Here is a 54,142-nt window from a genome sequence, read left to right as displayed (position 1 = left end):
AATGACGGGCCGCGTATTCCGCCATCGCCCCCCAGCCGGTGCCGATTTCCAGCAGGTGGTCGGCCTCGCTAAGCGCCAGCTGGTCGCACAGGCGCGCCATTTTGGCCTGCTGGGCCGTCGTGAGATCCTGCTCGTCTGCGGTAAAGAGCGCGCTGGAGTAAAGCAGTTCCCTGTCCAGAAAATGAGCATAGAAGGTGTTGCCCAGGTCGTAATGGGCGGCAATATTTTCACGCGCCTGCGCGCGGGAGTTACGCCGCGTCCAGTGGCGCAAACGCTCCAGCGGTCGGCCAAGCAGCCGGAACCCTTTCTCAAGACGGCCAAGCACCTCGCCGTTGAGGGCCAGGATTTGCAGAAGCGGCGTGAGCTGCGCGGTTTCCCATTCGCCGTCCATCCAGGCTTCAGCGGCGGCAAGGCTCCCGCCCGTTAAGACGCGCCAGTAGACGGCGGGCGTGAGGATCTGCACGTCGGCGTGCAGCGCGGAGGATGTCTCGCCAAAATGGAAGGTCTGCGCCCCTTCACGCAGGGTGAGCGAACCACCGCGGATGCCGCTTAACAGACGAAACAGCAGCCATCGCGCGAGGCGGACGTTGCGCGGGATATCGGGTTCTAACGCAAAGACGGGATCGGTCATGAGCGTTCACTCCTGCTGACGGGATGGTTATACAGCGGCACGCGCTTGAGCCACAGCCTCAGCGCCTGCCAGTAAATGGCGAAAACGGTTTTCAGGGTCATAAGCGGGATGCGCAGCAGCAGCGCGCGCAGTGCCGGACGGGTCAGCGGCTCCCGGCGCAGGGCGAGCGTGGCGTCGAACACCTTCGCTTCCTGATGATTTTCAATGTGCATATGCAGCGTGTTATCCGGATCGTTGAAGCGCCAGTGGTAGATCATGTCCATCGGGTTGAAGGGGGAAACGTGAAACGCTTTTTCCGTGGGCTGGGCATGTTGCCCGTCGACCGCGTAATAATGACGCTCGTTCCACGGCGTGTTGCGAACCTCCGCCAGTACCCAGCGCAGAGTCCCCTTCCCGTCATAGCAGTAGTAAAAGTTGACCGGGTTAAAATGAAACCCGAAATACCGCAACTGCGTCAGAAGCATGACCCGCCCGTCCGGCCGTTCCCCGGTCAGGCTCTCCAGCCTGCTGAGCACGTTCTCTTTGAGCGGCGTGCCGAGCGGATAATCCGCGTCATGGAACGCGGCGGCGGCAAAGCGATTGCGGCGCACGCCGACGGACGCCAGCAGCGGCAGCTCATCAAGATCCAGCCAGGCCATAAAGACGCTGTAGCGAAATTCATGGGTTTTCGGCTGAAGGCGGCGGTGGCGCAATACGCCATGATAGAGGCAGCTGTTCATCTCAGTTCCCCTCTCCGGCCGCTATCGCGTTGACCACGTCCAGCGCGCTGCGCACGCCGTCTTCATGAAAACCGTTGTACCAATAGGCTCCGCAGAACCAGCTCCGCTGGTGACCGTTGATCTCGCCGCGCCGCGCCTGCGCCCGCCAGCTTTGCGGGTTAAACAGCGGATGCTCATAAACGAAGCGTTGCAGAACGAAGCGCTCATCCACCGCCGCGTCCGGGTTCAGTGTGACGCAGAATAGCGGGCTGCCCGCAGGCAGCCCCTGCAGAATGTTCATGTTGTAGGTCACACAGGCGCTGGCCTGCTCCTGCGCGCTCAGCCGGTAATTCCAGCTCGCCCAGGCGCGCGGCCGCACCGGCAGCCAGCGCGGGTCGCTGTGCAACACCACCTCGTTGCGCTGCCAGCCGATATCGCCCAGCACCTCGCGCTCTGCGGAGGTCGGGTCGTCAAGCATCGCCAGAGCACTGCCGGAGTGGCAGGCAAATATCACCTGGTCGAAGGTATGGCTGCCGTTTTCAAGCTGGAGCGTGACCCCGTCCTCGTGGCGGCTCACCCGCTGAACCGGTGAATTGAGATGCAGCGTCAGCCGATCGCCCAGTTTGTCCAGCATCGCGCGGATATACTCTCGCGAGCCGCCCGGCACCACGTACCACTGCGGGCGATGGGTGATATCCAGCAAACCGTGGTTTTGGAAGAAACGTAAAAAAAGCGGCAGCGGGAAACGCTTCATCTCCTGCAGCGAGGATGACCAGATGGCGGCCCCCATCGGCAGAATATAGTGGCGCGCAAAAAACGGCGTAAAGCCGTGCTGGTCCAGAAACGTCTGCAGCGTGGCGTTCGGGTCCACTTCCCCGTCCAGCGCCTGTTTTGCCAGACGATTGAAGCGGACGATTTCACCGAGCAGCCGCCAGAATGTCGGATTGACGAGATTTCGGCGCTGGGCAAACAGCGACGTCAGGGTGTGGCCGTTGTATTCCAGCCCCGTCTCAGGGTTGTGTACTGAAAAGCTCATCTGGGTTTTTTGCCCGCTGATACCCAGCTCGCTGAGCAGGCCCATAAAGCGCGGATAGGTGCGGTCGTTGTAGACGATAAACCCGGTATCGATCGCGTATGTGCCTTGTGGCGTCGTCACGTCAACCGTTGCGGTATGGCCGCCCGGTGTGGATCCCGCTTCAAACAGGGTCACCTGATGGTGCCCGGCCAGTCGCCAGGCGCACGTCAGCCCGGCAATGCCGCTGCCGATAATTGCAATGTTCATGAACGCACCATCCTGCGCAGCAGCGTGCGCTGAAGAAAAGCAGGCAGCCCTGAGAGCAGCCGCAAAATGAAGCCAAATCCGGCAGGAAACGCGATGTGCATTTTCCCGGCCGCCAGCCCGATACGGATCGCCTTCACCGCCTCATCGACGGTCACCCGACCCGGCATGGCAAAATCGTTTTTTCGCGTCAGGGGCGTATCGACGAAGCCCGGAGAGACAACCGTGACGGTAATCCCTTTTGGCTCCCAGTCCAGGCGCAGGCTTTCGGCAAACCAGCTCAGCGCCGCTTTGGACGCACCGTAGGCCTCTGCGCGAGGGAAAGTCAGCCAGTGGGCCATCGAGCTCACCAGCACCACGCGGTTGCCGCGAACCAGCTGCGGCTGCAGCGCCTCAAGGCAGTTCACCGGCCCGAGGAAATTGGTGTTCATGACCCGCTCCACCAGCGCTGCATCCACCACGCCACCGTCGAGGTATTCGCAGGTACCGGCGCAGAGAATAATCAAATCGGCGTAGCTGCCGGTCAGCGCCTGTCGGCAGGCCTCCCGGTCCGTCATATCGAACAGGCGAACGGTGAGATTGGGGCAGGTCTGATGCAGCGCTTCCAGACGCGCCGGATCGCGCCCGCAGGCAATCACATGATAGCCGTCAGCGGAGAAGGATTTCGCCAGCCCGGCGCCAATGCCCGAACTTGCACCGGTAATCAGTACCGTCTTCATGATTTGACCCTCCGCTTCACGCCGCGTACCGCCCAGCCCAGCAGAGGAAGATGTTCGTAGATCATCTCTCCCGCATCGTAGTAGTCGCGCTGGTGGGTGATGAGATCGTTTTCCGTCTCCACCACCGAGCACCCCGGCAGATCGAGCGGTTCGCCTCCGGCAATGCGCGGATGCGACCAGTGCATCACCCAGGTGACAACAAACCGGTTCCCGCTGCAGAGCGGCGGGTCGATAGAAAAACGGCAGTTCTCGACGTTGGCCAGCAGATGGGTGAAATAGCGCTGAAGCGCAAAGATACCGTCGTGCTCGCCGAACGGATCGACAAGCGTGGCATTTGAATGGTAAAGCCCGACCAGCGCGGACGGCGGCTGGCTATCCAGTGCGGCGTAGTACTCGACAAACCGACTCACGACAGAGGGCAAAGTGCTCATGGGTCACATCCTGGCTGTAAACAACGTGGCGTAATCGCATACTTAAAACTTACACAATTAACGTTACTTGTCCAAGTTTGTGCAAATTTATTTTTTATTACCCATAAATATCAACAACTTGATAACTCAATCATTTGACGGTTTTGTAGGCCGGGTAAGGCGTAGCCGCCACCCGGCTTTCACTTTCAGGTTATCCTTAAGGCAAATTCAGCGGTCATCTTCCAGGCTTATCCTTTTTATTCATAAGGATGCCTGACATGAAACGTTTCTTTCTCTCCCTCTTCTCAAGCCCGGAATCCTTACTGCAGGTGATGAGTCAGCAGGAAATTATTGAAGCCGTAGAAGATGGCGACCGCATCATTATCGACCAGGACGGGAACGCCTCGGTGAACTACAAAAGCAACGAGGTGCGGCAGGACTTTCTGCGTCACGTTAACGCGCTGAAGAGGGCCTGATATGGGAACGGCGATATTTATGGTGCTGATGGTCTGCGGGTACTGGTACACCAGCCGAGACCTGTCGACCCGCTTTAAAATCAAGCGTTCCTTTGGCTGGGACGTCTATTTTCTCGTTGCGCTTTACGGCTGTATTTTCGTTCTGCAGGGGGTGATTGCTACGGGGCTGCTCTGGCTGCTGCTGCTCACCCTTTCCGCCGCCAACAACGCCTTCCACTTTGCCTCACCAAAATACACCGACTGGCAAATCGACTTTATGAACTGGAGTTTTTTAGGCATTCAGGCGCCGGTGGTGGTGATGCTGGCGTTTGCCATTCTGTTTTGCCTCTACCGCTCTAACTGGGCAGGCAGCGCCAGGCTGGACGGCGAGAGTCGGAAAAAGCTCTACAAACGGCTTGCGCAGGCGAGCGGGATTGAACAACTGCTCTATCAGTGTATGGAGCAAGGCGAGCTGGCGCAGGTCACGCTCCGCTCGAGGCGGATTTACGTCGGTATGATCCACACCGCGACGCTGGAATATGAAAAAACGGCCAATATCGTGCTGATCCCGATGTTGAGCGGGTACCGGGATGCGAAGACGATGAACCTGCGCATCGAGAATAATTACAGCCGGTGGTATGCGGAGCATGACATTACGCTCGACTCGGAACCCCGCAGCGCCATGTCATTCCGCAAGGTGATTTTACTCAACCAGATTGAGAGCATCTCGCTGTTCGATCCCGCCAGCGCCAGCGCGCTGTCGCTGGCACAGCGGGACGAGAGCCCTGGCCCTAAAGAGACATCCCCATAATTCTGAGTATGCTCTGCTGTGAGGCTGTTTCAAAAAGGACATTCTTAATGCAGAGCATGCCCTGCTTCTGGTAGAACCGGTACGCTCCTGCGTTCTGCTCAAGCACTTCCAGCCAGAGAGAGTCCTTTCCCCTGCTTCGGGCCATGTCGATAATTTTATGGAACATGTCCTGACCATAGTGCTTGCCGGTCTCAGCAGGATCGAGGTAGAGCTTGTTGAGGAGAACGCCCCTCTTATCCGTTTCCGGAAGTATGGCGTCCCAGGTCACTTTCATGAATCCCACTGGCCGATCGGTTTCTGCCACAAACCAGGAAACATGGCTCTCGGTAAGGCTCTGCTCAATGACGGAGGGGGCATACTCGGCGTTCAGAAAATCCTTCATCTCCGCATCTGATACCCACAAATGCTGAAAATGCGCGGGATAGATACGATATCCCAACGCGCTTAATAGCGTTGAATCGGCCCCGGTGGCCTGTCGAATTCGAAGCGTCATGGAAGGTATCCCGCGTAATCACCCGCGTTGGGCATGTTGATAGAGATCCCAGCGGTTGCCGTACATATCTTCAAACACCACCACCGTACCGTACTCTTCCTCACGAGGTTCTTCACAAAAATGAACGCCTTTTGCTTTCATGGCATGGTAATCGCGCCAAAAATCATCCGTCTGAAGGAACAGGAAAACTCTGCCGCCGCATTGATTACCGATAAAACCTTCCTGCCTCTCGTTAGACGCACGAGCCAGCAAAATGTTGCAGTCGCTTTCCGGATTGGGCGAGACGACCACCCAGCGTTTACCCGGTTGCGGCGTATCCTCTACGAGGGTAAACCCCAGCTTGTCTGTGTAGTACTCAATGGCGCGATCGTAGTCATCAACCACAATAGCCACGCAGCCGAGGCATCGTTTCTGTGTTCTCATTTTTTCGTTTCCTTTGCCCTAATTGACTCATTATGAACGCTTTTCCACTGAATATGCACACATAAAAACAGCGATCGCATGCGCGACCCGACGAGCAATTCCTTCATCAGATAAGCTTTTTCTGGTGTCAGGCTGTATCTCAAGGCTTGTCATCTCTTCCGTCGTGACATCACGGCCTTTCTCAAGAAACAGGCTGCATCAATTGCCATCGGGTAACCCTGCCAGCGCCCTCTTCAACGACGCGATGACCTCATCCGTCTCCATGCCCATCTGCGCTTGAATAATGGCGCCGTCAATGAGCAGCATGATTTCATTGACGACGCGCTCATCCGCAATCTTCGTCAGCGACGCAATAATCTTCTTTGTTTCGATTTTATGATCGCGGCATATCGCTTTTATTTCGCTTTCAATCTCTTCGGATTTGGCTTCGGCGCTGGCATTAATAAACGCACAGCCGTGAAACTCAGGCGAAATAAACCATTCATAAAGGGTAGCCGATAGAGCGTCCGCAGGCGTCTGGCCTTCAACGAGATGTCGACGAAGCGTGGCCTCAAACCAGTTAATCCATATTTCATGTCGATAGTGTAAATAGGCGAGAATAAGCAAGCTCTTACTCGGATAATGGCGATAAAACGTTACCTTCGTCACTTTCGCCTCTTTAATCAGCGTATCCACCCCCGTCGCTCTGAAGCCTGTGGAATAAAACAGATCGTGCGCCGTCAGTAATATTTTATCCCTGACGCTTATTTTTTTATCGTTGTTTTCGGATTCTGCTTTCATTTGTCGATGGCCTCAAAACGGATGTTGACAACGTTATTTTTCAGGCATAGATTAGCGCAAGTAGACAGACCTGTCTACATAATCACATAACGAGGTAATCGCCATGAACACACGTCCTCCCTTACCGCCCTTCACACGTGAAAGCGCTATTGAAAAAGTCAGGCTGGCAGAAGATGGCTGGAACAGCCGCGATCCGGCGAAAGTTGCGCTGGCCTATACGCTGGATACCCAATGGCGCAACCGTGCAGAATTCGCCACCAATAGGGAGGAAGCGCAGGCGTTCCTGGCGCGGAAATGGAAAAAAGAGCTCGATTATCGTCTGATTAAAGAGCTGTGGGCCTTTACGGATAACCGCATCGCGGTCCGCTATGCCTATGAATGGCATGATGATTCAGGCAACTGGTTCCGCTCGTACGGCAACGAAAACTGGGAGTTCGCACCGGACGGCTTGATGAAGCCCCGCTTTGCCTGCGTTAACGATATGCCGATAAAAGAATCCGAGCGACTGTTCCACTGGCCGCTGGGCAGACGCCCGGACGATCACCCCTCGCTGAGCGATCTGGGGTTATAGGCTCAACGCATCACTCCGGCTTCCCGGAGTGATGTGATTTACAGCGCGCCCAGCTGTTTCATCAGCGTCAGGTTGTCCTCAATATGCCAATTCGCTGCAATTTTACCGTCACGGATTTCATAGATATCCGTGACGATAAAATCTATTTTCTGCCCCTTTCCTTTCAGCTTGCCAAATGTCCCGGTGAATGTGCCGTAAAAATGTAAATGTGAGACCACGCGGTCGCCTGAAATAATCATCTGCTCAACGTCGCAGCGCAAATCGGGCACGGCCGTGCGAAACGCCCGCGAGGCTAAAATAGCGCCTTCCGGCCCCTGCTTACGGCCTTCCGGCGGTGTTTTATCAACAAAGTTTGCCGCCAGGGCATCACGCGCCAGAGTTTCATTACCGGTGTTCCAGAACGTGGCATATTCTCTGGCAACGGCTTCATTCGTCTTTAATTGCCCCTGGGGCAGGCTCTTGTCCACAATCAGCTGTTTCGGCTGTACTCTTTCCCCCTGCGCGGAAATAGCATTGCCCGACAGACCAGCAAAAATAAGCGCCGCGATAGCGGGACGAAAGCACGTCGTATATTTCATGATGTCTCTCTACAGAGTGTTACGTTACCCGCAGACGATGCCCTGCGGATCACATTAATGAGGGGTCAGTTAATTAACGCCCCGCCCTCAATATCAATGACCGACCCGGTGACAAACGGATTGTCCATGGCGAAAAGATACCCTTGTGCGATGTCCTGCGCCCTTCCCCAGGCTTTGGCTGGCAGGGTTTCCGCCGCGCCTGCGAGCATTTTTTCCCGCGCGGCGGCGTCCATCCCCGCATACGCTTCCGTGTCGGTCAGCCCCGGACTCACGACGTTGACGCGCAGCGGGGAAAACTCTTTCGCCAGTACCTTTGTCGCGGCCTCAATGGCGGCATTCATCGTTGTTTTTACGATGGCGCCCGCCACGGTGCGGCGCGCCACAAACCCGCTGGTGAAGGTCAGCGTACCGCGGGGAGCGATGTTCCCGCTGAGATGGCGGGCGACATTCAGGCTTCCCCAGAATTTTGTATCAAAGGCCTGTCTTGCCGCACGGAGATCCAGTCCGGAAAGCAGCCCGCCCGGCGCCTGTGAACCCGCCGTGACGACAATATTATTGACCTCGCCCAGCGTTTCACTGAGCGCAACAAGCTCTTCCTCACGGCTGATATCGAGCACGAGAGTGCTAACAGACGCGGCATGAGCGCCCAGTCGTTGCCGTGCAGCGTCCAGTTTCGCGCTATCGCGTCCCGCAAGCATAATCTCCTCGCCGCGCCCGGCAAGCAGGGTGCCCACGGCGAAACCAATGCCGGAAGCGCCGCCGATAATTAAGGTTTTACGGGTCATAAAGTTTCCTCCTGCTGGGTGTACGTTGAGTAATCGGTATAGCCCGTGGCGGTGCCGCCAAACAGCGTGGCGGGGTCGCGCACCTGGGCCAGGGGCAAGCGGTGCGCCAGCCGGTGAGGTAAATCCGGGTTGGCAATAAACGGTCGTCCGAAGGCAATCAAATCGGCATAGCCCGCCGCCAGAATTTCTTCGGCTTTGGAAAGGTCATAGTTACCCGCGACGAACAGGGTGCCGCTGAAGGTCTCGCGAAGCGATTGACGGAAATGCTCAGGAATCTGCGGCGCGTCGTCCCAGTCGGCTTCCGCCAGGTGGATAAACGCAATCCCTTTTTGTTCGCACCAGGCCGCAAGCGCGAGTATGGCTTCAGAGACCTGCGGGTCGTTCATCCCGCGCTGGGTAATAAACGGCGAAAGACGAATGCCCGTACGTTCGTGACCAATCGCCTCGGCAATCGCGCTTAACACGTCCTGGGCGAAGCGGATCCGGTTAGCCACCGTACCGCCGTACTCGTCCGTGCGTTTGTTGGAGGTTTGGCGCAGGAACTGGTCGATCAGATAGCCGTTTCCGCCGTGGACCTCCACGCCATCAAACCCGGCCTGAACGGCATTCAAAGCGGCCTGGCGATAGTCCGCGACGATGTTCTGAATGTCCTTGCGTGAGAGCGTTCTCGGCTGCGGGCAGTCAACCATCTGGCCTTCTCCACGCTCATTCACCACCCACACCTGCGCGTCCGGGGCCAGCGCTGACGGGGCGACGGGCTGACCGTCCTGGTGAAAACTGGCGTGCGACATTCGCCCAACGTGCCAGAGCTGAGAAAAAATGACCCCGTCCGCCTGATGTACGGCCCCCGTCGTGAGCTGCCATCCTGAAACCTGCTCCGGCGAATGGATGCCGGGCGTCCAGGAGTATCCCTGACCCTGAGGCGAGATTTGCGTGGCTTCGGTGATGATTAACCCCGCGCTGGCCCGCTGCCGGTAATACTCCGCCATCAGCGCGGAGGGAATGTTGCCCGGCTGAAGGGAGCGCGCTCGGGTCATCGGCGCCATGACGATACGATTTTTCAGGTCCAGCGACCCCAGCCTGTAGCGTTCAAAGAGTGAAGCAGGTTTCATGTTTTCATCCCTTATGGTTTGGATGAAATCACTTTACAGTCCGCATCTGATTTTGATAATTACGCTAAAAACAGATGCACTTTTCGGAAAAGATGAATAATGGGTAAACTCGAAGACATGGCCTTACTGGTGGAAGTCGCCGAGGCCGGAAGTCTTTCCGCCGCCGGACGACGCCTGTCGCTTTCTCCTGCCACGATGACCGCCAGGCTGAAGGCAATTGAGGAGCGTTACCAGACGCGCCTGTTTCATCGCTCAACGCGATCCCTCACCCTGACCCGCGCAGGGGAAGAGTTTTATCACGCCGCGCTGCGCGTGCTGGAAGAGGTGCAGCACGCCGAGTCGCTGCTGACGCAAAAAGAGGGCGTGCTCAGCGGCAATATTCGCCTTTCCGCGCCCTCGGACTTTGGCAGACAGTATCTCAGCCCTGCCGTCATTGAATTTTCGCGTCACCATCCTGCCGTCAAATTTTACATCTCGCTAAAAGAACACGTTGAGGATCTGGTCGCTAACCGGCTGGATATGAGCGTGCGCTTCGGCAATTTGCCGGACAGCAGCCTTGTCGTCAGAAACATCCGCCCGAACCGTCGGGTGCTGGTTGCCTCCGGGGCGTATCTTAACGACCACGGTATCCCCGCCACGTTTGCCGATCTAGCCTGGCACCGGTGCCTGGCGCTGGAGTCTCAGGGCGTGGTGATGAACGAATGGCGCTTTGAACATGAGGGAGAGGAAAGCGTTGTTCGCGTCGAGCCCGCCATGGTGTGCGACGACGGGGCATTGCTTCGTCAGTGGGCCCTGGGCGGAGCGGGCATCGCCGGGAAATCGTGGTGGGACGTCAAAGACGACGTTGACGCCGGAAGACTCACGGTGCTGTTTGCCGACAGCTTCACCGGCTTTAGCCGCTACGATCGCAAAGATGTCGGGCTGCAGTTTGTTTACCCGCAGCGCAAGCTGCAGTCGCTTCAGGTTACGGCGTTTAGCCAGTTTTTTCTCGACTGGCTTAAAAAACATTAACGTAAAAAACAGTGATACACTTACTCCACCTGGCCGATTGTCCCGTCTTCACGACGTAAGACAGCACAACAGTAACCAAAGTACAAAATGGTCACTCGTTGCCAACCCTGGCTCGTCACGCTAAGCTTACATAATGACTAAAACTATGAACGCCCCATCAATACGTGGTCCACTTGACCATTCTGTCAGAGAGCAAATCGTCGAAGCGGCCTTTGAGCACTTCGGCCATTACGGCTATGAAAAAACCACCGTCGCCGAGCTGGCGAAATCTATCGGTTTTTCAAAATCCTACATTTATAAGTTCTTCGATTCCAAGCAGGCTATCGGCGAAGTGATCTGCGCTAACCGCCTGGAGCTGATCATGGCGGCCGTGCTTTCCGCCATTGAGGATGCGCCGTCAGCCAGCGAAAAACTCCGCCGTCTTTTTAAGTCGCTCACCGAGGCCGGCAGCGAGCTGTTTTTCCACGATCGCAAGCTCTACGACATCGCCGCCGTCGCGTCACGGGAGAAGTGGCCTTCGACGGAAAGGTATACCGAAAGCCTCCTGAAGCTGATTGAGAGCATCATTATCGAAGGCAGACAGGCTGGAGAGTTCGAGAGGAAGACGCCGCTGGACGAGGTCACCTGTGCCGTTTACATGGTGATGTGCCCTTACATTAACCCCGTTCAGCTGCAGTACAACCTTGAAACTGCCCCAACGGCGGCGGTACTTCTCTCCTCACTGATTTTAAGAAGCCTGGCCCCCTGATTAGTGACCATTGACTTTATTGGTCACTAATCACAGAATGCGGAAACTGTCCTGTTACTTCAAAAGGGTTTCCCATGCTCAGGCTCACTTCAGCCCGCCTTGCCATATGTCTTCTGCCGTTTGCCCTCGCGGCATGCGGCGATATTTCCGCGAGTGACGATCCGCGCACCAGGCCTCCGCTTGTCAGATCCGCCTCCGTCGAGAGGGCGAATCCAGCCGCTCGCACCTTTACGGGCGTGGTGGTGGCAAGAACGCAAAGCGACCTGGGCTTCAGGGTTCAGGGTAAAATCCTCGAACGCCTGGTGGATACCGGGCAGACCGTCAAACAGGGCCAGCCCTTACTGCGTCTGGATCCGGTTGACCTGAAATTACAGGCTCAGGCGCAGCAGCGCGCGGTGGATGCTGCCCAGGCGCGGGCGAGAAAAGCCACCAGCGATGAGGCGCGTTATCGCGGTCTGGTGGCGTCCGGCGCGGTGTCCGCCGCGGAGTACGATCAGATTAAAGCGGCGGCCGATACGGCCAGGGCGGATCTCAGCGCCGCCCGGGCGCAGGCCAACGTGGCGCAAAACGCCACGGGCTATGCCGTCCTGCTGGCGGATTCAGACGGCGTGGTGATGGAGACGCTTGCCGAACCCGGTCAGGTGGTCAGCGCCGGACAGGTGGCGATCCGCCTTGCCAGAGCGGGACAGCGCGAAGCGCTCGTGCAGCTTCCGGAGACGCTGCGCCCTGCCGTCGGCAGCGAAGCACGGGCCACGCTTTATGGCCGTGAACAGCACCCGGTCACCGCCACGTTGCGCCTGCTGTCTGATTCCGCGGATGCCGCAACCCGGACGTATGAAGCACGCTACGTGCTGGCAGGCCAGCTGGCGAACGCGCCGCTGGGGGCAACCGTCACGCTCAGCCTTGAAGACCCGAAAGCGGAAGGTCAGGCCATGCAGGTCCCGCTGGCCTCACTCTACGATGCGGGTAAAGGGCCCGGCGTCTGGCGCATTTCCGCCCAGCCGGCAAAGGTCATATGGACGCCGGTTAAGGTGCTGAGCGTGGGTGAAGATGCGGTCCAGATCGCGGGCGGCGTGAAGCCCGGGGAGAAGATTGTTGCGTTAGGCGCCCATCTTCTGCACGAAGGTGAAGTTGTCAGGCTGGCAGAACAGCGCCATGCCGCTCCGGCGGAGAACGCGCCATGAGCCAAAGCCACTTCAACCTGTCAGCGCTGGCCGTCCGCGAGCGTTCCGTCACGCTGTTTCTGATCGTTCTGGTGACGATTGCCGGTATTTACGCCTTTTTTGGACTGGGACGCGCGGAAGATCCGCCCTTCACCGTGAAGCAGATGACGGCGATTGCCGTCTGGCCGGGCGCAACCGCGCAGGAGATGCAGGATCAGGTGGCCGAACCGCTGGAAAAGCGCCTGCAGGAACTCAAGTGGTATGACCGTACGGAAACCTACACCCGCCCCGGCATGGCCTATATCACCTTGTCACTGCAGGACAAAACCCCGCCTTCTGAAGTGCAGGAGGAGTTCTATCAGGCGCGTAAAAAGCTTGGGGATGAATCCCAGCGTCTCCCGGCGGGCGTCATCGGCCCGATGATCAATGACGAATTCTCGGATGTCACCTTTGCCCTCTTTGCTCTGAAAGCAAAAGGCGAACCGCAGCGGCAGCTGGTACGCGATGCCGAAGGCCTGCGCCAGCAGCTTCTGCACGTTCCAGGGGTCAAAAAAGTGAACATCATCGGTGAACAGGCCGAGCGGATTTATATCGCCTTCTCCCATGACCGTCTGGCGACGATGGGCCTCTCACCGCAGGATATTTTCAATGCTCTCAACGGCCAGAATGCCCTGGCCGCGGCGGGCGCCATTGAGACCCGGGGCGCGCAGATTTTTATCCGCCTGGACGGCGCGTTCGATGAACTGCAGAAAATCCGCGATACGCCTTTAGTCGCCCAGGGCAAAACGCTCACGCTGTCGGATGTGGCAACGGTTGAACGAGGCTACGAAGATCCCCCGACGATGCTGATACGCAATCAGCATGAACCCGCCCTGCTGCTGGGCGTTGTCATGCGTGAGGGCTGGAACGGCCTGGCGCTGGGTAAAGCGCTGGATGCGGAGACGGCGAAAATCAACGATAGCCTGCCGCTTGGCATGACCCTGACCAAAGTCACCGACCAGTCCGTGAATATCCGCTCCTCGGTCGATGAGTTTATGATCAAATTCTTCGTCGCCCTGCTTGTGGTCATGGTGGTCTGTTTTGTCAGCATGGGCTGGCGCGTGGGGGTGGTGGTTGCGGCGGCGGTACCGCTGACGCTGGCGGTCGTTTTCGTGGTGATGGAAGCCGCGGGAATAAACTTTGACCGCGTCACGCTGGGCTCTCTGATCCTCGCCCTCGGTCTGCTGGTTGACGATGCCATTATCGCCATCGAAATGATGGTGGTGAAGATGGAGGAAGGTTACGACAGAATCAAAGCCTCGGCCTACGCCTGGAGCCACACCGCCGCGCCGATGCTGGCCGGTACCCTGGTGACGGCCATTGGCTTTATGCCGAATGGTTTTGCCCAGTCGACCGCCGGGGAATACACCAGCAATATGTTCTGGATTGTCGGCCTCACCCTGATTGCCTCATGGTTTGTGGCGGTGGTGTTCACACCGTATCTTGGAGTGAAGATCCTGCCGGCGATCCCCAAAGTGGAAGGCGGCCATGCTGCCATCTATAACACGCCTCGCTATAACCGTTTTCGCCAGCTGCTTGGCCGCGTTATCGCCAGAAAATGGCGCGTGGCCGGATCCGTGGTCGCCATTTTCATTCTGGCCGTGCTTGGCATGGGGCTGGTAAAAAAACAGTTCTTCCCGACCTCCGATCGCCCGGAAGTGCTGGTTGAAGTGCAGATGCCCTATGGCACCTCGGTTGCGCAAACCAGCGCCGCTACCGCAAAAATAGAAGCGTGGCTGGGCAAGCAGCCGGAAGCCAAAATCGTCACGGCCTATATTGGTCAGGGCTCGCCCCGTTTCTATCTGGCAATGGCCCCCGAGCTGCCTGATCCCTCTTTTGCGAAAATCGTGATCCTGACGGACAGCGAGACGTCACGCGAGGCGCTCAAGTTCAGGCTCAGGGAGGCCGTCGCCAGCGGCCTTGCGTCCGAAGCCCGCGTGCGGGTGACGCAGCTGGTGTTTGGCCCCTACTCGCCTTTCCCGGTTGCCTGGCGCGTGTCGGGGCCGGACGTCAAACAGGTGCAGGACATCGCCGAACGGGTGAAAGCCGTGCTTCAGGCAAGCCCGATGATGCGAACCGTTAACACCGACTGGGGCTCGCGCGTTCCGGTGCTCCATTTCACTCTCGATCAGAACCGCCTGCAGGCGACCGGCTTAACCTCCAGCGCCGTTGCCGGGCAGCTTCAGTTCCTGCTCTCCGGCGTGCCTGTCACCTCCGTGCGGGAAGATATTCGATCGGTAGACGTCGTTGCACGCGCGGCGGGAGATATCCGCCTTGACCCGGCAAAAATCGAAGGCTTTACCCTGGTCGGCAATGCGGGACAGCGCGTGCCGCTGTCTCAAATTGGCAAGATAGAGGTCGGCATGGAAGACCCGATCCTGCGCCGCCGCGATCGCACCCCCACGATTACCGTACGGGGCGATATCGCCGACAATCTTCAGCCGCCGGACGTGTCGGTCGCCATCATGAAAGAGCTCCAGCCGATCGTTGATTCGCTGCCGGCCGGCTACCGCATTGACATGGCGGGGTCGATTGAGGAGTCGGGCAAAGCCACGCAGGCCATGTTACCGCTGTTCCCGATCATGATTGCCTTGACGCTGCTGATCATCATTTTGCAGGTGCGCTCACTCTCCGCGATGGTCATGGTGTTCTTAACCGCGCCGCTGGGGCTGATTGGCGTCGTGCCGACCCTGCTGATATTTAATCAGCCGTTTGGCATCAACGCGCTGGTCGGCCTGATCGCCCTCTCCGGCATTCTGATGCGCAATACGCTGATCCTGATCGGTCAAATCGATCATAACCAGAAGGACGGCCTCGATCCGTTCCAGGCGGTGGTCGAGGCGACGGTCCAGCGAGCGCGGCCGGTCTTACTCACCGCCATGGCGGCCGTGCTGGCGTTCATTCCCCTGACGCATTCAGTGTTCTGGGGCACGCTGGCCTGGACGCTGATCGGCGGAACGCTGGGCGGGACGATCATTACCCTCGTCTTCCTGCCCGCGATGTATGCGATCTGGTTCCGGATCCGCCCGGTTGAACAACGCGTGCAGCCTGCCACGGAAAACGTGTAAACTACCATCAGTAGATAACTGACCTGAGGCAAGCATGGTTGTTAAGCGCTTAAGAAAAGAGGACCGCCGCGTGCAGCTGCTGGAGGTTGCGCGTGGAATCGTGCGTCAGCAAGGCACGGAGGCGTTGACCCTTGGCTATCTGGCAGAACGGGCTAACGTGACCAAGCCCATCCCCTACGACCACTTTGGCGATCGTGAAGGGCTATTGATGGCGCTGTACCAGGATTATAGCGATCGGCAGCTGGCAAAATTCCGCGAGACGCTGGCGGTGGACAGCAAAACGCTGGAGAAGACGATCCGCTTTTTCAGCGCGGCCTATATCGACTGTGCGATTGCCGCCGGGCCTGAAACCGGGCCAATCGCCGCGGCGCTGTCCGGTTCTCGCGCGCTGCAGACGTTTCGGGAAGCGTGCGTGGCCGAATGTGCCGACTGCCTGCGCACCGCGCTTTCGCCTTTTATCGTCTTAAAAGGCGTTCAGGGAGAAGCGGTACTGACGGCCATCATTGGCGCGGCGGAGGCGCTCAGCACCGCGGCGGGCAACGGCGTGCTCGCCCGAAATGTGGCAGAAGATATGCTCTGCGGCGCCATGACCGGGGTGCTGGAGACCTACGCGAATAGCACAAAATGATCGCCGGGGGCGGATTGACACCCAAGTTACCAATAGTAATATAGGCATCACTTCTCCCCCATCTGGAGGTCGCTATGTCTGCAACACATGCCATTAAAAACGCGCTGATCGTGACGGCACACCCGATCGACAATTCGTTATCCCATACGCTGGCAGCTCGTATTGCCGGGAAATTACGCGAGGAAGGTACGCAGGTTGAGATCGCCGATCTGCATGCTGAAGGGTTTAATCCGTCGATGACCCGCGCCGATCTCGATTTGTATCACGGCGATCCAAGCGCCCTCCCCGACGATATTCTGCGCGAGCAGCAGCGCGTCGAGCGCGCGGATATGCTGGTATTCGTCTTCCCGGTGTACTGGTGGTCGGTTCCCGCGCTGTTGAAAGGCTGGTTCGATCGCGTGTTAACCCTGAACTGGGCGTATAAGGTGGCCGACGACGGCCGGATTGTGGGCAACTTAAGGGATGTTCCCGTCCGCCTGATTGCCACTGGCGGGAGCGATCTTACCGGGTTCGACAAACACGGCTACTCGACGGCGATTCAGACGCAAATCATCGAAGGGGTATTTGGCTTCTGCGGGTTGAAGAACGTTAAGCTCGATATCCTTTACCAGGCAGACACGGCGACGCCCGAGCAGGTTGACGAATTCCTGAGCGAGATCGGCAACCTAAAATAATATCGGCTATCCAGCCAGCAACGGCGTGCCTCCTTCGCCATAAGGAGGCACGAGTTCTCGATGTTACTAACCGTCAGGGATCCTGCTGGCAAACCGGAACGCTCTTTCTTGTGATTATTCAAAAAATAACGAGAAAAGGCCTATCGTCATCACTACACTCATAATCACCTGAATCAAAATAATAAAAAACGCGATCCCACCCAATACCGTGATTTTTCGACGCAAAATGAAAGTTATGCCGGAAAGTACAGCACTGAACAGAATGGCTTTAAGTATATAGGAAAGCGGCACCATGGCCGGGTGACCGGTCTGTACTCCAGCAAGCCCAATGAGACCCAGTAGAAAATTACCGCAAATTCCCCCTCCCCAGAAAGTCATCGGTAAGCTCATCTGCCCCGCGACTAATCTTTTCAACATACGCACATCCTTTTTGTGATTTTTTATCGAAACACAACGGTTTTTATCCAGTCTCTCGCACAGTTGGATTGTGCAATAAGTCGAGCCGACAAATACGCAACTACCAAATATGCTGATATGATTTTGTTCATCTTTACATGCATATTGATGGTATTGAAAAGAACTATCGGCAGCAAATTTTTAAAGTTTAACGGCTCGTCCGGATATGATTTAAAAGATATATCAGCGAAGGTCATAACATGTTTACGTCAGTTCAGCCAACAACCACCCTCACCACCACCGGAACCTTCGGCGGTGCGAGCGTATCTGTAGTGAACGACTGACAAACAGAACCTCAATCCCCGCCGACATGGACGGGGAAATCTCTCTCCGTTCACCACCCTCTGAATGGAGAAAGAAAATGGTTTCATCTGACAATGCTCTCTTGATTATCGACATGCAGCAGGGCCTCTTTCGGTACCCGGTTTCCCCTCGCTCCGCCGATGCCGTTCTGGCCAATATCCGCTTGTTAATCGCCAACGCCCGAGACGCGCAGGTGCCCGTCTTTTTTGCCCGCCATATTGGGCCGGACGACTCCCCCTTCTCAGAAAAGGGGCCGTTAACACAGCTGATACCTGAACTGGACGTGAAGGAGCAGGACGTTGTTTTCACCAAGCGCTATCCCAGCTGTTTTCGGGATACGGTATTGCTGCGTGAACTTAATCAGAGAGGCATCAAACAGCTGGTCATTGCCGGGATGAAAACAGAGTTTTGCGTCGATACGACCTGTCGGGCCGCGCCGGAGCTGGGTTTCAGGACGGTATTAATTTCAGATGCGCATACCACAATGGATAATGACTGTTTATCCGCCAGCGACATTATTGCCCATCACAACAACACGCTGGCAGGCCCGTTTGTGACGCTGTCGACTGCTCGTGACTGGCTTTTTAGTACGGTGAGTTGACTCAGGTGAGCGTTTATCTCTTTACCCGGCTCGCCTTTCCGCGCGCCGGGCACATAAGAGAATAATTACAGGGTAAAACCACCGTCACCCACCTGTGCCTGAGCGTACCATTGCATCAGCTTCTCGGTGCCGGGCTTGTTTTCTGCCGGTGACCATGGGGCGGTATCATGCTCGGGCACGGGCTGATACGCCCCGTGTTTAACCTCAAAAATGACGCCGCCTTTATCCAGCGACAGTACGGCATGCCAGGTTCCGGCATCCATCTCCAGGACTTTACACTCTTCGCCTAACACCACGCGCCGGGTCACGTTGCCGCTGTCGTCAAAATTCAGCACCAGAAAGCGGCCGCTCAGCGCCGTCAGCAGTTCAAACGTGTGCGGATGGCGGTGGGGCCGGACATAGGTACCGGGTTCCATTGCAATGGCCAGGCGCTGCACCGGGTCGCTCAGGTCAGGGTGTAAATTACGGTGCGCGCGTAAGCGAGGAGAATGTGCGGCCTGCTCGCTTTGCTGCTGCAGGTCACTAAAAGTAATCTGTTTCATATACACCTTTAGGTATGTGGGCTGTCTGCGGCAACCCGGTTGCCGCAGGACGTTATACCATCCTGAACGGTCGAGGAGCGATGGGATTTGTGAAACAAATCGCTGCCGGGCGAGTGGTCAATCCCCCGGCAGGAAGCTCATCAGTAGAACTGACATGAAAACCGCCATTCCCCTTCTGATGACCGGTGAAAGTAACCGATACCGTTATCCGCCCACATCCAGTTAACTTTTTCTTCTGACCCAACCTGAAAAACAAACTCTTCGATTCCCACACCGTGTTGTATCTCAGTCGGAAATCCCCCTACCTTGGTTCCCCTGTAGCGGTTGAAATCTTCAAAAAAACTATCACTGGCCTGCTCATCATCATTTACGCAAGAGAGATCAATAATATCCCAGGCATCTTCCCATCCAGGAGCATCGTCAATGACACGCAGCCATTGAACTGGAAACGGCCGATACGGCGTGTCCAGTTCAGGCAATGGCTGAGGCTCTTCGAGGCTGGCATACTCGCGAATTAACCATCCTTCACCGTGCGGTTCGTCAAAGGGATGTTGTTCCACATTGTGAAACAACACCAGAAGGGCTATGCCCTTCAACTGGTCAGGAATAACAGGAAGCTCGTCGACCCTGATCTGAAGAAGTGGAAACATGGGTTTGCCCTTCCAGGTGGGTAATCCTTCATCTGCGCGAGAAACGCCCTTCAGAAACCATGACGTAATGGGATCTTCAGGCGGCCGGAACCCACCGACCTGCCCGACCGATGCGGGTCTTAGCCTGGTCCGGAGTTCTTCTAAAACTGACGCACTCTCTAATCTCATGTTTGCTCGCCTCTGTAGACGCTTGTCGGATAGATATTCTGCTGTTCATTATAAGTTAATCATCACATCTGGAGAATCTCATTGAATAATAAAACCTATGTTGAGTAAAACTCACATTGATTCCCACTATTTCTCGTTTTTCAAACGTAATCACATTGAAATACCATCCCTTCATTCCCTGCCTCTTCCTGACCTGGAATAGAGAACGCAATTCAAAAAATAAATACACCTGCATGCCTATGGAGTACGTATGACACTCGATGTTTTATTTCATCTAATGAAAAAGATCTCACCTGAAAAAAACATCGCGGGTGAAAATATACATGCGTTAATAACGTTACTTTCGTCAGAAAACGATAGCGCTGAGGTCCTTTCGCCCTTTATTCATCGACTGCATCTTCTGTCTTTCGCCCAAAGCAATCCGGGTAACGCCGAAGAGTTGCTCTCTGCGCATTTGCCCAAAGACGACGGGATCCTTCCGGTTCTGGACTTCGCAGACTGGCCCCGGGTGCGTTACGCCGCTTCAGGCGAAGCTCAGACGCCTGAATCTGAGGAGTACTTCCGTGATATGACATCGGCTACCAATCTGTTACGTTCTGCGCTGATCGAAGCTGAACGCGCAAAGGGAACGCCTGCGTTTTTTATACTGGATAAATTACTCAACCTGAACAGCGCCCTGCCGGAAAGATATAAAAAGATGGCAAATATTCCCTACGCATAAATACGTTCACTGTGCGGAATATTTCCCTGTTAATATTCCGCTATTTATTAAATCCGCTTTTCATTGAAATCAAGACAGACAATATCCAAAGAGGGCACCACTGGCGCATTAAGGTTAAGCCAGGCCAGCAACCGTTCAATACTCTGTCCTCTGAGCGAATTTTTGGGCCAGACAAGGTAGTAACCGTCCCCTGTTGCTATCGCCTCCCTGAAGGGCAGCGCGAGCAGGCCGCTTTTCAGCGCGTCGAGCGTGAGCCGGAGATCCGCCATCGCTACGCCGTGTCCGTGCATGGCCGCAAGGCTTCCCTGCTCCAGGGTGTCGAACACGATCCCGCCGCCCATGTCGAGGCCGGGGAATAAGCCCGTCCTTTTCAGCCAGCGCTTCCAGTCCCGTCTGTCCGGTGACGGATGAATAAGATCGCACTCTGGAAGCCGATGCCGGGCAGGCTCCAGCAAAGACGGCGTACAAACCGGAATAAGCCATTCGCTGAACAGCAGCCGGCTCTCCGTTGACTCGCCAAAATAGCCGTTCCCGAGGAGGATCGCACAATCGTAGGGCTCGCGGCTGAAGTCAACGGTGTCGAAGTCCATCCAGACGCTGGCGATTTCGATTTTCGGCTTCGCGTGGTTCTCGCGAAAGGATTTAAGCACATTGAGGAGCCATCGCATCGTCAGGGTGCTGGGGGCTTTGAGGCGCAGAAGGTGGTTTTCACTTTTGAATGCGCGACAGGCCCACTCAATATTCGAGAAACTTTCGCTAAGCTGCCCTGCCAGAATGCGCCCGGCGTCGCTGACCTCCACTCTCGGACCCTGCCGCTTAAACAGCTCGCAGTCAAACCACATCTCAAGCGTCCGGACATGCCTGCTGACCGCCCCCGGCGTGATGTTCAGGACTTCAGCCGCTTTGCTAAAGGAGTTCAGCCGTGCGGCAACTTCGAACGCGCGCAGCGCATACAGTGGCGGTAAAGACATATGTTCCCTTTTTGTCAGGTGTAATCATGCTGTTTTTGTATTATCGGCACTCGGTGACGTTTCATCCCATTCCTCGGCCGGAAACGTCAGCAGCAGCACCCTGAGCAGGGACTCAAGCTGCGCGCGTTGCGCCTCAGAGAGGTTTCTCAGCAGCGCATTTTGCGTTTCCGTGTGCACGAGCAGCGCCTGTTCGATACGCTCCTGCCCGTGCAGCGTCAGGCTGACGAGCGAGCTGCGCTTGTCGTCGGGATCGGCAATCCGCCTGATAAGGCCTTGCTGTTCGAGATGGTTGAGCCGGTTCGTCATCGCCCCTGAGGTGATCAACAGGGATGTATACAGCTGCGTGGGCGAAAGGCAGTACGGCTCCCCGGCGCGGCGCAGCGTGGCGAGGACGTCAAACTCGCCCTCGCGAAAGCCAAACGGCGCCATAGCCAGCGCGCGTTCTTTTCCCAGGTGCTTCATCAGCCTGAGCATTCGGCCAAAAATTTTCATGGACGAGGCGTCCAGCTCGGGCATGGCGCGGCTCCACTGGCCGACAACGAAGTCTACATGGTCTTTCATCTTCACCCCGTATGGCGTGGGAATTTATCGAGTTGTGCGGTACATCTTACACTAAAACAGATTTTATCTTAACGTTAAGATAAATGCTCGCGGCAATTTGCCCGGGCCATTCACACCCGAAAAGGATGCCATGTTGAAACGCACGTCACCGTTACTCTTCGCTATTATCGCTTTTATCGTCGGGCTGAATCTGCGCCCCATTCTGGCCTCGGTTGGCCCCCTGTTCTCCGTGCTGCAGCGCGAAGCAGGGCTGACCGCAACGCAATTCAGCCTGCTGACCACCCTGCCGGTGGCGATGATGGGACTGGCTGCCCTGTGTGGCCCCTGGCTTTTAGCCAGGATCGGTGCCGTCAGGGGAATTATGCTCGGGCTGTTCATCCTGCTGGTAGCCTGTTCATTACGCGGTTTTAGCACCTCGCTGACGGGTTTGATGGGCACCGCGTTACTGGGCGGGGCCAGCATCGGCACTATCCAGGCGTTAATGCCTGCCCTGATAAAAAAGGCGTATACGCAAACGGCCAGCACGATCATGTCGCTATTCAGCACGGGCATTATGGCCGGTGCGGCAGTCGCCGCCGCCAGCGCCGAGCCGCTGTTTTCATGGCTCACGCTGAAGCCCGCGCTGGCTATGGCAGGCGTGCTTGCGCTGCTGGCGCTGATGCTGTGGTTACCCCTGGTTAAGCAGCCTCAAGGGGAACAAACAGCACATGAATCCGTTACGCTCTCTTCCTCCCGGACTGGACTCCTTCTGCTCTTTTTTGGCGTGGGGACGGGCGCCTACACGCTGGTCTTAGCCTGGCTGCCCCCGCTCTATATTCAGGCAGGATGGTCTGCACGCAGCAGCGGCTATATGCTGGCCTGGCTGACCTTAACCGAGGTGGCCGCCGGGTTTGCCGTCTCCGCGCTGATCGGTAAATTCCCCGACCGCCGTGTTCCGCTGATAACTGTACTGTTACTGCTGCTGGCGGGATTACTGTGTCTGGTCTTCTCTCCAGGTACGACGCCGGTCTTATCAACCTTGCTGCTTGGCATCGGTATCGGCGCCCTCTTCCCGCTGTCGCTTATCGTCACGTTCGATCATGCGCGAACGCCCGCGCAGGCCGGGAAGTTACTGTCTAAAGTTCAGGGAGGAGGATATATGATCGCCGCGCTCATGCCGCTAGTTGCCGGGATCGTTCGCGACAGTTCGGTCTCGCTGACCAGCGCCTGGCTGGTGATGAGTGCGGGAGTCGTGCTGTTGATCGCTATCGCGTTCACTTTCAAACCCGCCGTGAACGTGCAGGCGCGGTGAATGCGGTACCAGAAATGAGAGTCGTATTTCAGACAGCTCTACGCTAAATTCCATCATTTCAGGCTATTAAGGAGTGGATATGTCGCAAACGTTACCGGGAATTGATGTCATGTTCGTCGCCGGGTTCGGGCCCATTTCACAGGATACAGCGTCCAGCACCGCGTTTTATATCCAGACACTCGGTCTGCCGCTGAAGCCGATGGAGGGCAATGCCGATTATCTGCTCACTGAAGAGGGACGCTTACCGGGCGTGAAGCATTTTGCCGTCTGGCCGCTGTCACAGGCGGCAACGTCCTGTTTTGGTGAAGCGCAGTGGCCCGTGGAGCATCCGATACCGCAGGGATGGATTGAATACGAGGTGCAGGATCTCGATTCCGCTACCCGTGTTCTGAGTGAAAAAGGCTATCGCTTGTTGGTCGCCAACCGCACGGAACCGTGGGGGCAAACCGTCACTCGCCTGCTCAGCCCGGAAGGTTTGCTGACCGGACTAACGATTACGCCGTGGCTGCGTGGATAGAGGATGTTATAAGGTGCTGGCTTATATCACGATAGGGACAAATGACTTTCAGCGCGCCGTGAACTTTTATGACGCTATTTTTAACGTGCTGGGCTATTCACGTCTGCCCGCCTGGACTGATAGCTGGGCAATGTGGGGAAACGAAAATCATCCGGATGACGAATTTAGCTTCTGCATTTGTCCTCCTTTTGACCAGCACCCCGCGACGGCGGGAAACGGGACAATGTTCGCATTCAGAGCCGATAACGCGGAAATTGTCAGACGTTTCCATGCAGCGGGCCTTCGTGCGGGAGGGAAGGATGAAGGCGTGCCCGGTACACGAACCGCCTACGGCCCCGATTTTTATGTTGCCTATCTGCGCGATCCTGACGGGCATAAACTGGCGTGCGTTTGCCAGCATTATTCTCCTGATGCAGATAAGCTATCAGGCGAAGAAGAGTCACTTCAATAATAAAATTTTGCGGTAAGGACCGGTAGACACCCAGTCCTGCGGAGATCACTTCAGCTCCAGCGTGCTTATTACATGGGCAATATCCGCGATATCGCCAGCTGACAACGGTTGCAGAGGTCGCGGCAGGCAATCCATGTCGGTAAGCCCAAGCACGCCAGCCGCAGCGGCAATAACGCGAATACTTCCGCCATGTTTCCGGAAGAGCGACCACAACGGCTCAAGGCGGGTTGTCAGGGCTGTAACGCGTTGACGATCGTTTGCCGCCGCAGCTTCGGTGATTTGTTTCGCCATCTCAGGGAACAGACCGCCACACACGGAATACCAGACTTCACAACCGGCGTTTAATCCCAGCCCCGCATAAGCGTCGCCACTAATACCGATTGTTACGCCAGGGCGCAAATGTTGACGTAACGCATTCACCCGTTCAATCGCTGCAGCGGGGCTATCCGGGACGCCAGGGATCTTGACCGAGCGAACCCCCTCAAGTGAGGAGAGACGACCGTGAAGTTCATCCGTAAAGGTAAAATGCGTAGTGCCCGGATTATCATAGATACACACCGGTACAGACACGTGCCGGGTAACGGTCTCAAAGAGTGAAAAGACTTCTTCGTCACGGAGTGGCTGGTAGCTGACCGCCGGGAGTAACAGCGCATTCGCACCAGCTGCCTGTGCATCCTCTGCCAGATGCAGAATGGCATCGGTACTGACCGCTCCCACACACACCATAACGGGGATGTTCCCTGCATGCTGTTTAGCCAACGTTGCTACGCGCTTGCGCTGCTCCCGGGTCAGATAGGCGTAGCTTCCGGTTGACCCCAGGATGCCCATAGAATCAACCCGAGCGTCTGTAAGACGGGAAAGAATATGGCTAAAACCCTTTTCATCCACGCCGCGGGCAGTGACTGGGGTTAATGGAAACGCCGACAAACCGGTAAACATAACTCTTTCTCCTGAAGGGTATTACAGCTGTTGTTCTTCGATGAGAGCAACTTCAAACCACAGACCGGGCATCATTTTTTCCAGGCCGTCGGTCAGCATCTTCCCGGCTTCGTGAAGTCTATCCAGCGGCATCTGCGGGAGACTCTCCAGAATGAACCACATTTGCTGAGCTTCCACGCCTAAGCGGGTTCTGATCCCCTGTCGCCAGTTCCAGCGACGGCAGGTCACGCCGATATCATCACACCAGATAACCTCGCCTTGTGAAGGATACTCAACGGTGGCCTCTCCCTCTTTGACGGTATCAAAAGGCTCTGTTCCTTTTGCCACAGTCAGACTCGGCGCCCCCTGATAGGCAGAGAGATTCTCTCCACCAACCGGAACGGCATAGCGGAGACTAACGGCATTATAAAGATCAACGATAGGATCGAGCGCTGGCATCGTTCCGTCACGTAACACGCGCTTGCGTAACGCATCTGCTGAGCAAGGGGTGCGTTTAGGTTTAGCACCAAACTTTTGAAAAACGTCGGCCCATGCCGCCAGATGAGAGTCCGCCCAATCTGGTTCACCGGCCAGAACGGCTTCACAGGCTTCACGCAGCGCCGTTTCCCCAATGTCGGGATTAAGCACTGGCGCAGCTTTTACGCAAATGCTCAGTGCACGAAAACCGGGAGCAATACGATAAATTTCAGGGGTAATTGACGGAGATACTGTTAGCACGTGATAATCCTGTAATGACCAATTTATTCCATGATAATGACCAATGACCAAAAAAGTCAATTTAATGACCGATGCAAACGCTATCGTCAACACTGTGAATGAAGCCGTATCTCAGCGAATTAAACTCTATCGTAAGCATAAGAAGATATCCCTCGATGAACTCTCCCGTCGGGCAGGCGTCAGCAAGGGAGCGCTGGTTGAGATAGAGGGATGCCGGGCGAATCCCAGCATTGCCCTGTTATGCCGCCTGGCTGCCGCAATGGGGGTTTCGGTGGCTGACTTTGTGGATGTCAGTTCAAAACCGACCGTGCATCTCATTGCTGAAGATGAGATCCCAGAATTGTGGGAAGGTGAAAAAGGCGGGAGAGCAAGATTGCTCGCAGGGTCAGGTGGCCCTGATATGACCGAGCTCTGGATGTGGGAAATGCAGCCGGGGGAAAAGTTTGCCTCCCCCGGCCACACGGAAGGTACGCTTGAACTGTTTTATGTGCAGTCGGGCACGCTCACACTCGGCGTACAGGAACACGTGTATCGGGTAAATACTGGCTGTTCGGCAACCGCCAGAACGGACGTTCCTCATTTCTATGAAAACCAGGGGGAGAACACGCTGGTATTTATCATGACAGTACATGAAAAAGCATCCTGAGCATTCCCCGGCATAGAGGACAGCCCTGTGCCTCATCACAAGTAGCCCAAAAGGAGGAGTTCGGTGAATAATCAGCATCTGCGTTTTACCAAAGACAAATTTATTGTCACAACCGATCCCAGCTTTTTTCAGCTAGAAGCCATTCACGATTACCTCTCGCAATCGTCCTGGGCTCCTGGTATTGATGCTGAAACGGTCAGGATATCAATCCAGAACAGCCTTTGTTTCGCGCTCCTGGATGGAACAAGACAAATCGGCTTCGCCCGTCTGGTCACAGACTATGCCACTTTTGGTTATTTGTGTGACGTCTACGTGCTGAACGATTATCAGAAAAGTGGTCTTGGACGTTGGCTGATTGAATGCTGTCATGCCCATCCATTGTTGTCACGTCTGCGACGGATAATGCTGGTAACCGACAGCGCGCCATGGTTATACCAGAAGCTGGGGTATAACCCATTGAACCGACCAGATTTTGTCTGGCAAATCAATCGACCCGATATTTATCGTAACCCCGGGCAAAAATAAAAGTACTTTGCAGAGAGTAATGATAAATGTGAATCCGCAGGGCCTGTCACTCTGATGCAGAAGAATTTGCTCTTTTAGCCGAACGAATCTTACGACATCCGCTTCTGGCACAGAGCGGACATCCGAATATCGGCTATCCCCAACAAACGGATGGCTCTGGCGACAAAAAACACTCACCTTCCCAGTGCTGCAACAATTGCCCCCTCCATTTTCTCGGGCGTAGTCATCGGTGCAAAGCGCTTGAGGGGTTTACCGTCACGCCCGACAAGGAACTTGGTAAAGTTCCACTTGATCCGCCCACCCAGCACGCCGGGCAATTCGTCTTTCAGATAACGAAAAATCGGATGTGCTGCGGCACCGTTGACCTCGACTTTCTCGAACATGGGAAAGCTGACGCCGTAGTTAATGTAACAGGTCTTTGAGATGTCGTCGGCACCGCCGGGTTCCTGCTTACCGAACTGGTTGCAGGGGAAGCCAAGCACCACCAGCCCTTGATCGGCGTATTTTTTGTACAGTGCTTCAAGCCCCGCATACTGGGGCGTAAAGCCGCACTGGCTGGCCGTATTAACAACCAGAATCACCTTACCCGCATAGTCGGCCATAGAGATAAGCTGCCCATCCAGACGGGTGGCGCTAAGTTCATAAAATGGGTCATATTAGTGATTATGATCTCTTAGAAAAACGGTTAGCACATCCTTTGGAGGAGTTACACCCGTTTCTGAAAGCATCCATCCCACAGCGCCTCGATGATAGGTACCGTGAAACAGTACATGGTTGAGCATATCCGCCGCTTTCATTTCGCCATATCCGCCATCGACAAAACGGAATTTGATGATTTCAGAAAGTCCGGGCACGTCCATTGAGCCTGCGTGCGTAATATACCAGTCAGTGCATTCAGTCATCTTTTTCAGAAGCTCGTCTGCAGACGGCGTTTCCGGCGTATTCAACGCGGTGTATTGATGCGTTTGACCAGTAATATTTGCCCTGAAAATCATATCCACGACATAAACATGGTTCATAAGTCTGAGCATCAGATGGTGCTTTTCAGCATTTGCGGAAGTATCGACCCTCTGTATTGCTTGTAAGGTTTCTGTATCTGCCCAGCGTTTGAATTTGAATAACGTGACAATCGTGCCTGTGTCCATCGCCCCTCCGGATTAACAAAAAATTATCATATCAACAACTTTATCAGGCCGGTATCACTTCCACTTCCGGCAACACACAGAGGTGATTCTGCTACCCGAAAAATTCCCTCACGGCAGGCTATTTGTGATACATTCCTGGCGCGTCAATGACCACCACACTCGCTATCAGGTATGCAGAACATAACAAAAAAAATTCACTGGCTTCTGCTTACTCTGCCACTCCTCAGCGGTTGTGGCACGCTCTCGCAAATTTCCTCCCCGGAAGGTACTCAGGAACTTCTCACTCATGATTCGCTGGATGGCGACGTTGACAGCGTGGTGCGTCACTACATAGCGCAAAAATCCGTTCCCGGGATGACGGTCGCGGTGATCCATAATCACGGCTCACCGCAGTTTTACACCTGGGGCGTAACCGATGCGGTCAATCGCTATCCGGTCAGGCCCGACACCCTGTTTGCGCTCGGCTCGATCAGCAAAGGGATCACGGCAGAAGTAGTGGCTTGTCTGGTGAATGAAGGGAAACTGAACTGGAACGATAGCCTGGCGACATTGCTTCCGCCGGGGACGGCGCTTAGCGCGGATGCACAAAAAATCACCCTGCTTGAACTGGTAACCCACACCTCCGGCCTGCCGCGTCAGAATATGGATGTTCCGATGCTTGGGAAATTCATCAGCTACTTAAGCACCGGCGATAATTTCTACGGTGAGCTGGATAGCGATAACGTGCTGCTCTACCTCGCCGACTGGCGAGCGCCAAAGAATAAAGTGCCGCAATACTCCAATACCGGCTACGCGCTGATCGGCTATATCCTGAAACACAAAACCGGCGAAGATATCCAGAGTTTAGCCTCGCGCTATATTTTCCGTCCGCTGCAAATGGCTAACAGCAGCTTTACGCCCCGGCAGCTAAAAGGGTACCCCCAGCGTGCGCTTGGCCACGCGGGCGATCAGCCGAAATTTATCCCACGCGGGCAAATCACCCCGGACTGGCATTTTTCCAACAACATGGTGGCGGCAGCGAGCTTATACAGCAACGCTGAAGATCTGGCGGCCTATGCACGCTATCACGTATCGACGACTCACAATCGCTTACTGGACAGCGTCTTTGCCGAAGTCAGGGATACCGACATTCAACGACCTGACGGAGTACAGGGTATTGCCTGGACCACCGACTTTATCGGTCTGGAGAAAATCACCTATCAGGTCGGCTATATCGGCGGCTACTCCAGCTTTATCGGTTATGACAAAGAAAAAGGCAATGCGGTGGTGGTGCTGCAAAATACCTTTAACTGGAGTAATTACATTGGCATTGCGCTATTGATGGATATGGCGAAAAAAGACGGCCTTACCCCTGGTTCGCCGACTTCGGCCTCAAATTCTCGTCAAACGTCAGCCGTTTCCGTTCAGACTCAACCTCGCGCAGCGGCTCGACCTGGTGCATAGTGAGCTTGCAGCGCTCCACCAGCACCTGATACTCCCGCGTGCCCTGCTGCTTCCATGCCAGCTCCTGCTCGCTCAGCTCACGGATCGCCCTGGCCGGGCTGCCGATGATCAAATGGTTGGCAGGCATCTCCGCTTTGGCCTTCACGAACGCCGCCGCGCCGACGATGCTGTTTTCACCAATGACCGCCCCGTCCATCACTACCGCGTTCATGCCCACCAGCGCATTGCGGCGGATCACGCAGCCGTGAAGAATGGCGCTGTGGCCGATGTGCCCGTCCTCTTCCACCACGGTGTCCTGATCCGGGAAGCCGTGCATCACGCAGTTATCCTGAATGTTCGCCCCGTCTTTCACCACGATACGGCCAAAATCACCGCGCAGGCTGGCATTGGGACCGACATAAACGCCTTTGCCCAGAATCACGTCGCCAATGAGCACCGCCGTTGGGTGAACATAGCTCTCGTCAGGCACGACCGGCGTCAGGCCGTCAATTTGGTAAACAGGCATCTTCCCTCCTTATGCGCTTGTAAGACCACCAAAGCGTTGATAGTAGAGCGTGCCGGGCACGGGCAGTTCACCGACGGAGGTTTCGCCCTTCTCGCTGACAAACGCCAGCGCTCCCGGCGCGACACGCTGATAGATATTTATGCAGAGCTGTCGGGCGCTTTGCCCCGCCCAGTGCGCAGGCAGTAACTCTTCCGGCAGCAGCGGGTCCTTCAGCACCACGCGACGATAAAAGTGAATCAGCAGCAGCTGGATCTGGAAGCAGCGTTCCGGCGTCAGCTCCTCCGGCGCGGCCTCTTTCAGCAGAGGCAGCAGCGGCCGGAACGAGCTGATAAACGACTCGTACATCGCGTTTTGCTCGGTTAACTGCCAGCACTCTTCTACGCGTGAACGCAGCGCGGCGCGCGAGAGCGCCAGCGGCGAGTGGGCTTCAAAAAAAATCACGTTTTCGGCCACGCCGGCATCGTGAAGCAGGGACTGCACGTCCGCCAGATGCTGCGACGGCGAGGCCATCAGGCTCGGCGCCAGCGTGCCAAACCCCTGCCAGATCAGCTGCTTTTTAACGTCGGCCAGGGTGGTTTTATTCAGCCCCTCGGAGAGCAGCAGTAACCATTTGCCATCCCAGGCGGGCAGTTCCGCGCGGTAGATCTTATTCTCCGCGCGACGCGTCAGGCGCAGCCCCTTATCGCTCAGGCGGTAAAAGCTGCGTCGCCCGATGCGCGAGACGTCCAGCCAGCCCTCTTTGTTGAGGCGAAACAGCGCGGTACGCACGAACCGTTCGCCAAACCCCATGCCTTCCAGTAAGGCAGCCAGGCTGCCGAGCCAAATCTCACCGCCGCGATGGGAAAGCGCGTCACCGTATAGCGAGGAGATAAGCGAGGTCCCGCTGACGGGAACGGAGCTGACCGCGTGCTGGATAAAGGCGTCGAGTTTATTCATGTGATTCATTCTGTTGTTATTTTTGTCCTGGATGAATCATAGCATAGGATTCTGGGATAGCCCCTCACCCTAACCCTCTCCCTTTGGAAGAGGGCCGGGGTGAGAGGAAACTTAGCCGTTGGCCGCAACTTTACGCAGGTCAAACACCCGGCAGGCTTTCCCCTCCGAGCGCGGGATGCTGCCGCAGTTCACGATCGTCACGTCGGTGGAAATCCCCACCATCGATTTAATGCGGTGGCGCAGCTGGTGGCACACCTGGCAACGCTGCTCGTGCGTCAGCGTCAGGCTGCTCTCTTTCAGCTCCACCTTCACGGAAAGTGAATCAAGATGTCCGCGACGGTTCACCTCCAGCTGGTAGTGCGGAGAGAGATGTTCGAACTTCACAATCTCCTCCTCCAGCTGCGACGGGAAGACGTTAACGCCGCGAATGATCAGCATATCGTCACTGCGGCCGCTGATGCGGTCCATACGGCGCATGCTGCGCGCGGTGGCCGGGAGCAGGCGCGTCAGGTCGCGGGTGCGATAGCGGATCACCGGCAGCGCCTCTTTGGTCAGCGTGGTGAACAGCAGTTCGCCCTGCTGGCCGTCATCCAGCGGCGTGCCGTCGTTCGGGTTAACGATCTCCGGGTAGAAATGATCTTCCCAGATGGTCGGGCCGTCGACGGTTTCGATACACTCCATTGCCACGCCCGGCCCCATCACTTCGGAGAGGCCATAGATGTCCAGGGCCGTAATGCCTAAGCGTTTTTCAATTTCGCGGCGCATGGCCTGCGTCCACGGCTCGGCGCCGAAGACGCCCACTCGCAGGGAACAGCCGCTGGCATCGCCGCCCATCTGGCGCTCCAGCTCCTCTATCAGGTTGAGACAGTAGGATGGCGTCACCATGATCATGTCCGGCTGGAAATCGCGGATCAGCTGCGCCTGTTTCTCCGTCTGGCCGCCGGACATCGGGATCACCGTCGCGCCTAAGCGCTCGGCCCCGTAGTGCGCCCCCAGCCCGCCGGTAAACAGGCCGTAGCCATACGCCACGTGAATTTTGTCCTTCGCGCTGCCGCCCGCGGCGCGCAGGGAGCGCGCCACCAGATTGGCCCAGTTGTCAATGTCGCCCTGGGTGTAGCCGACAACGGTCGGCTTGCCGGTGGTGCCGGATGACGCGTGAATGCGCACCACCTGCTCCATCGGCACGGCGAAGGTATCGAACGGGTAGTTATCCCGCAGGTCCTGCTTGGTGGTGCACGGGAACTTACGGATATCCGCCAGCTCGTTGAAATCGTCAGGATGAACGCCCGCGGCATCAAACTTGCGTTTGTACATCGGCACGTTGTTATAGGCGTGATGCAGCGTCCATTTCAGACGCGCGGTCTGCAGCGCCTGTAACTCGTCAAGGGAGGCCGTTTCAATCGGATCAAGCTTTGTTGTATTTGTCATTGTAGGGTACTCACATTGTTTTTATGCTCAAACACGCTCAAGGATCATGGCAATGCCCTGACCCACACCGATGCACATCGTACACAGCGCGTAGCGCCCGCCGCATCGGTGCAGTTCGTTACTCGCGGCCAGCGCCAGCCTGGCGCCGCTCATGCCCAGCGGGTGGCCCAGCGCAATCGCGCCACCGTTCGGGTTGACGTGCGCGGCATCATCCGGCAGGCCCAGCTGACGCAGCACGCCCAGCGCCTGCGCGGCGAAAGCTTCATTAAGCTCGATGACGTCCATATCGTGAATACTGAGTCCGGAGCGCTCCAGCACCCTGCGGGTGGCCGGTACCGGGCCGAGCCCCATCAGACGTGGCTCCACGCCCGCCGTCGCCATCGCCACGATCCGCGTGCGCGGGACTACCCCCTGCGCCAGCGCCATCTTCTCGCTGGCGACGATCAGCGCCGCCGCGCCGTCGTTAACCCCGGAGGCATTGCCCGCCGTGACCACCCCGTTCTTACGGAACGGCGTTTTCAGACCGGCAAGCTGTTCGAGCGTGGTGTCGGCGCGCGGATGTTCATCCACGCTGAACTCGTTGACCGCCCCTTTTTTGCCCGGCACCGGCACCGGCACGATCTCCTGCGCCAGAATGCCGTTCTGCTGCGCCTGCGCGGTACGCTGCTGGCTGCGCAGGGCAAACGCGTCCTGATCGGCACGGCTGATATTTAACAATTCAGCTACATTCTCTGCCGTTTCCGGCATACTGTCAGTTCCGAATTGCTGATGCATGAGCGGATTCACAAATCGCCAGCCGATGGTTGTATCGAAGATCTCCGCCTGTCGCTGGAACGCCGCGGTGGCTTTGCCCATCACAAACGGCGCGCGGGACATCGACTCCACCCCGCCCGCAATCAGCAGGTCGCCGTCGCCCGCCTTAATGGCGCGCGCGGCAAAACCAATCGCGTCCAGCCCGGATCCGCACAGGCGGTTGATAGTCGTGCCGGAGACCGTCTGCGGCAGACCGGCCAGCAGCAACGACATGCGCGCCACGTTGCGGTTATCTTCCCCCGCCTGGTTGGCGCAGCCGAATATCACGTCGTCAATCCGCTCCAGATCGAGCTGCGGGTAGCGGGCCAGCAGCGCGCGCAGCGGCACGGCGCCGAGATCGTCAGTTCGAACAGCGGAAAGCGCGCCACCGTAGCGGCCCACCGGGGTTCGAACGCCATCACAAATAAATGCGTCACGCATCAGGCCTCTCCTGTCACGCTGCCGCCGATGCGGTGAGATTTTCCGCGAAAAAGGGCGACGGTTTTCTGTTGTTGGTTCTGAATTTCAATGTCATACACGCCGGTCAGTTTGCCCTGATGCTTCACCCGCGCGGTGGCGGTGAGCGTGTCCCCTGCGAAGCCCGGACGCAGAAAGTCAATCGAGCAGCCGGAGGCTACCGCCGCCAGCCCCTGGCTGTTGCAGGCGTAGGCAAAAGCGGTGTCTGCCAGCGAAAACAGCTGTCCGCCGTGGCAGGTTTTATGGCCATTCAGCATCTGCGGGGTGATGGTCATGGTCACCACCGCGTAACCCTCGTCCATCTCGACAATGTCCATCCCCATCGCCTGCGCGCAGGCGTCCCGTTCGTACATGGCGCGGGCGTTATGCCAGGCGTTATGACTCATAGCTACTCTCCAGAAGCGCGCGCTGGCGCAGCAGTGAACAGGGGCGATAGCGCTCTTCGCCGTAATGGCGCTGCAGGTTCTCCAGCAGCGTCAGCAGGCGCTGCCAGCCCAGGCGCTCGCCCCAGGCGATCGGCCCGCTCGGGTAGTTCACGCCCAGGCGCATGGCGGTATCGATGTCCTTCTCGCTGGCGACCCCTTTTTGCAGGGCATCCAGCGCCTCGTTGGCAATCATCGCCAGCGTCCGCCAGATCAGCAGGCCGGGATAATCGGCAATTTGCACCACCCGGAGCCCCTGCTGCTGCAGGTAGCGGATGGCTTTTTGCGTCGCGGTATGCGGGTTGCTGGCCGCGGCGGCAATGACCGCCACGTCGCGCTCAATGCGGTCGACCACCACCACCGGGCCGTTGAGCCGCAGCGCCAGCGCCTGCGCGGTCTCCCCCTGCGTTTCAATCAGGTACACATCATCAATTTCCGTGACACCGTCACGTCTTTTTTCCACGCGCATCGGGCTATAGCTGTCGTTCACCGCCTTGACCCACTGCACGTCGGGTTTGTCACCCTGCCAGTCGTAAACGCCCTTCCCGCTCTTTTTGCCCAGCCTGCCTGCCAGTACCAGCTCCTGCTGAACCAGCGAAGGCAGAAAACGACGCTCCTGCCAGAAGGCGTTAAAGACCGAGCAGGTCACCGCAAAGTTCACGTCCTGACCAATCATGTCGGTCAGCTCCAGCGGCCCCATCGGGAAGCCGCCGCCTTCGCGCAGGGCGGCGTCAATCACCTCCGGCGGCGCGACCTGCTCTTCCAGCGCGCGCCAGGCCTCGGAATAGAAAGGACGCGCAACGCGGTTGACGATGAACCCCGGCGTGGACTGGCAGCGAACGGGCTGTTTGCCCCAGTTCAGCGCCAGCTCACACAGCGCGTCGGCCACTTCCGGGGAGGTCGCCAGCCCGCTGACCACCTCCACCAGCTTCATCACTGGCGCCGGGTTAAAGAAGTGCAGCCCTGCGACCCGCTCCGGGTGGTGGACGTCCGCCGCAATCGCCGTGACGGAGATGGAGGAAGTATTGCTGGTCAGTACCGTCTGCGGCGGGCAGATCTCAGCCAGCTGCGCAAACAGCGCCTTTTTCACCTCCAGCCGCTCTGAGGCCGCTTCAATCACCAGATCGGCCGCGGAGAGCGCCTCGATATCCGTGACGGGAAGCAGCCGGGCAAGGATCTGGCTCCCGGCATCGGCAGAGAGTTTACCCCGCGTTACCCGGGAGGCCAGACGCTGGCGGATCCCGTCGATGGCGCGCGATATCGCATCGCTGGAGATGTCGTAGATCAGCACCGGATGACCGTGGCTGGCCGCCACTTCGGCAATGCCGGCGCCCATCGTGCCGCTGCCGATCACGGCGACAGTCCGTATGTTCAGCATCTTATTTCCCCGTAAAGTTCGGCGCGCGCTTTGCCAGGAAGGCGCTGACGCCCTCGCGGTAGTCGTCGCTGCGCCCGGCCAGACGCTGAAAGTCGCGCTCGAGATCGAGCTGGGCGTCCAGGGTATTGGTTTCCGCTGCATTGATAGCCTGCTTGATCAGCCCCAGCCCGAAGGTCGGCTGCGACGCAAAATGCAGGGCCATCTGCTGCGCCGTAGCGGAGAGCTGTTCGTCGTCCACCACCTGCCAGATCATCCCCCACGCCTGCGCCTGTTCAGCGCTGAGTTTGTCACCGAGCAAAGCCAGCCCCATGGCGCGGGCGCGTCCGGCCACGCGCGGCAGCAGCCAGGTGCCGCCGCAGTCCGGCACAAGACCGAGCTTGCTGAAGGCCATCACAAAGCTGGCGGAGCGCGCCGCAATCACCATGTCGCACACGAGCGCCAGCGTGGCGCCCGCGCCCGCCGCTACGCCGTTAACGGCACAGATGACCGGTTTCGGCAGCTTTGCCAGGCGGCGCACCAGCGGGTTGTAGAAGGTTTCAACGGACATGCCCAGATCCGGCGCAGGGCCGTTGGGGTCGACGTTGCGGTCGTTCAGGTCCTGACCGGCACAGAAGCCGCGTCCAGCCCCGGTGATCAGCAGGCAGCGGATAGTGTCATCGCGCTCGGCCTGTTTCAGGCACTCGGCCAGCTGCTGGTGCATCACGTCGTTAAAGCTGTTCAGACGCTCCGGACGGTTCAGCGTAAGGGTCATCACGCCCTGTTCTACATGACTGAGAATAAATTCCACAATTAGCGTCCTTTAAAGTCGGGGGTGCGTTTTTGTAGGAAGGCGTCGATGCCTTCCCGGCGGTCTTCGGTGGCAGAAAGCAGCGTAAACAGCTGGCGCTCCTGGGCCAGACCGGCCTGGAGCGGCACCTCCTGGGACTGGCGCAGCGCCTGCTTCGCCGCCTGCAGCGCCAGCGGCGAGTGGCGCGCCATTCGTGCCGCCTGCTTCAGGGCATACTCCAGCGTCAGCGCCGCCGGGAAAACGTCGCTCACCAGCCCGGCGTTCAGCGCCTGCTCTGCGGTAATGCTCTCGCCGGTCAGCACCATTTTGCTGGCCAGGGATTTACCGACGCTGCGGATAAGACGCTGAGTGCCGCCCGCGCCGGGCATGATGCCGAGCGTGATTTCCGGCAGGCCGAAACGGGCGTTGTCACCGGCAATCACCACGTCGCACAGCAGCGCCAGCTCGCAGCCCGCCCCCAGCGCGAAGCCATTTACGGCGGCGATCAGCGGTTTAGGAAACGCGTTGATCCGCGCCCACAGCTGCGGGCGAATATCGTTCAGAGTGGCAGGCAGGTCTTTCTCCGCCATTTCGTTGAGATCGGCCCCGGCGGCAAAGCAGCGCTCGCTGCCGTAAATCACGCAGACGGCGATGTCGGCATCCACAGCGGCGGCCTCAAGCTGTTCCGTAAGCTGGGTCAACAGCGCGTTGTTGAGGGCGTTGCGCGCCGCCGGACGGTTCAGCGTCAGCTGCAGCACGCGGCCATGACGGGTAACAATCAGTTCACTCATGCCATCCCCTTCGCGTCAAAGTCGACGATCACGTCGGCGGTTAACGGCAGCGACTGGCAGCTCAGCACATACCCGGCCGCCAGCTCGTCCGGCTCCAGGCTGTAGTTGGTTGCCATGTCCACCTTGCCGCGCAGCACTTTGCATTTGCAGGTGGCGCAGACGCCGCCCTTGCAGGCATACGGCAGATCCGCTCCCTGACGCAGGGCGGCATCCAGAATGCTTTCGTCGTCCGCCGTCATGGTGATTTCACGGTCGCGCCCGTCCTGGCGAACGGTCACTTTCTGGCCTTCTGCCTGCACGTGCACCGCGCGCTTAACGGTGATTCCGGAGGTGTTAAAGCGCTCAAGGTGAATGGATTTGTCCGGCATCCCCAGCGCCTTCAGCGTGGCTTCCGCGTCATCCATCATCGCCGACGGGCCGCAGATAAAGGCCTCGTCATACTGGCGAAAGTTGATCAGGGTTTTCGCCAGTGCCTGTAGTTTTTCCCCGTCGATGCGGCCATAGAGCAGATCGCTGTCCAGCCGCTCCTGGCTGAAGATGGAGATCAGCTGCAGCCGCTGCGGGTATTTGTCCTTCAGGTCCGCCAGCGCCTGGCGGAATATCATGCTCTGGCTGCTGCGGTTGCCGTAGATCAGGGTGAAATGACTGTTCGGTTCGGTCGCAAGCGTCGCGGAGATAATCGCCAGCATCGGGGTGATCCCGGAGCCTGCCGCAATCGCCAGGTAGTGGCCTTCACGTTCGGCCTGTGGCTGGTAGCCAAACTGCCCCTGAGGAACCATCACCTCCAGCGCCATGCCCGCTTTGATCTCATCCCGGGCATAGCGGGAAAAGCGCCCGCCGTCGATGGCTTTGACCGCCACGCTGATTTCGCCCGGAGCGGTACTCCGGCAGATGGAGTAGCAGCGGCGCAGCTCGTCTCCGCCAAGCGTCGTTTTTAACGTCAGGTGCTGGCCGGGACGGAAGCGGTAGGCCTCCTGCAGCGCCTGCGGCACCGCAAAGGTAATGGTCACCGCGTCGCGGGTTTCGGGTTCCACTTTTGCCACTGTTAATGAATGAAACGTTGTCATGGCAGCCTCAAATACATTTGAAATAGTCGAAGGGCTCACGGCAGGAATTGCAGCGGTAGAGCGCTTTGCAGGCCGTCGAACCAAATTCACTGATAAGCGCGGTGTCGGTGCTGGCGCAGCGCGGACAGCTCACCTCCACCGGCGCGTGCGCGTGACAGCTATGCCCCACCGGCGGACTGATGCCGTACGCCCGCAGGCGCTCGCGCGCATCGGGGGTCATCCAGTCGGTGGTCCAGGCGGGTTCAAGCTGGAGCACAATGTGCACCGGGGTAAAACCGTGCGCGGTCATCGCCTCGCGGATCGCCACCAGCAGGTGTTCCGTCGCCGGGCAGCCCGAGTAGGTGGGCGTGAAGCCGATAACCCAGCCTTCACCCTGCGCCTTCACGCTGCGCACCATGCCTAAATCGGTGATGGTTAACACCGGCACTTCCGGATCGGGGATCTGGCTTAACAGCGCCCAGATCTGCGGAATTTGCGCAGGCGCGATGTCGACGAGGCGTTGCATAGCGTTCTCCTTTACCACTGCTGACCGGGGTACGCGCGCTGGAGATACTGCATTTCCGCCAGCATCGGGCCCAGATGTTCGGTATGCAGCCCCTGCTTGCCCCCGGTGCGGTACGCCACCTCGGCGGGCACCTGCAGGCAGGCTTCATTCAGACCGGCATACACTTCGCTTTCCCACGGCTGGCGCAGGAGGCGCGGGTCAACCGCCACGCCGGACTCAATCAGCTCAAGCTCGACCTCATCGGCGTCAAACAGCTCGGCCGTAAAACGCCACAGGCTCTCGATGGCCTGCTGCATTTTTTGCGCAGACGTTTCTGTCCCGTCGCCCAGCCGCACCAGCCAGCCGCGGCTGAAGCGCAGGTGGTAGCGCGCCTCTTTAATCGCCTTGGCGGCGATGGCAGCAAGCTGGCCGTCGCGGCTTTGGGTCAGGCGGTCGTACAGCGCCACGTTCCAGGCATCCATCAGGTACTGGCGGGCAATGGTGTCGGCGAAGCTGCCGTTCGGCTGCTCCACCAGCAGCACATTGCGGAACTGGCGCTCGTCGCGGCCAAACGCCAGCGTGTCTTCATCGCCCTGGCCTTCCCGCTCCGCGGCATAGGTCAGAAAATTGCGCGCCTGCCCCAGCAGGTCGAGGCCGATATTGGCGAGCGCGAGGTCGATTTCCAGCTCCGGCGCGTGGCCGCACCAGGCGCCGAGACGCTGAGAAAGCACCAGACCGTTGTCGCCCAGACGCAGGGCATAGGCAGTCACTGAGTTCATTCTTTGCCTCACATATGCTCGATGCCGTCGGGGATGGTGTAGAACGTCGGATGGCGGTAAACCTTGCTTTCCGCCGGGTCGAAGAACTCGCCGCGCTCTTCCGGCTGGGAGGCGACAATCTCGCTCGCCTTCACCACCCAGATAGAACACCCTTCGCTGCGGCGGGTATAGGCATCACGCGCATTTTCCAGCGCCATGCGATCGTCGGCGGCATGCAGGCTGCCCACGTGACGATGGGATAACCCCTGTTTGCTGCGTACGAACACTTCGTACAGCGGCCAGTAGACATTGCTCATGGTTATTTCCTCTTAAGCGGCCTGACGGGCGCGCTGTTTTTCGGCGTGCGCCAGCGCGGCTTCCCGCACCCACGCGCCCTCTTCCCAGGCTTTACGTTTCGCGGCCAGGCGTTCGTGGTTGCAGATGCCGCGCCCGTTAATGACCTCGTCAAACTCGTGCCAGTCAATCTCGCCGAAGCGATAATGACCGCTCTCTTCATCAAAATGCAGGTCGGGATCGGGCACCGTCATGCCCAGCATCTCCACCTGCGGCACCGTGTTGTCGACAAAGCGCTGGCGCAGCTCGTCGTTGCCAAAGCGTTTGATTTTCCAGGCCAGGCTGCGGGCGCTGTTCGGCGAATTGTCGTCGTTCGGCCCGAACATCATCAGCGCGGGCCACCAGAAGCGGTTGATGGCGTCCTGCAGCATCTGGCGCTGAGCCTCGCTGCCCTGCGCCAGCGCCATGCAGGCTTCAAAGCCCTGACGCTGGTGGAAGCTCTCTTCTTTACAGATTTTCACCATCGCGCGGGCATACGGACCGTAGGAGGTTCGGCACAGCGCCACCTGATTGACGATGGCCGCGCCGTCCACCAGCCAGCCGATCACGCCGATATCGGCCCAGCTCAGGGTCGGATAGTTGAAGATGGAGGAGTATTTCATCTTGCCGTCGAGCATCTTCTGGTAGATGTCTTCCCGCGCGCAGCCCAGCGTTTCCGCCGCGCTGTAGAGGTAAAGCCCGTGTCCGGCTTCGTCCTGCACTTTCGCCAGCAGGATCGCCTTACGGCGCAGCGTCGGGGCGCGGGCGATCCAGTTCCCTTCCGGCAGCATGCCGACAATTTCGGAGTGCGCATGCTGGCCAATCTGGCGGATCAACGTCTTACGGTAGGCGTCAGGCATCCAGTCCTGAGGCTCAATCGCCGTCTCCTGCGCTATGCGCTGCTCAAACCGTTGTTCTTGCGTCACGTCATCACCTTTATGATTCGTTAGTTTGCAAATTAAAGCGTAATGCTGAATCACTTTGTTTTTTAAAAGTTACACAAAGGTTAAATATAACCCCAAGAATTGTTTACTTGTTTTGTGATGCTGCTCGCAAGGCTTTTGCTGAAAGCCTTGATAAGCGGGCCTTGGTATTCTGTGATTCATCCATCCAGATCACATCGTTAACAATTCATTAAAAACTCAGCTTGATTTTTATGATTCACGATCAAACTATTAATGGGTAAACCACGTAACATTTGGAGATAAGCGATGCAGCAGTTAGCCAGCTTCTTGTCCGGCACCTGGCAGTCTGGCCGGGGCCGCGAACGCACTATTCATCACGCCATCAGTGGCGAAGCGCTGTGGATCGTGACCAGCGAAGGGCTGGACATGGCGGCCGCCCGTCGCTATGCGATTGAGCGCGGCGGCGAAGCGCTTCACGCGATGACCTTTATCGAACGCGCAGCCATGCTGAAGGCGGTGGCAAAGCATCTGCTTAACGAGAAAGAGACGTTTTATGCTCTGTCCGCCCAGACCGGGGCGACGAAAGCAGACAGCTGGGTCGATATCGAAGGCGGGATCGGCACCCTCTTCACTTATGCCAGCCTGGGCAGCCGCGAGCTGCCGGATGACACCGTGTGGCCGGAAGACGAGCCGATCCCGCTGTCGAAAGAAGGCGGCTTTGCCGCGCGTCACGTCCTGACCTCGAAGTCCGGCGTGGCGGTGCACATCAACGCCTTTAACTTCCCCTGCTGGGGAATGCTGGAAAAACTGGCCCCGACCTGGCTTGCGGGCATGCCCGCCATCATCAAACCCGCCACCGCTACCGCGCAGGTGACGCAGGCGATGGTGAAGTCCATCGTCGACAGCGGGCTGGTGCCGGACGGCGCCATCAGCCTGATCTGCGGCGGCGCGGGGGATCTGCTCGACCAGCTCGACAGCCAGGACGTGGTCACCTTTACGGGCTCCGCCAGCACCGGGCAAAGCCTGCGCGTGCACCCGAATATTGTGGCGAATGCCATTCCGTTCACGATGGAAGCCGACTCCCTGAACTGCTGCGTGCTGGGAGAAGACGTCACGCCGGAGCAGCCGGAGTTCGCCCTGTTCATTCGGGAAGTGGTACGCGAGATGACCGCCAAAGCCGGGCAGAAATGTACGGCCATCCGCCGCATTATCGTCCCGCAGAGCCAGATTGACGCCGTGAGCCAGGCGCTGATTGCCCGCCTGGAAAAGGTGGCGGTGGGCGATCCGGCGCAGGAAGGGGTAAAGATGGGCGCGCTGGTCAACGCCGAACAGCGTTCGGACGTACAGGAGAAAGTGGATCGGCTGATCGCCGCAGGCTGCCAGGTCCGTCTTGGAGGCAAAGCGGATTTGCAGACCGCGGGCGCGTTCTTCCCGCCGACCCTGCTGTTCTGCCCGCAGCCGGATGAAACCCCTGCCGTCCACGCAACGGAGGCTTTCGGGCCGGTCGCGACCCTGATGCCGTATCGCAACGCACAGCACGCAATGCAGCTTGCCCGCGCGGGCGGCGGCAGCCTGGCAGGCACGCTGGTCACCGCAGACCTGGACATTGCCCGCCAGTTTATTCTCGGCGCGGCGCGCGCCCACGGGCGTATTCAGGTCCTCAACGAGGAAGCCTCGAAAGAATCCACCGGCCACGGTTCCCCGCTGCCACAGCTAGTGCACGGCGGTCCCGGACGTGCGGGTGGCGGCGAGGAGCTGGGTGGCCTGCGCGCGGTCAAACACTATATGCAGCGCACGGCCATTCAGGGCAGTCCGACCATGCTGGCCGCCATCGGCAAGCAATGGATGCGTGGCGCAGCGGTGCAGGAAGATCGCGTGCATCCGTTCCGTAAATACTTTGAGGAGCTGCAGCCGGGCGACAGCCTGCTGACGCCGCGCCGCACCCTGACGGAAGCGGACATCGTGAATTTTGCCTGCCTGAGCGGCGACCACTTTTACGCCCATATGGACAAGATCGGCGCGGCAGAGTCGATCTTTGGCGAGCGCGTGGTGCACGGCTACTTCCTGATTTCCGCCGCGGCAGGGCTGTTCGTTGATGCGGGCGTTGGGCCTGTCATTGCCAACTACGGCATGGAAAACCTGCGCTTTATCGAGCCGGTTAAACCGGGCGATACCATTCAGGTGCGTCTGACCTGCAAGCGTAAAACGCTGAAGAAACAACGCAGTGCCGATGAAAAACCAACCGGCGTGGTGGAATGGGCGGTTGAGATCTTCAACCAGCACCAGCAGGCCGTGGCGCTCTACTCCATCCTGACGCTGGTGGCGCGCCAGCAGGGGGATTTCTGACACCTTCCCTTCACCGCCTTTCCTGCCGGGTGGCGCGATGCTAACCCGGCCTACGACGACCAGCCGGGGTGTGACATCGCCCCGCTCTTTTTTTAACCTGGCAAGACTGGCAAATAATCTGGCAGATGCAGGCAAACGCTTTTCTCAGGCGCCTGTCAGGATAGGGCTGTCACAACACTATAAACACAACAAGATGAGGTCTACGATGGGAAGCAATTCTTCTTTTTCTGCCCGTAGAACGGCGCTGGCTATGGCCGTTGCGCTGTGTTGCGCCTGGCAATCCCCTGTTTTCGCCCACGGCAGCGAGGCGCATATGGTCCCGATGGACAAAACGCTGCAGGACTTTGGCGCCGACGTTCAGTGGGATGATTACGCACAGATGTTTACCATTGCGAAAGACGGCGCCTTTGTGAAGGTCAAACCGGGCGCTAAAACCGCCATCGTCAACGGGAAAACCCTCAAGCTCGAGGTGCCGGTGGTGATGAAAGGCAAGAAAGCCTTTATCTCTGACAGCTTCATCAATGATGTTTTCCAGTCCGGTCTTGACCAGACTTTCCAGGTTGAAAAACGCCCTCACCCGCTGAACGCGCTGACGGCGGACGAAATTAAGCAGGCCGTTGAGATTGTCAAAGCCTCAGCGGATTTTAAACCGAATACCCGCTTTACCCAGATTGCCCTTGCTGAGCCAGAGAAAGCCAAAGTGTGGGACTTTGTGCTTAACGGTACGGCTGTGGATGCCCCGCGTCAGGCAAAGATTGTGATGCTCGATGGGAAGCACGTCATCGAAAGCGTGGTGGATCTGAAGGATAAAAAAATCCTGCGCTGGGAGCCGGTGAAAGACGCGCACGGCATGGTGCTGCTGGATGATTTCACTGCGGTGCAGCAGATCGTTAACGAGAGCACGGAGTTTGCCGAGGTGCTTAAAAAACACGGCATCACCGACCCGAAAAAAGTGATTACCACGCCGCTGACCGTCGGCTATTTCGACGGTAAAGACGGCCTGAAGCAGGAAGATCGCCTGCTGAAGGTGGTGAGCTATCTCGACGTCGGCGACGGCAACTACTGGGCGCACCCGATTGAGAACCTGGTGGCCGTGGTCGATCTTGAGCAGAAAAAAATCCAGAAGATTGAAGAAGGCGCCGTTGTTCCGGTTCCGATGACGCCGCGCCCCTACGATGGCCGCGACCGTATAGAGACGCCGAAAAAACCGCTCGACATCATTGAGCCGGAAGGCAAGAACTACACTATTACCGGCGATATGGTGCACTGGCAGAACTGGGATTTCCACCTGAGCCTGGACTCCCGCGTCGGCCCGATGATTTCAACCGTCACGTATAACGACAACGGCAAAAAACGCCAGATTATGTATCAGGGGTCGCTCGGCGGCATGATCGTTCCTTACGGCGATCCGGACGTGGGCTGGTACTTCAAGGCCTATCTTGATTCCGGCGACTACGGCATGGGCACCCTGACCTCGCCGCTGGTGCGCGGTAAAGACGTGCCGTCCAACGCGGTGATGCTCAACGAAACTATCCCGGACTACACCGGCGCGCCGATGGAGATCCCGCGCGCGATTGCGATTTTCGAACGCTACGCGGGGCCGGAATATAAGCATCAGGAGATGGGCCAGCCTAACGTCAGCACCGAGCGCCGCGAACTGGTGGTGCGCTGGGTGAGTACCGTGGGCAACTACGATTACATCTTCGACTGGGTGTTCCATGAAAATGGCACCATCGGCATTGATGCCGGCGCGACGGGTATCGAGGCGGTGAAAGGCGTTCAGGCGAAAACCATGCACGACGCCACCGCCAAAGATGATACAAAATACGGCACGCTGATCGACCACAACATCGTGGGCACCACGCACCAGCACATCTACAACTTCCGTCTTGATATGGACGTGGACGGCATCAACAACAAGCTGGTGGCGATGGATCCGGAAGTGAAGCCGAATACCGCCGGGGGCCCGCGCACCAGCACCATGCAGATTAATCAGTACGATATCGATACCGAACAGCAGGCGGCACAGAAATTCGACCCGGGCACCATTCGACTGCTGAGCAACACAAGTAAAGAGAACCGCATGGGCAACCCGGTCTCGTACCAGATCATCCCTTACGCGGGCGGCACGCACCCGGTGGCAACCGGCGCGAAATTTGCCCCGGACGAGTGGATTTACCATCGCCTGAGCTTTATGGACAAACAGCTGTGGGTGACTCGTTACCATCCGGATGAGCTCTACCCGGAAGGGAAATTCCCGAACCGCTCCATCCACGACACGGGCCTTGGGCAGTACAGCAAGGATAACGAGTCGCTGAACGATCAGGATGACGTGGTCTGGATGACCACCGGCACCACCCACGTGGCGCGCGCGGAGGAGTGGCCGATCATGCCGACGGAATGGGTGCATACCCTGCTTAAACCGTGGAATTTCTTCGACGAGACGCCAACGCTCGGGAAGAAAAAAGACGAAAAATAACCATCCGCCGGGCAATTGCCCGGTTTTTTTTGCCCTGGCGTTTGAGGATCGTCCTGGCTTGCTTATAGTTACTGATATCTCACCTGCATGATTTATCCCCCGGACGGGAAAGGGCTTTATGGAAAAAAGAAAAAAACCGACGCTGGAACGGGCAACCTGGCCAACGCGCCAGGCCATGGTCATGCATGGACTGGCGATGAACCTGCCGTGGCTGGCCTTCGTCAATATCAGCTTCGCGGTGATGATTCTGCTGCGACACGTTCTGCTTAAGGCCAGCGATCCTCTTTATCCCCACTCGCCGCAGCTGACGAGAATCGTCGATGCCTCCATGCTCGGTATTATCATCCTCTCGGCTGCGCTGATCCTTATGGCCTGGCGGCGCATCGCCGGCATCAGCGTGGTGTTGTTTATCTGCAGCGCCATCTGGTCGGTCTCCTGCTTCTGGTTTATCACCCAGCTGCTGCTCCCGCACGTCTGGCCGCTGTGCGTTATTCTGTTACTCGCCGGTTTGACGGCGCTCTATTTCTACCCTGAAGGGCTGCTCGCCTTTGTGCTCCCGCTCTGGATCACCCTGCCGATAGCAAGCTGGATACGAAACGATGGTCTCAACCTTCACTTCGTTGTTATCTGGAGCGTCTTTACGCTGATCCTGATCTGCGGGCGTTTTATTCTGTTGAGCTGGTTTGACGAAGCCTGGCGACGTAACCAGCAGAATCAGCTGCTGATTTCGCGGCTGGATGCGCTGGCGCATCAGGATCCGTTAACCAAAACCGCCAATCGACGGAAAATGGAGGTGGTGCTGGAGAACGCGGTTGAGCAGAAGAAGCCCTTCTCGCTGATTATGCTGGATATCGACTACTTCAAGCGCTACAACGACACCTACGGGCACCAGGCGGGTGATGACTGTCTGACGCGCGTGGCGCGCGTGCTTAAGCAGTCGGTGCGCACACCTGAGGATGTGGTGTCACGCTACGGCGGCGAAGAGTTTCTGGTGATTCTGTTTAATTGCCCGGAGAACATCGCTGAAAAGGTCGCCCTGCGTATCCAGGACGGCCTTCGCGCAGAGGCCATACCGCACGGCGCCTCGACGGTCAGCGACCATGTCACCGTGAGCATGGGGATTGCGGGGATGGAGGGGGGACTCGCGGGCACCGAGATTATCGCCCGCGCCGATGCGGCGCTGTATCGGGCGAAAGAGGCCGGGCGGGATCGGTGGTCGCTGTAGATAAAAGCCGGGTGGCGCTGCGCTTACCCGGCCTACGGTTCGAGTCGTTGTAGGCCGGGTAAGGCGTAGCCGCCACCCGGCTTGCTTTTTAATACCGCACGCACACCGACTTGGTTTCACACCAGCCGTCCAGCCAGTCCGGACCGAAGTCACGCCCTGTCCCGGACTGCTTCATCCCGCCGAACGGCAGGTTGGCGTCGATCAGCGTATGGCTGTTCACCCACACGGTGCCCGCCTGCAGCCTGTCGGTGTACTCCAGCGCCTTGCTGATATTCTGCGTCCAGACGCTGGCCGTCAGGCCATATTCGGTGTCATTTGCCAGCTGGAGCGCCTCTTCCCCGTCGGCGACGCGTACCAGGTTGACCACCGGACCGAATACTTCTTCACGGGTGAGCCGCAGCGAGGCATCCGGGTTCACCACCAGCGTCGGCGACACGTAATAGCCTTTGCCCTCCGGACCACGGTTACCGACGATCAGCTCCGCGTTGCGCGACGTCGCCTCATCAAGGAAAGACTGCACCTTGTCGCAGTGCGCACGCGACACCAGCGGGTTGATAAACGCCTCCGGCGACATGCCCGGCCCGACGCTCAGGGATTTCACCGCCTGTTCGAACCCGCTCACCAGCGTGTCAAACAGCGGGGCTTCAATATAGATGCGTGAGCTCGCCGCGCACACTTGCCCCTGGTTCAGGAAGCTGCCGGTCATTAATCCTTCTATCACCCACGCGGGGTCCGCATCCTTCAGCACAATTGCCGGGTTTTTCCCGCCGAGCTCGAGGGTCACCCCGGTGAGCGTGTCCGCCGCCGCGCGGGCAATTTGCTTACCCGTCGCCGTTGAGCCGGTAAAGCTCACCTTCGCAATATGCGGGTGCGAGGTCAGCGCTGCGCCACATACCGCGCCGCTGCCGGTCACCACGTTGAACACCCCGTCCGGGATGCCCGCTTCACTGGCGAGTTCCGCCACGCGCAGCAGGGTCAGCGGCGTGGTTTCCGACGGCTTAATGACGATAGAGCAGCCCGCGGCCAGCGCTGGCATCACTTTCCACATGCCAATCATCAGCGGGAAGTTCCAGGGCACAATTCCGGCCACCACGCCAACCGGCTCTTTACGCGTCCACGCCTGATAGCGTGCCCCCTGCGGTAGCGGGATGGAGAGATCGAGGGTTTTGCCCGCAATTTTGGTAGTTAGCCCGGCGGTATAGCGCATCCAGTTCAGGGTGCAGCCGACTTCAAAGGCACGGGAGATGTTGATGGACTTGCCCTGCTCCAGCGTTTCAAGCTGAGCCAGCTCCTCGCCGTGCTTTTCAACGAGATCGGCGAAATGGAGCAGGATCCGCTCGCGCTCCGCCGGGAGCTTTCCGGCCCAGGTACGGGCCACAAAGGCGCGCCAGCCGGACATGACGGCACGATCAACGTCGTCGACGCTGGCGTCGGCAGTTGAGGCAATCACCTCGCCCGTGGCCGGGTTGTAGACATTAAGCCGCTTTTCACTGTCCGACGCGGTCTGACGCCCTTCAATCCACAGGCCATGCTGTCGGTCTAAAAATTGTTGCACGGCAGGCTGAATAGCCACCAGTGATTCAGACATAGGATACTCCTTCGTTATTCTTCGCAGGGTGTTCATCCAGTCTAAGAGGGGTTTTGCATTCTCGCTTTTGTCTCTGTGACATTCGCTTTGCCACCTGTGACAGGCGCCGCAAATCGCGATAATTGCCGCTTATATCGCTGTTACCGGTGAGTGTTCTTTCCTATAGTCAGCCTCATAGCTCTGACAAAATGCAACACAAATGCAACAATGCGAAAACGTTGACGGTGCAGTGAGAGAAACGATGGCGTGTGCAAGCGAGCAGGAACAGTATCAGCAGTGGCTGGCGCAAATTAACCAGGTTTGCGGGCGTTTTAACGCGCAGCCCACCGGGGGCAGATTCTACGGCGAGCTGGAGACCAGCTATGCGCGCAGCCTGAAGCTCAGCACCGTCACCGCCGGTGGTGTCAACCTGTTCCGCTCCCGTGAGGAGATCAAACAGAGTAACGATGCCTGGTTCTATACCGTGTTTCAGCTCGAAGGCAGCGCGGAGATTGAGCAGGATGACCGTCGCGCGGTACTCAGAACCGGGGATATCACGCTGATTGACGCCTCACGCCCCTGCTCGATCAACTGGCAGGAAAAATCCCGCCAGATTTCGCTCCTGGTTCCCCGTCAGATTATTGAGCAGCAGTGCCGTTTTCAGGAGATAAGCTGCGCCACCGCCCTCTCCCGCACGCTGCCCACGGTGCAGCTAAGCCATCGCCTGTTGATGGAGAGCATGAGCAATGCCAGCCTGAGTGACCGGGAGAGTGAAGCGGCGCTCGAAGCGATGATTTGCCTGCTGCGCCCCGCTTTCCAGCAGCGCGAAATCATTCAGCCGCGTAAGGAGCGCCAGTTCCAGCATGTGGTGGCGCTGATTGACGACCATATTCAGTCTGAATCGCTGCGCCCGGAATGGATTGCCGCCGAAAGCGGTATGTCCGTGCGCAGCCTTTACCGTATGTTTGCCGAGAAGGGGCTGGTGGTTGCGCAGTACATTAAAAACCGCCGCCTGGATCGCTGCGCGGAGGTGCTGCGCGCAGCCGGTGATGACGAAAAGCTGGCGGGCATTGGCTACAGCTGGGGGTTCACCGACCATAGCCATTTTTCAACGGCGTTTAAGCAGCGCTTTGGCGTTTCGCCGGGTGAATACCGCAAGCGCTACCGCTAGCTATTTTTTCAGCCATTTTCCGTTAATGCCCTTCACATACTCGCCCGGCTGGGCGCGGGCAACCAGTTTTTGCCCTGCCATTTTGGCCACTTCATCGACCGGCAAATTATTGCTGTCAGCCAGCTTCTGGTAGCTTTCCGTGCGCGCCGCGTTGATGCGATTGACCAGTGCCAGCGTTTCGGCATCCTGTTGAATCGGGGCCAGATAACCGCTGAGGGTTTCCCCCACGCGCCCCTGGGCCCGGGCATCGTTGAGGGTGAGCGTAGCGGCCTGTACGTTCATCCCCAGCGCCAGCAAAATCAGAGCTACTCGTTTCATGGCATCCTCAGAACAGATCGCTGCGCGATTTCAGCAGGGTTTCAACGTCTTTATCGACCTTAATGTGGATCTCATGTTCGATTTTGACATTCATGTTGATGGTAATCGGCTCCTTTGGCGCAGCGACTTCAATGCGCGGCGTACAGCCGGACAGTAGCGCGGCAACGGCAACGGTGAGCGCACCAGCCATCTTTTTCATTGTTATTCCTCACTTTCCTTGCCAGTCGAACTGCGGAGACCGGGTATCGCCGCGTGTTGCTCAAACCAGGTTTGCAGGTTGTCTCCAAAACGCAGGCTGCGCCAGAGGGTAAAGACATTCTCGTCATGGGTATAGTTCAGGTTGACGGAGCTGCTTTTGCCATCGACCCGGCTGGTCCCCTTGATGGTCGCCTGCATGGTTAATTCACCCAGGTTATCTAAATTGATTCTCGTCCACGAACGCGAAATTTCCATGTAGCGGAGCCAGTTAATCGCGGCGCCCGCGACCATATTGTCTTTCACGATGGCGTCGGCCGTATCTTTGTCGATGCGCAGCGTCATTGGCCCCGGGTTGGTCAGCCAGCCATCCTTAATGATCCATTTTTCGTTGTCCAGCCAGAACGGCAGCGCCCCGCTGACCGGCCCCGACATGGCGAACTGTTTCGGATTGACGGCGCTAATCAGCTCGCTCGAGGAGATATTGTCCACCCGCAGCAGGGCCGGATCATGCTGCGGCATTCGCAGCTGCTGCATGGTGATCTTCCCGCCGAGGGTTTCCACCTTCACGTTGGTGAGCAGCAGCGGATTGTCCTCCGTCCAGGGATAATCGCCCTGTAAATCCGCGGTAATGTTGCGCGCGGTCACCAGGTTTACCACTTCACCGATGCGCAACGTGACCGGACCGCGCGTGCCCAGAGACCAGGTGCCCTCGCTGAAGCGGAACGGCAGCACAAAATCGACGCCGTTAATCTGGTTATCGGGCATCCAGGCGCTGCCGGATTTCAGCACTCCGTGCCCGCCCGCTTCAAAGCCCTGATCGGCCGCCGCCGAGAAGGCGACCTGCGCATAAAGCTCCCCACCGCGCAGCGTCATTTTCCAGTCCGGCGGAATAAGCGGCTGGAATACGGTGAGAGACTGTTTCGGCCACCAGGCCTGCCCGCGAAGGCGCACGCCATCCCAGCGTCCGTTCACCTGTACCGGGCCGATGTTGTCCGCATGGAGGTCACCCTTAAACTGAAAAATCGTCGGGTCGATGCCGTCGACGCTGAAGGTCAGGACCGAGGGCGGCAACACGCTGCCGCCGGAGAAACGGGTTTGCCCTGCGTTGAGCGACAACGCCCCACTGAAGGTTGGTTTTTCGGCATCGCGCAGCCAGCGTACAGGCCGGTCCAGCACCAGACGCGGCGTGCTGACCTCCATCGTGCCGTACTGAAGCTTGTCAAAGCCGGTGGAGAGCGCCGTCAGCTCAATAAGGTTATCGCGCCACTCGCCTTTCCCGGCGACATCCCAGCGGGCATGCATCGGCGTAAAGCCGCCTTTGCCCCAGTAGCGCCACTGCCACAGGCCGTTATCGGGTAAAAAGTCGTTTGCCTGACCGTCCAGGTGGAGTTCAAAATCGCCCATCTCGTTTTCATGGGCGCGCAGAATCGCCTGTAAACGACCGTCCACCCCCTTCCGGGTGAGCTTCACGCCCGCCAGCGGCCAGCGGATTTCATCGATATCGAGCGAGTCAATGATGCGCCCGCGCGAGCGAAGCAGCGCGCCCGGCTCAAAGGCGAGCTGCGGTTCATACAGGCTGCCGGTCAGTTTTGCCGGTAATTTGGCGTAAAGAATGAGATCGTTTTGCTTCGCCTCGCCGCTCAGGTGCAGGGGCATGTCGCTGTTTTCCATGCTGAGCCTGCCGGGCCCAATATTCAGTACCGCGTTGCCTTTACCCGCATCGCCTTGCGTCAACACGTTCAGTCGTCCGGTCAGGGTGGCTTTCTCCAGCCCCTGCTGCCAGTTGTCGGCGCGAAGGGACACCCGCCCGCTCAGCGGCATACCCGAGAGATCCCAGTTCCAGCGCCCGTCGCTGATGTTGAGCTGTTGCGCCGTGATCTGCCACGGCAGGTCGAGAAGCGGATCGGGGTTGTCTCTCGCCATCACCACCAGCTGTCCCTGATTGTCTTCCCAGTCGAGATCGGCATCGACCAGAGACGTTAACTGTGGCACGTTAAAGGTCGCCACCGCGTGGCCTTTCACCGGCACGCCGTCCGGCACCAGCGGCAGGGTAAACTCGCCCACCAGCTTAATCGGCTGCGGCTGATCCGGAAGCTGAACATCGAACTGGCTGACCGAGAGCGTCTGACCGCGAAGCGTGCCTTTAATGCTGACCTGCTCGCCTTTATAGGCGATCTCCTGGCTGGACGGGATTAGCGACGCCTGCAGCTCGCCCTGCCACTGCTGCCAGGGCGACAGCGTCAGACGGTGAATCGTGAGCCAGGTATTGGGTAACACAGCCTGCCATTGTGCCAGCGTTTTCGGGGCGACCGTTGAGGGCGCCGACTGGGGAATTTTGCTCAGGCAGACGGTGTTAAGATCCAGCGCGCCGATATCCAGCTTCCAGCGGCTGGGATGTGACAGCGTCACGTTATCGATGCGGGCAATTTCGCAGTCTTCCACCAGATAGCGAAGATCGGGGATCACCAGCGCGTGGCGAGTCAGTTTCGGGCTTTCTTCGAACGCGATGCGCGTCCCGACGGGAAGCCAGATCCCGGCGAGCGTCGGCACCCACTGGGCGAGCGTCATCAGCAGCGTCAGCGGCAACAATATGAACAGCAGTAAAAGCGCAAGAGCGGCTTTGTATTTACCCTTCATGGGCAGTTAATATCCTGATTTAGCGAAAGAATTAAGCCGGCAGTGCCGATCATTGTCGCATGTTTAGCGGTTGAGTAGAAGTTAACGCCAGGATTAAGGATAGATGCTGTAAATAGTATGAGGTAACTTTTTTGCTATGCGTAACCTAAAGATCACATTTTAGATTCAGTGGGTTACGCATTATTTCAGGCGTAAAAACGGGAAAACACTGCAAAACTAATACCTGTTCCTGGGCATTGCCAGCAAGTAAAGCATTGCGAATATCAATGACCCCCAGTACACCGAGTCGTACCGCCAGGGATCAAAATCAATATGTAAAAAACCGCTAACAAACTCATAGCCGTTGGCAAAAACGTTAATTTGAATGGCTGCGATGGCTATCACAAATAGCGTATAGGCAATGAACAGAGGATATTTATGAAGCCTGTTGACCTTGAGTTTCCCGAGGTACAACAAGAAAAAAACGACAATAGATACAATAAAATAGCATACGGCAGGTAGAATCGGTGGGGTTAATGACAACTCGAATTGTTCCGACATAATTAATTCTCTTTAGCTATCTGGTACATCTGCCAACCTGTGACGCTTCCACTGGTTAAATCCAGAGCCATCGCTGTTTTAGAAGCCTCTTGCCATCCTCTGATATAATCAGATTCAATGTTGCGAAACAGACTCCAGGATTTTTCTCGGGGAGCCAGTACTCTCCTGCCCGCGCCATAGGCTGATAAAGAGATATCAACTACTCCATAGACAATATCAGCTTCATTATTCCCATAGCCGAGTTTCGCTGCTACGTAACGATAAGCATCTCTTAGCGTGCCAGACCGATCTTCACGATAAAGAAGATAGTATCCATTTTCATACATGTTGTTTAGCCCATGAGTAATCATAGGTGCACCATACGCAGCACAGGCCAGACCCAGCGAACCGACGCATAAACTAGCGCCCCCATACACTTGCGCCCCACCGGCAACGAAACCGATCTGTTTAAGCGCTAAAGTCGTCGTTGTTGTTCGGTTTTTTTCAACAACAATAAATAACTTAGCTTTATTGAAGGTGAGTAAATCATCCTGTTCCTTAAGATGATGTATCTGTTCATCAAGTAATTGAATCCCGCCTGACCAGGTCAAGCAATGCGACTCGATCTCCCTTCTCAGGTGAGCAACAAGTTGTTGAGTTTCAAAAAACATACCAGCGGTACCATAAAGCAAATGCTTTGTGGCAATTCGCTGCGCAAGATTTTCAATCTCTAAGACTTTCTCTTCGAAATGACTTTTATCCCGATTATGGTTGTACATTCGGTCTCCCTGTCATTTTAAAATGATAGTAATAATACTACCTTCGGGTAATGACTCCAACTTATTGATAGTGTTTTATGTTCAGATAATGCCCGATGACTTTGTCATGCAGCTCCACCGATTTTGAGAACGACAGCG

General features: G+C 57.5%; 59 protein-coding genes and 1 pseudogene (1 of these 60 cut by a window edge). 21 read left to right on the top strand and 39 right to left on the bottom strand.

Annotation, left to right across the window (positions count from 1 at the left end):
- The 5 genes in view from ACOTXF_RS16560 to ACOTXF_RS16540 are tightly spaced (at most 1 nt apart) and all read right to left on the bottom strand, a layout consistent with a single transcriptional unit that may run on beyond the window.
- Positions 1 to 631, bottom strand: the 5' portion of a protein-coding gene (locus ACOTXF_RS16560) for an SAM-dependent methyltransferase (RefSeq protein WP_023292491.1). It extends 590 nt beyond the left edge of the window; the window shows 631 of its 1,221 coding nt (coding positions 1–631); it begins with the start codon at positions 629 to 631; the stop codon falls past the left edge of the window.
- Positions 628 to 1,350: a DUF1365 domain-containing protein gene (locus ACOTXF_RS16555; protein WP_008502327.1), complete on the bottom strand. Its 723-nt coding sequence runs from the start codon at positions 1,348 to 1,350 to the stop codon at positions 628 to 630. Before ACOTXF_RS16555 ends, ACOTXF_RS16560 begins: the two co-directional genes overlap by 4 nt.
- A 1-nt stretch (position 1,351) precedes the next feature.
- A complete protein-coding gene (locus ACOTXF_RS16550) occupies positions 1,352 to 2,611 on the bottom strand; it encodes an NAD(P)/FAD-dependent oxidoreductase (RefSeq protein WP_032651754.1) in 1,260 nt (419 codons plus the stop codon).
- Positions 2,608 to 3,327 carry an SDR family NAD(P)-dependent oxidoreductase gene (locus ACOTXF_RS16545; protein ID WP_047747535.1) on the bottom strand — a complete coding sequence of 240 codons (720 nt, stop codon included), beginning with the start codon at positions 3,325 to 3,327 and terminating at the stop codon, positions 2,608 to 2,610. The genes ACOTXF_RS16550 and ACOTXF_RS16545 overlap by 4 nt, the downstream gene beginning before the upstream one ends.
- Positions 3,324 to 3,758, bottom strand: coding sequence for a nuclear transport factor 2 family protein (locus ACOTXF_RS16540; RefSeq protein ID WP_008502330.1), 435 nt, complete (start codon positions 3,756 to 3,758; stop codon positions 3,324 to 3,326). Before ACOTXF_RS16540 ends, ACOTXF_RS16545 begins: the two co-directional genes overlap by 4 nt.
- 257 nt (positions 3,759 to 4,015) lie before the next feature.
- On the opposite strand from ACOTXF_RS16540, the gene ACOTXF_RS16535 reads away from it, so the two are divergent.
- Positions 4,016 to 4,213 (top strand): hypothetical protein, encoded by a 198-nt coding sequence (locus ACOTXF_RS16535; RefSeq protein WP_008502331.1) that lies wholly within the window; start codon positions 4,016 to 4,018, stop codon positions 4,211 to 4,213.
- A 1-nt stretch (position 4,214) separates the two neighbouring features.
- The gene (locus tag ACOTXF_RS16530) at positions 4,215 to 5,003 is read left to right on the top strand and encodes a hypothetical protein (protein WP_008502332.1); all 789 of its coding nucleotides are present in this window, start codon (positions 4,215 to 4,217) and stop codon (positions 5,001 to 5,003) included.
- On the opposite strand, the gene ACOTXF_RS16525 is transcribed toward ACOTXF_RS16530, so the two are convergent.
- From ACOTXF_RS16525 to ACOTXF_RS16515, 3 genes are all read right to left on the bottom strand, one after another.
- Positions 4,984 to 5,496, bottom strand: coding sequence for a GNAT family N-acetyltransferase (locus ACOTXF_RS16525; RefSeq protein ID WP_047747536.1), 513 nt, complete (start codon positions 5,494 to 5,496; stop codon positions 4,984 to 4,986). The two genes, ACOTXF_RS16530 and ACOTXF_RS16525, sit on opposite strands and share 20 nt — an antisense overlap.
- An 18-nt stretch (positions 5,497 to 5,514) precedes the next feature.
- Entirely contained in the window at positions 5,515 to 5,919 is a 405-nt protein-coding gene (locus tag ACOTXF_RS16520) for a VOC family protein (RefSeq protein ID WP_008502334.1), read from the bottom strand.
- Positions 5,920 to 6,117: 198 nt separating this feature from the next.
- Positions 6,118 to 6,699, bottom strand: a complete 582-nt coding sequence (locus ACOTXF_RS16515) for a TetR/AcrR family transcriptional regulator (RefSeq protein WP_232926817.1) — start codon at positions 6,697 to 6,699, stop codon at positions 6,118 to 6,120.
- A gap of 103 nt (positions 6,700 to 6,802) precedes the next feature.
- Here ACOTXF_RS16515 and ACOTXF_RS16510 point away from each other — a divergent pair, with 103 nt between their 5' ends.
- The gene (locus ACOTXF_RS16510; RefSeq protein ID WP_048961979.1) at positions 6,803 to 7,270 is read left to right on the top strand and encodes a DUF1348 family protein; all 468 of its coding nucleotides are present in this window, start codon (positions 6,803 to 6,805) and stop codon (positions 7,268 to 7,270) included.
- Positions 7,271 to 7,308: 38 nt separating this feature from the next.
- Here ACOTXF_RS16510 and ACOTXF_RS16505 read toward each other — a convergent pair whose 3' ends face one another.
- The 3 genes from ACOTXF_RS16505 to ACOTXF_RS16495 form a co-directional block, all read right to left on the bottom strand.
- Complete coding sequence (locus tag ACOTXF_RS16505; protein ID WP_421635287.1) at positions 7,309 to 7,848, bottom strand: ester cyclase; 540 nt, start codon at positions 7,846 to 7,848, stop codon at positions 7,309 to 7,311.
- A gap of 65 nt (positions 7,849 to 7,913) precedes the next feature.
- Positions 7,914 to 8,633: an SDR family oxidoreductase gene (locus ACOTXF_RS16500; RefSeq protein WP_232926815.1), complete on the bottom strand. Its 720-nt coding sequence runs from the start codon at positions 8,631 to 8,633 to the stop codon at positions 7,914 to 7,916.
- Positions 8,630 to 9,745, bottom strand: coding sequence for an alkene reductase (locus ACOTXF_RS16495; protein WP_232926813.1), 1,116 nt, complete (start codon positions 9,743 to 9,745; stop codon positions 8,630 to 8,632). The genes ACOTXF_RS16500 and ACOTXF_RS16495 overlap by 4 nt, the downstream gene beginning before the upstream one ends.
- A 99-nt stretch (positions 9,746 to 9,844) precedes the next feature.
- Between ACOTXF_RS16495 and ACOTXF_RS16490 the strand changes: the two genes are divergently transcribed.
- From ACOTXF_RS16490 to ACOTXF_RS16465, 6 genes are all read left to right on the top strand, one after another.
- On the top strand, positions 9,845 to 10,756 hold the full coding sequence (locus ACOTXF_RS16490; RefSeq protein WP_234115311.1) for a LysR family transcriptional regulator: 912 nt from the start codon (positions 9,845 to 9,847) through the stop codon (positions 10,754 to 10,756).
- Between the two features lie 133 nt (positions 10,757 to 10,889).
- Complete coding sequence (locus ACOTXF_RS16485; protein ID WP_031275020.1) at positions 10,890 to 11,504, top strand: TetR/AcrR family transcriptional regulator; 615 nt, start codon at positions 10,890 to 10,892, stop codon at positions 11,502 to 11,504.
- 74 nt (positions 11,505 to 11,578) lie between these two features.
- Positions 11,579 to 12,688: an efflux RND transporter periplasmic adaptor subunit gene (locus tag ACOTXF_RS16480; protein ID WP_129344272.1), complete on the top strand. Its 1,110-nt coding sequence runs from the start codon at positions 11,579 to 11,581 to the stop codon at positions 12,686 to 12,688.
- Entirely contained in the window at positions 12,685 to 15,774 is a 3,090-nt protein-coding gene (locus ACOTXF_RS16475) for an efflux RND transporter permease subunit (protein ID WP_232926806.1), read from the top strand. Before ACOTXF_RS16480 ends, ACOTXF_RS16475 begins: the two co-directional genes overlap by 4 nt.
- A 34-nt stretch (positions 15,775 to 15,808) precedes the next feature.
- A complete protein-coding gene (locus tag ACOTXF_RS16470; RefSeq protein WP_008502347.1) occupies positions 15,809 to 16,402 on the top strand; it encodes a TetR/AcrR family transcriptional regulator in 594 nt (197 codons plus the stop codon).
- A 74-nt stretch (positions 16,403 to 16,476) separates the two neighbouring features.
- Positions 16,477 to 17,076 carry an NAD(P)H-dependent oxidoreductase gene (locus tag ACOTXF_RS16465; protein ID WP_023292508.1) on the top strand — a complete coding sequence of 200 codons (600 nt, stop codon included), beginning with the start codon at positions 16,477 to 16,479 and terminating at the stop codon, positions 17,074 to 17,076.
- 114 nt (positions 17,077 to 17,190) lie between these two features.
- Here the strand turns inward: ACOTXF_RS16465 and ACOTXF_RS16460 are convergent, their stop codons facing one another.
- Positions 17,191 to 17,493, bottom strand: a complete 303-nt coding sequence (locus ACOTXF_RS16460) for a hypothetical protein (RefSeq protein WP_048961976.1) — start codon at positions 17,491 to 17,493, stop codon at positions 17,191 to 17,193.
- A gap of 400 nt (positions 17,494 to 17,893) precedes the next feature.
- Here ACOTXF_RS16460 and ACOTXF_RS16455 point away from each other — a divergent pair, with 400 nt between their 5' ends.
- The gene (locus ACOTXF_RS16455; RefSeq protein WP_048962954.1) at positions 17,894 to 18,436 is read left to right on the top strand and encodes a cysteine hydrolase family protein; all 543 of its coding nucleotides are present in this window, start codon (positions 17,894 to 17,896) and stop codon (positions 18,434 to 18,436) included.
- Positions 18,437 to 18,501: 65 nt separating this feature from the next.
- Here the strand turns inward: ACOTXF_RS16455 and ACOTXF_RS16450 are convergent, their stop codons facing one another.
- Both ACOTXF_RS16450 and ACOTXF_RS16445 read right to left on the bottom strand, forming a co-directional pair.
- On the bottom strand, positions 18,502 to 18,978 hold the full coding sequence (locus tag ACOTXF_RS16450) for a WbuC family cupin fold metalloprotein (protein ID WP_045416103.1): 477 nt from the start codon (positions 18,976 to 18,978) through the stop codon (positions 18,502 to 18,504).
- Between the two features lie 140 nt (positions 18,979 to 19,118).
- Positions 19,119 to 19,796: a DUF1963 domain-containing protein gene (locus tag ACOTXF_RS16445; protein ID WP_232926804.1), complete on the bottom strand. Its 678-nt coding sequence runs from the start codon at positions 19,794 to 19,796 to the stop codon at positions 19,119 to 19,121.
- 250 nt (positions 19,797 to 20,046) lie between these two features.
- Here ACOTXF_RS16445 and ACOTXF_RS16440 point away from each other — a divergent pair, with 250 nt between their 5' ends.
- Positions 20,047 to 20,517, top strand: a complete 471-nt coding sequence (locus ACOTXF_RS16440) for a hypothetical protein (protein ID WP_232926802.1) — start codon at positions 20,047 to 20,049, stop codon at positions 20,515 to 20,517.
- A 47-nt stretch (positions 20,518 to 20,564) separates the two neighbouring features.
- Here ACOTXF_RS16440 and ACOTXF_RS16435 read toward each other — a convergent pair whose 3' ends face one another.
- The gene (locus tag ACOTXF_RS16435; protein WP_021241350.1) at positions 20,565 to 21,488 is read right to left on the bottom strand and encodes a LysR substrate-binding domain-containing protein; all 924 of its coding nucleotides are present in this window, start codon (positions 21,486 to 21,488) and stop codon (positions 20,565 to 20,567) included.
- A gap of 24 nt (positions 21,489 to 21,512) precedes the next feature.
- Positions 21,513 to 22,049: a MarR family winged helix-turn-helix transcriptional regulator gene (locus tag ACOTXF_RS16430; protein WP_045416109.1), complete on the bottom strand. Its 537-nt coding sequence runs from the start codon at positions 22,047 to 22,049 to the stop codon at positions 21,513 to 21,515.
- Positions 22,050 to 22,179: 130 nt separating this feature from the next.
- On the opposite strand from ACOTXF_RS16430, the gene ACOTXF_RS16425 reads away from it, so the two are divergent.
- The 3 genes from ACOTXF_RS16425 to ACOTXF_RS16415 all read left to right on the top strand — a co-directional run bounded on the left by ACOTXF_RS16425 (position 22,180) and on the right by ACOTXF_RS16415 (position 24,308).
- Positions 22,180 to 23,340, top strand: coding sequence for an MFS transporter (locus ACOTXF_RS16425; protein WP_048962957.1), 1,161 nt, complete (start codon positions 22,180 to 22,182; stop codon positions 23,338 to 23,340).
- A 79-nt stretch (positions 23,341 to 23,419) separates the two neighbouring features.
- Positions 23,420 to 23,857, top strand: a complete 438-nt coding sequence (locus tag ACOTXF_RS16420; protein WP_032651731.1) for a VOC family protein — start codon at positions 23,420 to 23,422, stop codon at positions 23,855 to 23,857.
- 13 nt (positions 23,858 to 23,870) lie between these two features.
- Positions 23,871 to 24,308, top strand: a complete 438-nt coding sequence (locus tag ACOTXF_RS16415) for a VOC family protein (protein WP_150319541.1) — start codon at positions 23,871 to 23,873, stop codon at positions 24,306 to 24,308.
- A 45-nt stretch (positions 24,309 to 24,353) separates the two neighbouring features.
- Here the strand turns inward: ACOTXF_RS16415 and ACOTXF_RS16410 are convergent, their stop codons facing one another.
- Both ACOTXF_RS16410 and ACOTXF_RS16405 read right to left on the bottom strand, forming a co-directional pair.
- Positions 24,354 to 25,247: a dihydrodipicolinate synthase family protein gene (locus ACOTXF_RS16410; protein ID WP_150319542.1), complete on the bottom strand. Its 894-nt coding sequence runs from the start codon at positions 25,245 to 25,247 to the stop codon at positions 24,354 to 24,356.
- Positions 25,248 to 25,268: 21 nt separating this feature from the next.
- On the bottom strand, positions 25,269 to 25,964 hold the full coding sequence (locus tag ACOTXF_RS16405; RefSeq protein ID WP_232926800.1) for a B3/4 domain-containing protein: 696 nt from the start codon (positions 25,962 to 25,964) through the stop codon (positions 25,269 to 25,271).
- Positions 25,965 to 26,007: 43 nt separating this feature from the next.
- Between ACOTXF_RS16405 and ACOTXF_RS16400 the strand changes: the two genes are divergently transcribed.
- Positions 26,008 to 26,610, top strand: coding sequence for a helix-turn-helix domain-containing protein (locus tag ACOTXF_RS16400; RefSeq protein ID WP_045335920.1), 603 nt, complete (start codon positions 26,008 to 26,010; stop codon positions 26,608 to 26,610).
- 63 nt (positions 26,611 to 26,673) lie between these two features.
- Complete coding sequence (locus tag ACOTXF_RS16395; protein ID WP_008502363.1) at positions 26,674 to 27,135, top strand: GNAT family N-acetyltransferase; 462 nt, start codon at positions 26,674 to 26,676, stop codon at positions 27,133 to 27,135.
- A gap of 173 nt (positions 27,136 to 27,308) precedes the next feature.
- Here ACOTXF_RS16395 and ACOTXF_RS16390 read toward each other — a convergent pair.
- Both ACOTXF_RS16390 and ACOTXF_RS16385 read right to left on the bottom strand, forming a co-directional pair.
- Positions 27,309 to 27,785 (bottom strand): annotated as a pseudogene (locus ACOTXF_RS16390) (glutathione peroxidase); the annotation flags it as partial.
- A 6-nt stretch (positions 27,786 to 27,791) separates the two neighbouring features.
- Positions 27,792 to 28,280 (bottom strand): DinB family protein, encoded by a 489-nt coding sequence (locus ACOTXF_RS16385; protein ID WP_023292523.1) that lies wholly within the window; start codon positions 28,278 to 28,280, stop codon positions 27,792 to 27,794.
- A 171-nt stretch (positions 28,281 to 28,451) separates the two neighbouring features.
- Between ACOTXF_RS16385 and ACOTXF_RS16380 the strand changes: the two genes are divergently transcribed.
- Positions 28,452 to 29,723, top strand: coding sequence for a serine hydrolase domain-containing protein (locus ACOTXF_RS16380; protein WP_232926798.1), 1,272 nt, complete (start codon positions 28,452 to 28,454; stop codon positions 29,721 to 29,723).
- On the opposite strand, the gene paaY is transcribed toward ACOTXF_RS16380, so the two are convergent.
- The 13 genes from paaY to paaA all read right to left on the bottom strand — a co-directional run bounded on the left by paaY (position 29,626) and on the right by paaA (position 40,786).
- Positions 29,626 to 30,228: a phenylacetic acid degradation protein PaaY gene (gene paaY, locus ACOTXF_RS16375; RefSeq protein WP_232926796.1), complete on the bottom strand. Its 603-nt coding sequence runs from the start codon at positions 30,226 to 30,228 to the stop codon at positions 29,626 to 29,628. The genes ACOTXF_RS16380 and paaY overlap by 98 nt on opposite strands.
- Before the next feature lie 9 nt (positions 30,229 to 30,237).
- Complete coding sequence (gene paaX / locus ACOTXF_RS16370; RefSeq protein WP_047747122.1) at positions 30,238 to 31,173, bottom strand: phenylacetic acid degradation operon negative regulatory protein PaaX; 936 nt, start codon at positions 31,171 to 31,173, stop codon at positions 30,238 to 30,240.
- 102 nt (positions 31,174 to 31,275) lie between these two features.
- Positions 31,276 to 32,592, bottom strand: a complete 1,317-nt coding sequence (gene paaK / locus ACOTXF_RS16365; RefSeq protein WP_023327374.1) for a phenylacetate--CoA ligase PaaK — start codon at positions 32,590 to 32,592, stop codon at positions 31,276 to 31,278.
- Between the two features lie 27 nt (positions 32,593 to 32,619).
- A complete protein-coding gene (gene pcaF / locus ACOTXF_RS16360) occupies positions 32,620 to 33,825 on the bottom strand; it encodes a 3-oxoadipyl-CoA thiolase (protein ID WP_047747124.1) in 1,206 nt (401 codons plus the stop codon).
- Positions 33,825 to 34,247: a hydroxyphenylacetyl-CoA thioesterase PaaI gene (gene paaI / locus ACOTXF_RS16355; protein ID WP_023327372.1), complete on the bottom strand. Its 423-nt coding sequence runs from the start codon at positions 34,245 to 34,247 to the stop codon at positions 33,825 to 33,827. The genes pcaF and paaI overlap by 1 nt, the downstream gene beginning before the upstream one ends.
- Positions 34,237 to 35,661 (bottom strand): 3-hydroxyacyl-CoA dehydrogenase PaaH, encoded by a 1,425-nt coding sequence (paaH, locus tag ACOTXF_RS16350; protein ID WP_047748983.1) that lies wholly within the window; start codon positions 35,659 to 35,661, stop codon positions 34,237 to 34,239. The genes paaI and paaH overlap by 11 nt, the downstream gene beginning before the upstream one ends.
- Position 35,662: 1 nt before the next feature.
- On the bottom strand, positions 35,663 to 36,451 hold the full coding sequence (gene paaG, locus ACOTXF_RS16345; protein WP_232926821.1) for a 2-(1,2-epoxy-1,2-dihydrophenyl)acetyl-CoA isomerase PaaG: 789 nt from the start codon (positions 36,449 to 36,451) through the stop codon (positions 35,663 to 35,665).
- The gene (gene paaF, locus ACOTXF_RS16340; protein WP_094945108.1) at positions 36,451 to 37,218 is read right to left on the bottom strand and encodes a 2,3-dehydroadipyl-CoA hydratase PaaF; all 768 of its coding nucleotides are present in this window, start codon (positions 37,216 to 37,218) and stop codon (positions 36,451 to 36,453) included. Before paaF ends, paaG begins: the two co-directional genes overlap by 1 nt.
- Positions 37,215 to 38,285, bottom strand: coding sequence for a 1,2-phenylacetyl-CoA epoxidase subunit PaaE (gene paaE / locus ACOTXF_RS16335; RefSeq protein WP_232926792.1), 1,071 nt, complete (start codon positions 38,283 to 38,285; stop codon positions 37,215 to 37,217). Before paaE ends, paaF begins: the two co-directional genes overlap by 4 nt.
- Positions 38,286 to 38,292: 7 nt before the next feature.
- Entirely contained in the window at positions 38,293 to 38,790 is a 498-nt protein-coding gene (gene paaD / locus ACOTXF_RS16330; protein WP_232926790.1) for a 1,2-phenylacetyl-CoA epoxidase subunit PaaD, read from the bottom strand.
- A gap of 11 nt (positions 38,791 to 38,801) precedes the next feature.
- Entirely contained in the window at positions 38,802 to 39,548 is a 747-nt protein-coding gene (gene paaC, locus ACOTXF_RS16325; RefSeq protein WP_232926788.1) for a 1,2-phenylacetyl-CoA epoxidase subunit PaaC, read from the bottom strand.
- Positions 39,549 to 39,556: 8 nt separating this feature from the next.
- On the bottom strand, positions 39,557 to 39,844 hold the full coding sequence (gene paaB / locus ACOTXF_RS16320) for a 1,2-phenylacetyl-CoA epoxidase subunit PaaB (RefSeq protein WP_008502380.1): 288 nt from the start codon (positions 39,842 to 39,844) through the stop codon (positions 39,557 to 39,559).
- Positions 39,845 to 39,856: 12 nt separating this feature from the next.
- Entirely contained in the window at positions 39,857 to 40,786 is a 930-nt protein-coding gene (gene paaA / locus ACOTXF_RS16315) for a 1,2-phenylacetyl-CoA epoxidase subunit PaaA (protein WP_047747131.1), read from the bottom strand.
- Positions 40,787 to 41,071: 285 nt separating this feature from the next.
- Here paaA and paaZ point away from each other — a divergent pair, with 285 nt between their 5' ends.
- From paaZ to ACOTXF_RS16300, 3 genes are all read left to right on the top strand, one after another.
- The gene (paaZ, locus tag ACOTXF_RS16310) at positions 41,072 to 43,111 is read left to right on the top strand and encodes a phenylacetic acid degradation bifunctional protein PaaZ (RefSeq protein WP_232926787.1); all 2,040 of its coding nucleotides are present in this window, start codon (positions 41,072 to 41,074) and stop codon (positions 43,109 to 43,111) included.
- Between the two features lie 205 nt (positions 43,112 to 43,316).
- Positions 43,317 to 45,590 carry a primary-amine oxidase gene (tynA, locus tag ACOTXF_RS16305; protein WP_023327364.1) on the top strand — a complete coding sequence of 758 codons (2,274 nt, stop codon included), beginning with the start codon at positions 43,317 to 43,319 and terminating at the stop codon, positions 45,588 to 45,590.
- A 118-nt stretch (positions 45,591 to 45,708) separates the two neighbouring features.
- Positions 45,709 to 46,815, top strand: a complete 1,107-nt coding sequence (locus ACOTXF_RS16300) for a GGDEF domain-containing protein (protein ID WP_232926786.1) — start codon at positions 45,709 to 45,711, stop codon at positions 46,813 to 46,815.
- A gap of 88 nt (positions 46,816 to 46,903) precedes the next feature.
- Here ACOTXF_RS16300 and ACOTXF_RS16295 read toward each other — a convergent pair whose 3' ends face one another.
- Positions 46,904 to 48,403 carry an aldehyde dehydrogenase family protein gene (locus tag ACOTXF_RS16295; RefSeq protein WP_232926785.1) on the bottom strand — a complete coding sequence of 500 codons (1,500 nt, stop codon included), beginning with the start codon at positions 48,401 to 48,403 and terminating at the stop codon, positions 46,904 to 46,906.
- Between the two features lie 241 nt (positions 48,404 to 48,644).
- On the opposite strand from ACOTXF_RS16295, the gene feaR reads away from it, so the two are divergent.
- Complete coding sequence (feaR, locus tag ACOTXF_RS16290; RefSeq protein WP_021241324.1) at positions 48,645 to 49,553, top strand: transcriptional regulator FeaR; 909 nt, start codon at positions 48,645 to 48,647, stop codon at positions 49,551 to 49,553.
- Here feaR and ACOTXF_RS16285 read toward each other — a convergent pair whose 3' ends face one another.
- The 5 genes from ACOTXF_RS16285 to ACOTXF_RS16265 all read right to left on the bottom strand — a co-directional run.
- Positions 49,554 to 49,871: a YdbL family protein gene (locus tag ACOTXF_RS16285; protein ID WP_008502387.1), complete on the bottom strand. Its 318-nt coding sequence runs from the start codon at positions 49,869 to 49,871 to the stop codon at positions 49,554 to 49,556.
- Positions 49,872 to 49,878: 7 nt separating this feature from the next.
- Positions 49,879 to 50,070 (bottom strand): YnbE family lipoprotein, encoded by a 192-nt coding sequence (locus ACOTXF_RS16280; RefSeq protein ID WP_008502388.1) that lies wholly within the window; start codon positions 50,068 to 50,070, stop codon positions 49,879 to 49,881.
- 2 nt (positions 50,071 to 50,072) lie between these two features.
- On the bottom strand, positions 50,073 to 52,706 hold the full coding sequence (locus ACOTXF_RS16275; RefSeq protein ID WP_232926783.1) for a YdbH family protein: 2,634 nt from the start codon (positions 52,704 to 52,706) through the stop codon (positions 50,073 to 50,075).
- Positions 52,707 to 53,248: 542 nt separating this feature from the next.
- Positions 53,249 to 54,004 carry a DUF4225 domain-containing protein gene (locus ACOTXF_RS16270; RefSeq protein ID WP_023327356.1) on the bottom strand — a complete coding sequence of 252 codons (756 nt, stop codon included), beginning with the start codon at positions 54,002 to 54,004 and terminating at the stop codon, positions 53,249 to 53,251.
- Positions 54,005 to 54,065: 61 nt separating this feature from the next.
- A partial coding sequence (locus tag ACOTXF_RS16265; RefSeq protein ID WP_033802282.1) for an IS1 family transposase occupies positions 54,066 to 54,142 on the bottom strand: 77 nt, incomplete at its 5' end.

This window comes from Enterobacter cloacae complex sp. IR53041 (assembly GCF_049238285.1).
Taxonomy (GTDB): Bacteria; Pseudomonadota; Gammaproteobacteria; order Enterobacterales; family Enterobacteriaceae; genus Enterobacter; species Enterobacter roggenkampii.
This window is presented reverse-complemented; position numbering and strand designations above follow the sequence as displayed.

Excerpts from the sequence above, each read along its gene's own strand:
- ACOTXF_RS16555 (WP_008502327.1), bottom strand. The coding sequence starts at position 1,350 with ATGAACAGCTGCCTCTATCATGGCGTATTGCGCCACCGCCGCCTTCAG.
- ACOTXF_RS16550 (WP_032651754.1), bottom strand. The coding sequence starts at position 2,611 with ATGAACATTGCAATTATCGGCAGCGGCATTGCCGGGCTGACGTGCGCC.
- ACOTXF_RS16545 (WP_047747535.1), bottom strand. The coding sequence starts at position 3,327 with ATGAAGACGGTACTGATTACCGGTGCAAGTTCGGGCATTGGCGCCGGG.
- ACOTXF_RS16540 (WP_008502330.1), bottom strand. The coding sequence starts at position 3,758 with ATGAGCACTTTGCCCTCTGTCGTGAGTCGGTTTGTCGAGTACTACGCC.
- ACOTXF_RS16535 (WP_008502331.1), top strand. The coding sequence starts at position 4,016 with ATGAAACGTTTCTTTCTCTCCCTCTTCTCAAGCCCGGAATCCTTACTG.
- ACOTXF_RS16530 (WP_008502332.1), top strand. The coding sequence starts at position 4,215 with ATGGGAACGGCGATATTTATGGTGCTGATGGTCTGCGGGTACTGGTAC.
- ACOTXF_RS16525 (WP_047747536.1), bottom strand. The coding sequence starts at position 5,496 with ATGACGCTTCGAATTCGACAGGCCACCGGGGCCGATTCAACGCTATTA.
- ACOTXF_RS16520 (WP_008502334.1), bottom strand. The coding sequence starts at position 5,919 with ATGAGAACACAGAAACGATGCCTCGGCTGCGTGGCTATTGTGGTTGAT.
- ACOTXF_RS16515 (WP_232926817.1), bottom strand. The coding sequence starts at position 6,699 with ATGAAAGCAGAATCCGAAAACAACGATAAAAAAATAAGCGTCAGGGAT.
- ACOTXF_RS16510 (WP_048961979.1), top strand. The coding sequence starts at position 6,803 with ATGAACACACGTCCTCCCTTACCGCCCTTCACACGTGAAAGCGCTATT.
- ACOTXF_RS16505 (WP_421635287.1), bottom strand. The coding sequence starts at position 7,848 with ATGAAATATACGACGTGCTTTCGTCCCGCTATCGCGGCGCTTATTTTT.
- ACOTXF_RS16500 (WP_232926815.1), bottom strand. The coding sequence starts at position 8,633 with ATGACCCGTAAAACCTTAATTATCGGCGGCGCTTCCGGCATTGGTTTC.
- ACOTXF_RS16495 (WP_232926813.1), bottom strand. The coding sequence starts at position 9,745 with ATGAAACCTGCTTCACTCTTTGAACGCTACAGGCTGGGGTCGCTGGAC.
- ACOTXF_RS16490 (WP_234115311.1), top strand. The coding sequence starts at position 9,845 with ATGGGTAAACTCGAAGACATGGCCTTACTGGTGGAAGTCGCCGAGGCC.
- ACOTXF_RS16485 (WP_031275020.1), top strand. The coding sequence starts at position 10,890 with ATGACTAAAACTATGAACGCCCCATCAATACGTGGTCCACTTGACCAT.
- ACOTXF_RS16480 (WP_129344272.1), top strand. The coding sequence starts at position 11,579 with ATGCTCAGGCTCACTTCAGCCCGCCTTGCCATATGTCTTCTGCCGTTT.
- ACOTXF_RS16475 (WP_232926806.1), top strand. The coding sequence starts at position 12,685 with ATGAGCCAAAGCCACTTCAACCTGTCAGCGCTGGCCGTCCGCGAGCGT.
- ACOTXF_RS16470 (WP_008502347.1), top strand. The coding sequence starts at position 15,809 with ATGGTTGTTAAGCGCTTAAGAAAAGAGGACCGCCGCGTGCAGCTGCTG.
- ACOTXF_RS16465 (WP_023292508.1), top strand. The coding sequence starts at position 16,477 with ATGTCTGCAACACATGCCATTAAAAACGCGCTGATCGTGACGGCACAC.
- ACOTXF_RS16460 (WP_048961976.1), bottom strand. The coding sequence starts at position 17,493 with ATGTTGAAAAGATTAGTCGCGGGGCAGATGAGCTTACCGATGACTTTC.
- ACOTXF_RS16455 (WP_048962954.1), top strand. The coding sequence starts at position 17,894 with ATGGTTTCATCTGACAATGCTCTCTTGATTATCGACATGCAGCAGGGC.
- ACOTXF_RS16450 (WP_045416103.1), bottom strand. The coding sequence starts at position 18,978 with ATGAAACAGATTACTTTTAGTGACCTGCAGCAGCAAAGCGAGCAGGCC.
- ACOTXF_RS16445 (WP_232926804.1), bottom strand. The coding sequence starts at position 19,796 with ATGAGATTAGAGAGTGCGTCAGTTTTAGAAGAACTCCGGACCAGGCTA.
- ACOTXF_RS16440 (WP_232926802.1), top strand. The coding sequence starts at position 20,047 with ATGACACTCGATGTTTTATTTCATCTAATGAAAAAGATCTCACCTGAA.
- ACOTXF_RS16435 (WP_021241350.1), bottom strand. The coding sequence starts at position 21,488 with ATGTCTTTACCGCCACTGTATGCGCTGCGCGCGTTCGAAGTTGCCGCA.
- ACOTXF_RS16430 (WP_045416109.1), bottom strand. The coding sequence starts at position 22,049 with ATGAAAGACCATGTAGACTTCGTTGTCGGCCAGTGGAGCCGCGCCATG.
- ACOTXF_RS16425 (WP_048962957.1), top strand. The coding sequence starts at position 22,180 with ATGTTGAAACGCACGTCACCGTTACTCTTCGCTATTATCGCTTTTATC.
- ACOTXF_RS16420 (WP_032651731.1), top strand. The coding sequence starts at position 23,420 with ATGTCGCAAACGTTACCGGGAATTGATGTCATGTTCGTCGCCGGGTTC.
- ACOTXF_RS16410 (WP_150319542.1), bottom strand. The coding sequence starts at position 25,247 with ATGTTTACCGGTTTGTCGGCGTTTCCATTAACCCCAGTCACTGCCCGC.
- ACOTXF_RS16400 (WP_045335920.1), top strand. The coding sequence starts at position 26,008 with ATGACCAAAAAAGTCAATTTAATGACCGATGCAAACGCTATCGTCAAC.
- ACOTXF_RS16385 (WP_023292523.1), bottom strand. The coding sequence starts at position 28,280 with ATGGACACAGGCACGATTGTCACGTTATTCAAATTCAAACGCTGGGCA.
- ACOTXF_RS16380 (WP_232926798.1), top strand. The coding sequence starts at position 28,452 with ATGCAGAACATAACAAAAAAAATTCACTGGCTTCTGCTTACTCTGCCA.
- paaY (WP_232926796.1), bottom strand. The coding sequence starts at position 30,228 with ATGCCTGTTTACCAAATTGACGGCCTGACGCCGGTCGTGCCTGACGAG.
- paaX (WP_047747122.1), bottom strand. The coding sequence starts at position 31,173 with ATGAATCACATGAATAAACTCGACGCCTTTATCCAGCACGCGGTCAGC.
- paaK (WP_023327374.1), bottom strand. The coding sequence starts at position 32,592 with ATGACAAATACAACAAAGCTTGATCCGATTGAAACGGCCTCCCTTGAC.
- pcaF (WP_047747124.1), bottom strand. The coding sequence starts at position 33,825 with ATGCGTGACGCATTTATTTGTGATGGCGTTCGAACCCCGGTGGGCCGC.
- paaI (WP_023327372.1), bottom strand. The coding sequence starts at position 34,247 with ATGAGTCATAACGCCTGGCATAACGCCCGCGCCATGTACGAACGGGAC.
- paaH (WP_047748983.1), bottom strand. The coding sequence starts at position 35,661 with ATGCTGAACATACGGACTGTCGCCGTGATCGGCAGCGGCACGATGGGC.
- paaF (WP_094945108.1), bottom strand. The coding sequence starts at position 37,218 with ATGAGTGAACTGATTGTTACCCGTCATGGCCGCGTGCTGCAGCTGACG.
- paaE (WP_232926792.1), bottom strand. The coding sequence starts at position 38,285 with ATGACAACGTTTCATTCATTAACAGTGGCAAAAGTGGAACCCGAAACC.
- paaD (WP_232926790.1), bottom strand. The coding sequence starts at position 38,790 with ATGCAACGCCTCGTCGACATCGCGCCTGCGCAAATTCCGCAGATCTGG.
- paaC (WP_232926788.1), bottom strand. The coding sequence starts at position 39,548 with ATGAACTCAGTGACTGCCTATGCCCTGCGTCTGGGCGACAACGGTCTG.
- paaB (WP_008502380.1), bottom strand. The coding sequence starts at position 39,844 with ATGAGCAATGTCTACTGGCCGCTGTACGAAGTGTTCGTACGCAGCAAA.
- paaZ (WP_232926787.1), top strand. The coding sequence starts at position 41,072 with ATGCAGCAGTTAGCCAGCTTCTTGTCCGGCACCTGGCAGTCTGGCCGG.
- tynA (WP_023327364.1), top strand. The coding sequence starts at position 43,317 with ATGGGAAGCAATTCTTCTTTTTCTGCCCGTAGAACGGCGCTGGCTATG.
- ACOTXF_RS16300 (WP_232926786.1), top strand. The coding sequence starts at position 45,709 with ATGGAAAAAAGAAAAAAACCGACGCTGGAACGGGCAACCTGGCCAACG.
- ACOTXF_RS16295 (WP_232926785.1), bottom strand. The coding sequence starts at position 48,403 with ATGTCTGAATCACTGGTGGCTATTCAGCCTGCCGTGCAACAATTTTTA.
- feaR (WP_021241324.1), top strand. The coding sequence starts at position 48,645 with ATGGCGTGTGCAAGCGAGCAGGAACAGTATCAGCAGTGGCTGGCGCAA.
- ACOTXF_RS16285 (WP_008502387.1), bottom strand. The coding sequence starts at position 49,871 with ATGAAACGAGTAGCTCTGATTTTGCTGGCGCTGGGGATGAACGTACAG.
- ACOTXF_RS16280 (WP_008502388.1), bottom strand. The coding sequence starts at position 50,070 with ATGAAAAAGATGGCTGGTGCGCTCACCGTTGCCGTTGCCGCGCTACTG.
- ACOTXF_RS16275 (WP_232926783.1), bottom strand. The coding sequence starts at position 52,706 with ATGAAGGGTAAATACAAAGCCGCTCTTGCGCTTTTACTGCTGTTCATA.
- ACOTXF_RS16270 (WP_023327356.1), bottom strand. The coding sequence starts at position 54,004 with ATGTACAACCATAATCGGGATAAAAGTCATTTCGAAGAGAAAGTCTTA.